26 protein-coding genes and 1 pseudogene (2 of these 27 only partly in view) are annotated in these 57671 nt (G+C 61.6%); 8 read left to right on the forward strand and 19 right to left on the reverse strand.

Translation table 11 applies throughout. The features are described 5' to 3' along the window. The 6 genes from GD429_RS22955 to GD429_RS22985 form a co-directional block, all read right to left on the reverse strand. Window positions 1-84, reverse strand: partial view of a DUF4810 domain-containing protein gene (locus tag GD429_RS22955; RefSeq protein ID WP_152860203.1) — the 5' portion only. 288 nt of this gene lie to the left of the window's left edge; only the first 84 of its 372 coding nucleotides appear in the window; the start codon lies at window positions 82-84; its stop codon lies beyond the left edge, outside the window. Between the two features lie 44 nt (window positions 85-128). Continuing rightward, a complete protein-coding gene (locus GD429_RS22960; protein WP_152860253.1) occupies window positions 129-758 on the reverse strand; it encodes a CsgG/HfaB family protein in 630 nt (209 codons plus the stop codon). A gap of 167 nt (window positions 759-925) precedes the next feature. Then, the gene (locus GD429_RS22965; RefSeq protein ID WP_152860205.1) at window positions 926-1501 is read right to left on the reverse strand and encodes a hypothetical protein; all 576 of its coding nucleotides are present in this window, start codon (window positions 1499-1501) and stop codon (window positions 926-928) included. A 281-nt stretch (window positions 1502-1782) separates the two neighbouring features. Continuing rightward, the gene (locus GD429_RS22970; protein ID WP_152860255.1) at window positions 1783-3543 is read right to left on the reverse strand and encodes a ShlB/FhaC/HecB family hemolysin secretion/activation protein; all 1761 of its coding nucleotides are present in this window, start codon (window positions 3541-3543) and stop codon (window positions 1783-1785) included. Between the two features lie 670 nt (window positions 3544-4213). Continuing rightward, window positions 4214-4558, reverse strand: a complete 345-nt coding sequence (locus tag GD429_RS22980) for a hypothetical protein (protein WP_152860208.1) — start codon at window positions 4556-4558, stop codon at window positions 4214-4216. A gap of 19 nt (window positions 4559-4577) precedes the next feature. Continuing rightward, window positions 4578-15314: a hemagglutinin repeat-containing protein gene (locus GD429_RS22985; RefSeq protein ID WP_152860211.1), complete on the reverse strand. Its 10737-nt coding sequence runs from the start codon at window positions 15312-15314 to the stop codon at window positions 4578-4580. An 808-nt stretch (window positions 15315-16122) separates the two neighbouring features. Between GD429_RS22985 and GD429_RS22995 the strand changes: the two are divergent. After that, a pseudogene (locus tag GD429_RS22995) lies at window positions 16123-16463 on the forward strand (transposase); the annotation flags it as partial. Window positions 16464-16539: 76 nt separating this feature from the next. On the opposite strand, the gene GD429_RS23000 reads toward GD429_RS22995, so the two are convergent. Then, window positions 16540-17160 carry a CDP-alcohol phosphatidyltransferase family protein gene (locus GD429_RS23000; RefSeq protein WP_152860213.1) on the reverse strand — a complete coding sequence of 207 codons (621 nt, stop codon included), beginning with the start codon at window positions 17158-17160 and terminating at the stop codon, window positions 16540-16542. A gap of 403 nt (window positions 17161-17563) precedes the next feature. Here GD429_RS23000 and GD429_RS23005 point away from each other — a divergent pair, with 403 nt between their 5' ends. The 4 genes from GD429_RS23005 to GD429_RS23020 all read left to right on the forward strand — a co-directional run bounded on the left by GD429_RS23005 (window position 17564) and on the right by GD429_RS23020 (window position 20360). After that, window positions 17564-18196, forward strand: coding sequence for a lysophospholipid acyltransferase family protein (locus GD429_RS23005; RefSeq protein WP_152860215.1), 633 nt, complete (start codon window positions 17564-17566; stop codon window positions 18194-18196). Between the two features lie 37 nt (window positions 18197-18233). Continuing rightward, entirely contained in the window at window positions 18234-19163 is a 930-nt protein-coding gene (locus GD429_RS23010) for a phosphatidate cytidylyltransferase (RefSeq protein ID WP_152860217.1), read from the forward strand. A gap of 191 nt (window positions 19164-19354) precedes the next feature. Beyond that, entirely contained in the window at window positions 19355-20104 is a 750-nt protein-coding gene (locus tag GD429_RS23015; RefSeq protein WP_152860219.1) for a DNA/RNA non-specific endonuclease, read from the forward strand. Continuing rightward, entirely contained in the window at window positions 20094-20360 is a 267-nt protein-coding gene (locus GD429_RS23020) for a hypothetical protein (RefSeq protein ID WP_152860221.1), read from the forward strand. The genes GD429_RS23015 and GD429_RS23020 overlap by 11 nt, the downstream gene beginning before the upstream one ends. A 326-nt stretch (window positions 20361-20686) precedes the next feature. On the opposite strand, the gene GD429_RS23025 is transcribed toward GD429_RS23020, so the two are convergent. The 3 genes from GD429_RS23025 to GD429_RS23035 form a co-directional block, all read right to left on the reverse strand. Then, the gene (locus GD429_RS23025; protein WP_152860223.1) at window positions 20687-20911 is read right to left on the reverse strand and encodes a hypothetical protein; all 225 of its coding nucleotides are present in this window, start codon (window positions 20909-20911) and stop codon (window positions 20687-20689) included. Between the two features lie 13 nt (window positions 20912-20924). Further along, entirely contained in the window at window positions 20925-21080 is a 156-nt protein-coding gene (locus GD429_RS41870) for a LamG-like jellyroll fold domain-containing protein (protein ID WP_321574802.1), read from the reverse strand. Window positions 21081-21435: 355 nt separating this feature from the next. Next, window positions 21436-21891, reverse strand: a complete 456-nt coding sequence (locus GD429_RS23035; protein WP_152860225.1) for a hypothetical protein — start codon at window positions 21889-21891, stop codon at window positions 21436-21438. Window positions 21892-23773: 1882 nt separating this feature from the next. Here GD429_RS23035 and GD429_RS23040 point away from each other — a divergent pair. The 3 genes from GD429_RS23040 to GD429_RS23050 are packed head-to-tail and all read left to right on the forward strand — an operon-like array spanning window position 23774 to window position 28290. Beyond that, a complete protein-coding gene (locus GD429_RS23040) occupies window positions 23774-24484 on the forward strand; it encodes a response regulator transcription factor (RefSeq protein WP_152860227.1) in 711 nt (236 codons plus the stop codon). Next, window positions 24481-25839 carry a FecR domain-containing protein gene (locus GD429_RS23045; RefSeq protein ID WP_152860229.1) on the forward strand — a complete coding sequence of 453 codons (1359 nt, stop codon included), beginning with the start codon at window positions 24481-24483 and terminating at the stop codon, window positions 25837-25839. The genes GD429_RS23040 and GD429_RS23045 overlap by 4 nt, the downstream gene beginning before the upstream one ends. A gap of 27 nt (window positions 25840-25866) precedes the next feature. Further along, window positions 25867-28290, forward strand: coding sequence for a CHASE2 domain-containing protein (locus GD429_RS23050; protein WP_152860231.1), 2424 nt, complete (start codon window positions 25867-25869; stop codon window positions 28288-28290). Between the two features lie 38 nt (window positions 28291-28328). On the opposite strand, the gene GD429_RS23055 is transcribed toward GD429_RS23050, so the two are convergent. The 9 genes from GD429_RS23055 to GD429_RS40585 all read right to left on the reverse strand — a co-directional run. Then, a complete protein-coding gene (locus GD429_RS23055) occupies window positions 28329-28949 on the reverse strand; it encodes a response regulator transcription factor (protein ID WP_193727171.1) in 621 nt (206 codons plus the stop codon). A gap of 709 nt (window positions 28950-29658) precedes the next feature. Next, the gene (locus GD429_RS23060; protein ID WP_152860235.1) at window positions 29659-42198 is read right to left on the reverse strand and encodes a filamentous hemagglutinin N-terminal domain-containing protein; all 12540 of its coding nucleotides are present in this window, start codon (window positions 42196-42198) and stop codon (window positions 29659-29661) included. A gap of 58 nt (window positions 42199-42256) precedes the next feature. Beyond that, window positions 42257-43060: a SapC family protein gene (locus GD429_RS23065; RefSeq protein WP_152860237.1), complete on the reverse strand. Its 804-nt coding sequence runs from the start codon at window positions 43058-43060 to the stop codon at window positions 42257-42259. 19 nt (window positions 43061-43079) lie between these two features. Continuing rightward, window positions 43080-44618, reverse strand: a complete 1539-nt coding sequence (locus GD429_RS23070) for a ShlB/FhaC/HecB family hemolysin secretion/activation protein (protein ID WP_193727172.1) — start codon at window positions 44616-44618, stop codon at window positions 43080-43082. Between the two features lie 1117 nt (window positions 44619-45735). Then, complete coding sequence (locus GD429_RS23075; protein WP_152860242.1) at window positions 45736-46137, reverse strand: response regulator transcription factor; 402 nt, start codon at window positions 46135-46137, stop codon at window positions 45736-45738. A gap of 436 nt (window positions 46138-46573) precedes the next feature. Continuing rightward, window positions 46574-47389 carry a response regulator transcription factor gene (locus tag GD429_RS41875; protein WP_152860243.1) on the reverse strand — a complete coding sequence of 272 codons (816 nt, stop codon included), beginning with the start codon at window positions 47387-47389 and terminating at the stop codon, window positions 46574-46576. A 635-nt stretch (window positions 47390-48024) separates the two neighbouring features. Then, window positions 48025-48801: a SapC family protein gene (locus GD429_RS23085; RefSeq protein WP_152860245.1), complete on the reverse strand. Its 777-nt coding sequence runs from the start codon at window positions 48799-48801 to the stop codon at window positions 48025-48027. Window positions 48802-48815: 14 nt separating this feature from the next. Further along, window positions 48816-51056: a ShlB/FhaC/HecB family hemolysin secretion/activation protein gene (locus GD429_RS23090; RefSeq protein ID WP_152860247.1), complete on the reverse strand. Its 2241-nt coding sequence runs from the start codon at window positions 51054-51056 to the stop codon at window positions 48816-48818. Between the two features lie 414 nt (window positions 51057-51470). Continuing rightward, window positions 51471-57671, reverse strand: partial view of a hypothetical protein gene (locus tag GD429_RS40585; protein WP_227791723.1) — the final stretch only. Its footprint extends 8295 nt past the window's final position; only the last 6201 of its 14496 coding nucleotides appear in the window; its start codon lies off the right edge, out of view; it ends in the stop codon at window positions 51471-51473.

The following is a 57671-nucleotide window of genomic DNA, read 5'->3' on the forward strand; positions in this document are numbered from 1 at the left end:
ATAGAGCGGCGGCGTCGTCTGCGCCGCACATCCCGCAAGCAGCAGGAGCGCCGCAGTCAGTGGCAACCCAATACCCCGTTTCATAGTTCTTTCCTGTTCCTACGCGAATCAAATTGAATTGGTAACGATCACTGCGCCGCCTTGAGCCCGCCCGCGTCCACCTGCTCGACAAGGTGGTTGACTGCCTCCTGAATCGCGAGGTCGAGCACCTTGCCGTTCAGGGTCGAGTCATAGCTCGCGGTACCGCCAAAACCGATGATTTCGCGGTTCGACAGGCTGTATTCGCCGGCGCCCTGGCTCGATGCAATGACTTCCGACGTCGTCGTATCGACGATGTTCAGATTGACCTTCGCATACGCGACTTGCGTCTTGCCCTGGCCGAGAATGCCGAACAGTTGTTGATCGCCAACGTCCTTGCGGCCAAACTCGGTCACGTCGCCGGTCACGACGTAGTGCGCGCCCTTCAGGGCCTGCGCCTTCTTCATGAAGCCGGCTTCCTGCTTGATCTCGTCCAGGTTCTCGCGATCGAGCACGTTGAAGCGGTGGCTCTGCTGCAGGCGCGTGACGAGGATCGTCTTCGCTTGCCCGCCGAGTCGGTCGATCCCGTCCGAGAAAATGCCGCGCATGTAGCTCGAGCGGTTGTCGAACTTGCCGACGGCGATCGCGACGGGCTTGCCCGCGTAGGGCTTTTGCGCACTGCTGACGGCCGGTACGTCAAGCGTGCGCGACGACTCGGTCGCGCAGCCGCTCAATCCCATAACAACCGTAGCAGCAACGATCACCGATACTCGAAAACTATTGGGTGCCTTCAATCCAAACTCCTCTGGATCCGAAAATGACGGAAATCTCGCGTGGTGGCTCATGGCCACCACGCAACGTGCTCCGTAAACTGAAACTGGACTATCACGCCATTAGCAAAGCGTTGTCACTTTTTCAGACGAACGACATACAGGCCAGAATCTTGTGCATTCGCGCTCAGGCTGTAGTTGGGTGCAGTCGCGTACGACGCACCTTGAGTCTGCTGCTTATAGATCACAGTCCCACCGGACACGTCGGCAAACTCAATGACCGGCGGGTTCGGATTCGGAACGGCGTTGGTCGTGAAATTCAGCGTCAGCGTCGAAGACGCCATCACACGTAGATCGCCCGAGGACTTCACCTCGTAAACATAGTCCGCGACCACGCCGGAAGGTACCGAATCGGGCTTGCCAAGGCAGATGGTCAAATCGCCAGTTTTGCCGCTGGCCGGGGTTCTGACAGTCAGCGTCGCGATACCATCGTCTGTCGTCAGATTCAGGTTGGTGTTCGCAATTACGCTGCTATTCGACAGACTGAGCTTCTTGTAGCTCGACGGACATGAAAACGCCGCCGTGGCAGTCTGCGAAGTCGAGCCGGTTGAATTCCCCGACGCTGTGCTGCCACCGCCGCCATCACCACCGCCACATGCCGCGAGCAGAACCGTCGTACCCATAAGACCAACCAGCGCCAATTTACTTTTCATTACCATTCCGCAATTGTTAAATATACTAACTAAAACAACAACATCCCACCTGTTCGAATCGACCCGACCCGCACGGTGTGATTCCTGCATAAAAAGTGCGTGGCTATTCTGCTCGCCACGCAAAGCATCCAGGCCCGGAGGGGAGCCGGGACGCGACCAATCAATCTCGAAACGTCAATCGAATACCAGTCGCCGCTTCCGATTCACGCAATCCGCAGTTCGGCAGCAGGTGCAGGCGTATGCTCAAACCTGGGCTGCTCGAACTACAACAGACTCCCCGCTCAAAACTGCGAAGTCAGTTGGAATCCGACCGTGACGCGCGCGGTCGGGAAGCCAGACGGTTTATAGACCGGCGTGCCTGCAAACAGGTCGTACGCACAGGCACCGAAGCGCGTCCCGATGCTTCCCTTGACGCCGATGACAGCGCCGGCCAATTGCGTACCGACGAGCGCGATGGGCTGAGGTCCCCATACGCGGCCATAGTCCAGCCCTGCATACACCGCTTGCCCCGTCTGGCCAATCGCCATTTGCAGCTCGTTACGCCAGTAGAATCCGCGCGCCGCCGCCAGCATCGTTTCTCCGTCGAAGCCGCGCACGGTGTATCGGCTACCGATGGTCATGTCGTCGAGGTAGTACAGGGTGTTCCCCGTGTACTGACCGTGGAACGTACCGACATAGCGAAACGCCTGTTTGCCGACGGCGAACGGCACCGACAGATTGGCGTCGAGCACCGCCATCTTGAAGCGATACGTTGGGCCACCGCCTGCGGCAAGCGTGTCGTCCTGCGCACCAAGCCCGCCGACACCCTGCCGGTATGCGAGTGAGCCGTCGAGCTGCGCGCCATCGAAATAGTGGCGATCGGTCAGGCCGAGTTCGATGATCGTGTTGTTGCGGCGTTGCTGTGAGATTTCGGTGTCTTCGATGAAGCTCTTGCCAAAACGGCGCGACAGCCGGAAATATCCACCGAGTACGTCGTTCTGGCTACGCGTCAGCACGCGGGCCAGTTTGAAATCCACAGTCTTCGAATTACCGCTGGCGACGAAGGTTTGATTCACGCCCGCAATCTGCTGGTAGTACGTGTTCGTGTTTGCGGACAGCGTCGCCGTCCAGTAGCCCCATGGAATCGAATAGAAGCTATTCCAGCCGTGAGAACCGAGACGCCTGTCGCCGAACTCAAGGTCTTGGCTGACGCCTACGTTGAACATGTCGTTCAGGCCGAGCGGGTTGTCGATGCCGACCGACAGATTGCCTTGAAGCTTGCCCGTGGCGCGCGTTCCGGAGTTGTCTATCGACGCAACGACCGTCCAAGGCTTGCCGCGCTTTACGCCGAGCACGACATCACTTTCACCGGGAAGGTCGCCCGGGACGATCTGCATCGAAACGTCCTGGCTCGACACGCGCTTCATTTGCTCGAGACCCTGTTCGAGGTCGCGCAGATTCAGCACCTCGCCGTCGCGGGTCGGGAAGGCGGTTTTCCACGTGCCGCGCAGTTTTTCTTCTGCGAAGCGCACATGGCGAATCATGCCGGGAATCAGCGTGAGTTTGAGCGTGCCGGTCGATAGGTCTTGCTCGGGAACGAGCACGCGCGTCGTAACGTAGCCTCGCGCCAGAATCACCTGGGACAGTCTCTTGACAAACACGTCAACGCCTTGCTTGCCAACACATTGCCCAGCGTAGTGGTTCAACCATTCGCGCGCGAACGCGAATCGATCCATCGGCAAGGCGGACGCGCCTTGAGCCTTCGTCGCGTCGGGCAACGAGCCCGGCACGTCGAGCGTAAAGCGGTCGATGCGGAAGCACGGCGTTTCGGCGGGAAGCGCCGGATACACTTCAATGTGTGGTACTTCCGACCGAACAGAAGGGGCATGCACGGCTGCGTCGCGCTGCTGTGCCTCCCGTTGTTGCTGCGCCTGCCGATCCTGTTCGGCGTTCGCCCTCGCCGCCGCCGCTCGGTCAGCGGGCGTGGGGGCCTGCTGCGCATGTACCGCGAGCGAAACCAAGGCCGCGATCGGAAGCGCCACCAGCCGTTTAGTTATTTTCATTTTTGATTTAATCCCTGATTCTGCCGGTGACCTGCAAACCTCGAAAAAATTTAACGATGCATAACAACCGTAAGACGACGCATGAAACGTCATCTCGAAGGCAACATCCCAACCACCCTCGATGTCACGCAATGCCTGCGCGGACAAGCGTTCAAGGGCATCCTGATAACTCATGGTGCCAGACGCAGCCAGTTGTTTCACTTTGGCACGAATCGCATCGATTTCAGCTTGGTGCAACTGCCGGTTGTAAAGATCCGCGCCTTCGGAACAGACGTAATTAATGCTCACGACTACTCATTCCCTCGACTCCAGGGTTCGTCACTAGGCACACCCAACATCGACAAGCCAGAAACCCAGTATCGGAAGGCCGTCAACCAGATAGCATGAGTCGTCTGCGACAGACTGACAACCGAGTTCAGCACGTTAGCTTTCGTTGATCGAGGTAACAATTCTCACCCCGCCATTCAGCATCGCCTGCTTCACCTCCGCGCAAACTTTATCGTCCCGTATTAGCAGCGACCTCCGGGTCTCGACATTAAAAATCAAATATCGAGGCGCTTCTTCCGGCTTATCGGAGTTGATATGAAGAAGCACCCAACCGCTGCACGAACCGTCCCACAAGTAACTATATTTACAATTATCAATACCCCCGCCCACTAGAACCATCCTCTCACAGATTGACTCGCATCGCCTCACCATACTTATAAATCACAAAATCACGAATGTTATCAACAACGCAGGCAAATCCATCGACATTTTCGCCCGACAGCGTGCCCGAGACCTTCGCCTGATCAACGTAGCTATATCGACTACCGCCGAGCGCCGGAACACTCGAGAGCAAGCATTTCTCCAAATTTTCATGCCTAATCAAAACAGCAGATTGAGTATCATCCTTCCCCTCCCGCGACGACACAAAATAGCCAACCCCTCGACACATAACAAAAAACCCGTCAATGTCTACCGCACCACCTCGTTCAATCGAGGGAAGACCCTCAACAAGCTCATCGACTTTCATAACGTTCCCCATTAACAACTCAACGCATAAATACGATTTGATCAGAAAATTTTCGCGCAAATTCATTTGTCGGAACGAAGTATTGAGCACCCGTGCCGGGATCACGAACTGCAACCACCGACTTTCCTAATCTAGTAGTGACACCATCCACTACAACAAAGTGCCCCTCCCCGCTATCCAAACTGACTCGCGCAATCACTGACTCCCCTTTCTGAGTCGCAGCAGCAATATCGTCGATCGACGCGTTGAGGGACCATCTTGCCGAGGGAACACCGTTATTTTGCAGGGCCTTCGTCAAACCTATGACATCAGTGCCTTCGCCCGGAACAAGGTTAGCATCCTTCGCTAGCTGCGAAATATTCACCCACTGGCCTCGGTCGTTCAGCACCATTGCGCAAGAGGTGGGACCGCACGCAACATTACCAATATCAGAGACATATCGCTGATCGATAACCAAGCGAGTGCCGTTCCGCGACACCGAATTCGTTTCGGACGCGAGACTCCCGGCACCAGAGCCATCCAACGCGCTGGCAACTGCGCTGGACGTCTTGCCATTTGCTCCGACCCGGATCAGTGCCCCGGCAATGTCAGCTGTCAATGCTGGCGCACTGACAAACCCGAGAACTTCTGTCAACGTCGACACATCGGCCTGCGCCAGCTTCGCCGACTGCCATTCTCGACTAGTTATACCACTGAGCAGTTGCCGCTCCTGCCCCTCGATCTGCTGCCGCTTAGCCGGGTCGTCCTGATACAGTGCTCGCTCCTGCTGCAGGGCCTGCACCGCAGCGGTTACTTGATCCACCTTCGTCCCACACGCATACGCGTCGGTACACGGCTTCTGCGAAGCCCCAAGCGTCTCCCGGTACAGTTGCTGCGCAACCGCCGTCGGGTTCTTGGTACCCGTACGTGCCTGTTGCTCCGGCGTCAATGAACCATCCGCGTTCCCGCCCAACAGCGGATTCGCTCGCTCAGCGGCTGTCGCATCAAAGAGGCCCGCCGTCTTATTTTCCCCGATGAACTGCTTCGCCTTCTCGTCACTGCCGCCGGTGCGACTCGTCGTGTCGTCCACCATCGCGTAGCCGGCCGACAGCAGCTTCTGATACGCCTCCTCGTCACTGATCGTCCTGCCCGTTTGATCCTTGTAGTAATCCGCGAACTTGTGCGCATTCTTCTTCGCCCAATCCCGCTCGCTCTGGTGCAACTGCCGATTGTAAAGATCGGCATTCAATGCACCGCCCGCACCCGTCATAGCCCCGGCCGAGCCGCCGAGGACACCGCCTGCCGCCGCGCCGGCCAACCCCGCCGCTGCGTTCGCCAGCACCTTACCTCCCATCGAGTCGACAAGCGCGTCGCCTACGGCATTACCAACATAGTCTCCTGCTACGGTTCCCCCCACCGCACCGGCCACGTTGCCGCCGCCCATTGCTGCCCCCAGCCCCGAGACAGCGGCGTGCGACGCGATACGCGCGGTACCGTCATTTCCCCACAGTGCCAATTGCTGCTGCGCCGCCGTATAGTCGGCCAGAGCCTGCGCCATGCCAGCCTCATCCCCAGCAGCCTTCGCGTCCTTGTAGGCCTGAACCGCCGCCGTCTCTTTTGCGGAAGCCCGGTTCTCCATCGCGGTCGCCACATCGCCGACCACCTGCATCCCGACTTGGCCGACAGACTGCTGGATCGCCATGTCGTTCTGCACCTTCTGCACGTCGAATGTGTTCTGCACCGCGCCATTCGCGTGCGCCGTGTCGCGGCTCAGACCCGCCGTGCTATCGCGGCCCCCATCCCCGCGCACCGTGATCGTGCCTGGGCTCACGGCTGCGTACGTCGTGCCGGACACGTCACTGCTCGTACCAGCGCTCGAGAAGCCTGTCGGCCCTAACCCTTGAGAATTCATGGGGCCCGACGTGTTACCAGCAGTCTGCTTCACCGGCGTATTGAGGTTCACGCCGCCCGGCGTACTGTTGCCGAAGCCGCCGCTTGCACTGAATCCAACCGTGTCACCCGAGTAGTTCGCGTGGTTTTCCAGATTCGTAAAGCCCAATGATTGCGTCGACAGACTGTTCTTGTCCGCACTCGCGGTGCTCGCGATCACACCGCCATCAAGCTGCGTATGGTTTCCGACGTTCACGTTGAAGCCGCCGTTCCCCGCATAGATCCCGCTTTGCTGGTTGACCGACTGATAATCCGCCTTGATGTTCTGCTGGCTGACGCTTGCGCTGCCGCTCACCGTCTGCCCTAAGCAGAACGGCGGCACGCAGATGCTGGCTTGGAATCCGGCGCTCGACTGCTTGCTATCGTACGTGCTGGTGTCCTGGCGGCTCTGGACGTTCAGATCGCGACCCACGCTCGCGTCGACGGTGTTGCCCGCAACTTCCGCACCGCGCAGATTCGTATCCCGACCACTGGTCATCGAAAGTGTGTTGCTGGCGTTGATCTGCGTATCACGATTGGTCACGCCTTGGCCATTCGCGTGACCTTTAGATACGTTCGCTGCCAGTTCCAGCGTAAAGCCGTTCTGCTGACCGCCGATACCAAGCCCCACGCCGATGCTGCCACCGCTGCTGCTGTTGTGGCTCGACTGCTGGTTCGTATCCTGCGCGCTTTGCAGATTGATGTCGCGCGCCGCATTCAGCGTCACGTTCTGCCCGGAAATCTGCGTGCCGCGCGCGTTGATGTCGCCATCCGTCGCAAAGCCGCTCGCGTCCTTCGCGCCGCTGCCCGTCGCAATCAGGTTCACATTGCCGCCCGCGTGCAGCGTGCTGCCGTCGTTCGACAGCGAACTGCTCTGCGAGTCACTATGACTCGTACCCCCACCGATGCTTACCGTGGCCTTGATCAATGGTTGCCCCGTCGGCTTACCGGCGCTCATCGCATCCGCGACCTGATACGCGTTGTAGACAGCCAAACCGGCCTGCGCCTTATCCAGCGCACCCAGTCGCGAATCGCCGCCGCGTGCCGAATGGGCCATGCTCTGATTGACTGCCGCCACTGCATTGCCGACTGCACCGCCCAACGCCAAAGTTACGCCAAACTGGCTCGAACTCTGGCTCATGCTGCTTTGTGTCGCGTCCGTGCCCGGATCGAGATTCAGGTTCTTGCCGATCAGCGTCAGGTCCTTGCCCGCGCTCAGATCGGAGCCCGCAACCGTTACGTCCTGCTTCGCGTCAAGCGTTACATCACCCTTTCCGCTGACGATCTGACTACGCATCGTGCTTTGAGTCTGCGACGCCGTATCCTGGACACTATGGTTCTTCGCCACACCGACGCTAAAGCCGGTGGCGGTGCCATTACTGCCCAGACTGCCGATCTGCTGACTGCTCGATTCCTGGTGGCTCGTACTCGTGTCAAGCCCGGCCAGCACGTTGATCGCGCCCTGGCTCGCAACCAGGTCGACGCCCTGCGTGCCACTGATGCCCGAGCCCACAACGTTGATGTCGCCGGTCTTGCTCTTCACCACCACGCTATTACCGGACACCACCGTCGCCGTCTGCGTCGTCGCTGTCTGCGCCCCGTCCGAACTGCTGCGACTCGCGTTGTATGGTGACGGACTGGTACCGCCGCTATTCGCCGTGCCACCCACCCAGCGCCCGAGATCGCCCAGACTAGGCGACGCGAGCGAAATCCCCGTACTGGAACTGCTGGACTCCGAGCTCTGCTGGTACTGGTCAGTCGATGCCTGCAGCGTGACGTTGCGGTTGGCCGTGAGCGAAGTCGTCCCGCCCGCGCTGATCGTCGAGCCGATCACTGAAAGATCGCCATCAATTGGCCGACCGTTCGCGTCGTTCAGAGCCCCACCAGTCGCAGTTACAGAAACATTGCCGCCGCCGCGAATCGTGCTGCCCGTATTGGTCAGGCTCGACATGTCCGTCGTGCTCGAACTGCGGCTGCTTCCGTACGAGACGGACACCGACGGAACGGAAAGCGCGCTCGCCCCAATCTCATTCGCGACGCTCTGCGCGCGTTGGAAGCCGTTCCCCGACGACGCATCTGCCTTCAGGTTCCGCACCGTATCGAGCGGCGTCCCGGTCACCGCGACCGTCAGCCCACTCGACCGGGATTCCTGATGGTCGTGCGATTGGGCACTGTCCAGCCCCGGGTCGATTGTGACGTTCTGGCCCACAATGCTAACGTTACCCGTCGTGCCCGTGACGTCACCCATCGCCTTGCCGGCGATCACATCGCTGCCTCCAATATGAACATCCTTGCCGGCGGAGATGGCGACGTTACCCGCGACGCTACCCACCGTGCTGCGCGACTGGCTTTGAGTCACCGAACTGCCGTTATATCGGTCGCTCCGCTCGCTTGATCCGATGGTCACCCCAAGGCCGCCCGATCCCGACAGCCCAGAATGCTTCTCCTGGTGATACTCGCTGTCCTGCCACGTGTCGGTCGCTGCGGCAACGTTGACGTTCCCTTTCGCGGACAACGCGACATCGTGCGTACCGACAATATTGCCGCCGGTCACATTGATGTCCTTGCCGCTGATGACCGACACGCGGTCAGCCGAAATGGTGCTGCCGTCGGCGTACGTCGCAGTTTGATCGACCTGGTTGACTGCGCTCGTATGGCTCGCCACGCCGCTGCGGCTATGGGTTTCGTAGGCATTCGAGACGTGGGTCTCCGTCGTCGTGCCAACGTTCACGTTCCCCTTCGCCATCAGCACCGCATTGCCCTTGTCCAGTTCGACCGTGCTGCCCGTTACGTTGAGGTCCTTGCCGGACGCAATAACAAGACTGTCGCCACTATGCAGCGTCGTACCGGTCACCTTGTCGTCGGATGTGTGCAACGTCTCCGCGTAGCTACCGTGATGGTCGCTGCCGGAACTGTTGCTGTCCACTGTCGAAGTCGCGGTGGCCGATTGCAACGTCACGTTGCCTTTAGCCAGGACTACTCCACCGCCGCCCAGATCGACCTTCGCACCCGTCGCCGTGAGGTCTCCGCCCACCGCAATCTCGGACCCGCCCCCCACTTTGACGGAACTGCCGGCCACGTTGTTGATGTCGGTATTCGACACACCGTTCGCGCGCTGCACGATCTTGTGCTCGCCCGTCTGAACCGCACCGAGATCCCAGTTACCCCCGACATTCATGCCGAGATTACCGCCGACCGTCAGGTTGCCCGCGTTCTGCTGGAAGTTGCCGCCCGTTTTGATCCCGGCGTCACCCGCCACGTCGAGTTGAGCCACCGGCCCAAGCGTCGTCGTCACACTCGTGGCACCGTCGCGACTCACACGCGTATCGGTTTTCACCGCAGTATCGAGAATCAGGTCGCCACCGGCATTCAGGTTCAGGCTGCCAGCCTTGACCTTCGCCGAAGTGAGATCGACGTTGCCATCCGTCTTCAGCGACATGAGGCCACCGCTTTGCAACGCGCCGAACGCGTTGTCGATCTGCTTGCCCTGAATCGACAACGAATTGTCCGCCTTCACCGTGCCGCTGTTCGTGAAGTTCTGCGCGTCCTCCAGATCGATGTCGGTCGCGGTAATCAGCGGGCCGTTCACGTTCTGCTGGTTCGCCTGCGCGAGGTAGACGACCGGCACCAGTACCGACTGGCCATCGACCACGCGCGTTTCCATCATGATCACGTTGCTGGTCAGCCTCGATACCTGATCGGCCGACAGGCTCGCACCGATCGGCAAGTTGAGCTGCTTCTCCAGCGAGGCACCCGTCGCCATCAACGATTCGTACATCGCCTGCAGATCCGTGTACGGACCGAGCACAGCCCTGCCGGTCAACGAGGTGACCTGGTTACGCACCAGCTGCTGTTCGTAGAAGCCGTCACCCAGACGCTTCGGGATATGCGTGAGGTCGACGCCGATCTGGCTGAAGAAGTAGTCGCTGGAGATGAAGTTCTTCTGGCTCGTAAACGCCGGGTTCGTCTCGATCACGTAGCTCGCGTTCGGCGACGTATCCGGTCGATACAAACCGCCCTGCGGAATCGTGAGGTTGTTCAGAACGTTCTGCGCGGTCGCGCTGGCAACGACCGGATCGACAGTCGTCACCCCGCCGTGCACGGCCGAAGCGCCCGACTTCGTGCCGCTCGCGTTACCGCTGAGCCCGCCGATCGTCAGACCCGGCACCGCTTGCCCCGGCAGCAAACCGAGCGACGGAATCGATGCGTTGGCCGCGGTGTTATTGATGCTCACGCCCGTGCCGGAAATCATCCCATTCGCACCCAAGGTCGAATGGTAGTCCGGTAGCGAATACGTCTTGACCCACGCCGGCGCCGCCTGCGTATAGCCGCCCGGACGAGACGTAACGAACGGCGCATTACCGAACGGCAGCTGCCAGTTGTATTCGCTGTTGTCGTAGTTGTTGTAGTGATATTGCCCGGAATACGACACGGTCACACTCGGTGCCTGCTGGCCGGTAGCCGCCCAGCCGTCGCCATCGTAGTGCTGCGGCATCTGCAGATTGCCGACTGCCGTGATGCTGCTCCAGTAATTTTTCAGGGTACCGGTCGTCGACGCATCGAGGTTGCCCCCCGACACGATTTGCGCGCCTGGGCTAATACCCGTCACGGTCGTCGCGGTCGCGCTATCGGCGTAGTAGGTCGTGTACTGATACGTACTGTTCCACTGACCACCGTGGGGCGGATCGGTATACACCCCGCCGATGCTGTTCGGGTCTTTCGCGGCCACTTGCCCGGTCCGACCGCTAATGGGTACGCCGAACGGTGCGAGCGTGGCTGGATCGACCGAACCGGTCGAGGTCGTCATCACGCGGCGCGTGTTCGTCACCTGATTCGCGTGCAACTCCATGTCGCCGCCCGATTGGATCAACGCTGACGAGTTGTTGATCAGAGCCGCGTTCGTGTAATTGCCGCTGGCATCCTTGCCGCCGGCCAGTACGACCTTGCCCATACCGAAGATGGCCGTCGTCGCCATCGAATCGGTCGCGGTCGTGTCATCGCGGTTCTCGATGTCATGCGCGAGGATTTCGAGCGTGCCGCTGCTGTCCGACGCGCCGATCAGCGCCGTCGGCCCAAGGTTCGAGACCGTGCCCGCCGCATTGAGCGACGTGCTGCCACCGACAATTGCACCCGTATTGGTCAGATTGCCTGATTGCGTATGCACCAGACCACCCGCGGACAGTGCGCCCGAGTTGACGATGTTGCCGACATTGACGCTCAGATCGTTGACCGATTGCACGTTGCCGCTGTTGTTGAACGTACCGGGCAGCGTAAACGCAAGATTGTGACCGACATTGAACTGATAGTCGGGCGTCACCGAGAAATCGCCCTGCAGATTCACGTTGGCATCGTGCGCTGCGCTATACGTGCCGCCACCTTGCAGTGTCGGCGCCGTTACAGTCAGGTCATGCGTGGAACTGATCTGCCCGTTCGTGTTCGTGATCGCGCCGCTCGTCGTCACGTTCACATCGCCACTCGAATTTGTGACGTTACCGACCTGCCCGCCGCTGTTGTCCAAGGTCGTCCCTTGAACATGCAGCGATGCGCCGCTCAGTTGACCGCCCTGCGTGTTGGAAATCGATGCAGCGTTCACCGTCACGTCGCCGTTACCGGTAATCGCGCCCATCCCCGACACACCGCCTGCGTGGCTGTTGGTGATCTGACTGCCGCCCTGCACGGTCATCCTGCCGGCGCCAAGGTCGGCAATCGAGCCGTCGGCGTTGTTGATCGACGCGGACTGGATGCTGAGCGTGCTCGTGTCGCCCGCCGCTGTCTGGCCGGCCTGAATATGCCCGCCCTGGTTCACCAGCGTGCCGCCGTTCGTCAACGACAACGACGTCCCTGCGCGCACCAGGCCTTGCGCGTTGTTCATGTCCCCCGCGATCGTTCCGGTGATGCCGCCCTGCGCCGCAAGAATGCCGCTCGTGTTGTCCCAGCTGCTCGCGTCGACAACTGCGTTGCCTTTGGTGACAATGGTGCCGCCCGCATTGTTCAGCGCGCTTGCACCGTTGCCGGGTTCAATCGTTAGCGTACCCGTACCGGCATGCGTGATCGTCCCGCCAGCGTTATTCAATTGCGCGGGAGCGAGCGTCAGGTCCGTACTGTTCGTCTGGATCACACCGCCTTCGGAGTTGTCGAGCGTGCCGCTCACATTGACGCCCATTGCCGATGATCCGTACTGCGTAATCGCGCCGCCGTGGTTCGTCAGGGTCGGCGTCGTCAGTGCAAGCTGATTGGCTTTGAGCTGACCACCGCTATTGTCGAGCGTCGAATCGGCTGTGACCGTCAGGTTCGGGGCAACGATCACGCCTCCCCGGTTCGTCATCGAACCCGTGTGAATTGTCGCGTTGGTGCTCGCGCCGATCTGGCCACCGTCGTTCGTCAGCGTGCCGCTCGTCAAGCCAAGATCCGCGTTGGACATCAGCTTGCCGTTGGTATTGTTCAGCGTGCCGCCAACCGCCGCCGTCAGCCCGCTTTGAGCATTGATGGAACCGGAGGTGTTGTTCAGCGAGCCGCTTTGCGCCGCGATATGTCCATTGCTGGCAATCGCACCGCCGACGTTCGACACCGAACCCGCACCGTTGCCCAACGTCAGCGTACCGGCGCCCGCATGGACGATCGTGCCGCCATCGTTGACGAGCGCAGCGGGAGCCAGCGTCACGTCCGTACTGTTGGTTTGCAGCGTGCCGCCACTCGAATTATCGAGCGTGCCCGACACATTGATGGCCATCGCACCGGTGCCGGTCTGCGTGATCGTGCCGCCATGATTGACGAGACTGGTACCGGTCAACGCGACCTGTTGGGCTTGCACGGTGCCCGCGCTATTGTCGAGCGTCGTGCCGCTCAATACCGTGCTCTGCCCGGCGATCGTGCCGCCGTTGTTGGCCAGGTGGGCGCCAGCGTCGACGACCACGTTTTGGGCGGCCTGCAAGGACCCACCGCTGTTGTCGACCGACTGGCCCGCTACGTGGAGATTCGTGTTGGATGTGATCGTCGCGCGGTTGACGATCGTCCCGCCTTGTATCGTCACGTCGCCATTGCCGCCAATCACGCCGCCTTGCGCGCCGCCCGACGTCGTGCCGGCCGCGTTCGTGAGTTGACCGCTCGCGTTCAATACCAATCCGTCGGTATTGAGCGACGTAATGCGACCTGCCGTATTGTCGATCGCAGCGCCGTCGACCGTCGCATGGCCAGCACTCTGAATCGTGCCTTGGTTGTTCGCGATGGCGCCGCCGCGCAGCGCCATCGTGCTCTGCGACACGAACACGCCGGACTGGTTGGCGAGTTGCCCCGCCGCCGTCACCGACAGCGGCCCCTGCGACGATACTGTACCGCCTTGGTTCGATACGTTACCGCCCGTCAGGCTCGCAGCGCCACCACTTGTCAGGCTGCCATGGTCGTTGACGACCGTGCCTACGGCGTTCGCGGTGATGGTGCCTTGAGCACTCGTCGTCGCGTTCGTGAGGTTCACGTCGCCGCCCGTTGCGGTCAGCGACAGAATGCCGTTCGCTGCCGTCGTGCTGCCGGCGAGGTTCACGCCGTAGCCGGTCGCCGAGGCGTTGCCGCCTGCAACATTTTTGCCGGTCGCATTGAGCTGGCCTGCCGTCGCGAGCTGCAGGTCACCGGCCTGTGTGACCGTACCGTCACTGTTCACGCCCGCACCGAGCGTACCGGTCGAATTCAGCGTGGCCGCTGTGACGCCCACATTGTGCTGCGCAGCCAGCGCACCGGTATTGACGATGTCGGCGCCGGTATTCACGGAGACCGACTGCTGGCCGTACGTCGTGCCACTGTTCTCGATCCCTGCTGCCGCCGAAATAGCGGCGTTACCGGTCGACGAAATCTTGCCCGACTGAATCAGCCGCCCGTCAGTGGTCAACGTCAGCCCCATCGCGTCCGCCGCGATGGTTCCGGCGTTTCGGACCCCAACGCCCCCCTCGGTGCCGACCAAAAGGATGCGATTACTGTACATACCGCCCAATTGGGCCACGTCGATCGCAACGGCAGGCGCCGCACCATCGCCCGGGATGCGGGTCGCCTGGAGGGTATCGTGATTGACCTGATTCGCGCCAGCGATGACGTTCAGGTTCGTCGCATAGATGGCAGCGTTCGCCTGCACGGCTCTGGAAATGAGGTCAACCTGATCCACATTCGTGGCATTCAGGCCGGCACCTTGAACTGCGATGAGGCCACGTGTCACGCTGAAACCGGCCAGCGACCCGTCCGCATTCAGGTTCGGCGTACCGGTCGTCAGGATTGCACGCGAGGTATTGATAAAGCCGCCACCATCAACCACCAACCCCGAAGGATTGGAAATGATCATCTCGGCGCGCTGGCCAGCGATCTCGACGAAACCTTTCAGTTGCGAAGGGTTCGAACTGTTGACCTGGTTGATGATGATCCTGGCCGAACCGTTCGGGCCGAGGTTCGGGTTGCCGTTGATGTATCCGGCTTGTTGTGTGTTCGTCAGCGTTGGTGCGTTATTGACGATCACGCCTTGTTTGGGCACGTCGAACTGCGAATAAGTATTCAGCGACACGCCCGCGCCGGACGGCTTGGTGATGTTGACCTGTTGGAGACCGTTCTGCGTCTGGATCACTGACGGTGCGTTAGCGCCGGCACCCACGACCTGAGCGCTCGCCCACATCGGTGCAACGCCGGCTGCAATCAGCACCGCGAAAGCGGCATGACGCAACGCGAAACTTGCCAACGCGCTCGAGACACGATTGGCGACGGCACGCGGCGCCTCACCCTTGCTGACTTTCCCCGTTGCATGAGCGGTCTCCTCGACGGCTACCAGCATGCCGCGCACGCGGCTGAATACCAGACGATATTGGTTCTTATTCATGAATACGGCAAACGGTTGTTAAACGTCAAGCAAATGGATCGGAACGCCTTGCACAAGTACAGAGTCGCTCTCTAAGTCGAAAGCAATGCTGCCGAAGATTGTCGGCACTTCAACACTTGTAATTGCAGCGGAATGACGGCCCCTCACGCCGCAATCTACCGACTGGGCCGCCTTCACAGTGTCAGAGATTGCCAAGGGCGATCTCGTTCGCCCTAGCCAGGGCCCACGTCCATACTCAAGAACGGACCTGACCTCAAATTGGAGTTTTAACCGCCAATCAAGACGATTTAACAATTAAAAACATCGCGCAAAACCGCATCACTCAGTCAATATTTCAACAATAAATATCACTCCAATTTCACATTAAATTTCAGAAACCGAATTGCCCCTAGATTCTTAAGGATTTTCACCGTCCGGTGCCGTACGGCCTGAACCATCCATATTCCCCTCCCAGGGTCCGCAATTCGAGAAATTAATGTAGTCAGATAAACCATCGGGATGCGCTTCATGACATTTCGACGCGTTCTGTCGCACGTGCCGAAGCGCGCAGCGCTGCGATCACGCCCGTCTTCGATGTGTCGGACATACAACAGTCTCGCGCTGCGAATTGGACTAGCCGATCGTGGACGTTCTGGCGTCTCGTTGGTCAATGTGAGCTCGCACGAGCTTGTTCCGCGCAGTCAAGCGCCCTCGTCGCTTGCGCTCACCGAAGCCGGTGACTGCACAAGTGCTGAGTTTGTGGATCGAACAAACCGAAGGCGCCAAGTTTTGACTCAAGGTCTTCAACGAACGCGGTCTATCCGCCGCCCGAATCCAGACCTGCATCGTGCGTCTGATCCGCAATTCACTGAATCTGGCGAGCTGGAAGGACCGCAAGCCTCTGGCTGCCGAGCTCAAATCTATCTAGCAAGTCACCAGGGCCGAGGCGGCAGCGGCCGCGCTCGACACCTTTGCGCAAAGTGAGTGGGAGCACAAACTCCCGATGGGAGCGGCCATGTCGCGACACCAGTGGGAAAAAGTATGGCCTTCTTCGCCCATCCGCCCGAGGTGTGTCGAATCGTATATACGACAAACGCGATCGAGAGCATGCACATGCAGCTGCGTAAGGTCGTCAAGAACCGCGGCCACTTCCCGAGCGACGCCGCCGCCGGCACGCCATCAATTGAAGCTGGGCTCGCCATCGAACTGAACGTATCAGCTAAGCCGGCACGTTCGGGCTTGCCCCTCAAACATTCGTCGTCAGGCCTTTCTCCTCGTCGACGCCGGCTTGTACCCGCCGCACGGCAGTGACGACTGACAACACGATAAGGCCGCGCCACAACCAGACGATCACATTTCCCACCGGTGCACCAACGCCGATCCAGAATGCAACTGCGCCTACCGCAAGCGCCCTATCGCTCTTGCCAAACGGGCCATCATAGCGGCGGCTTGCTCCGACGAGCGGACCGATCAGCCCGGTACATTCGACCACAACGGCGACAAGCGCGAATAACCACACGTCTACCGGCACGAATGCGGGCGCGCCGAGAAATGGCAGCACGAGTGCGATATCCGAGACGACATCGCCGAGTTCATTCAAGTACCCGCCAAGCGCGCTCTTCTGTCCGTGCTCGCGCGCCAGCATTCCATCGATCGCGTTGAGTGCCATACGGGCGAAAAGCCACAGCGGAATCGTCAGGAACAGCAAGCGAAAGAACACACCAAGCCCCGCGAGCGCCCCGACAACGATCGAACCGCCGGCTGCGAACAATGTGACCTGGTTCGCGGTGACACCATGTATCGCCAGCGAATCGACCACCGGTCTCAAGCGAGTCTGGAACTTCGGTTTCAATAGATAAAGGCTCAACAGTGTCTCTCGCAAACGATACGGGTGATTCCATTTTTACCGGGATCGGTTGGGCAATGGCAGCCGAGGCGGCTCACCCTCGCAGAAGTACATCCGCCTATGAAGTACGTGCATCGAGTGCGCACGCAATCTCCGCAAAGAACGCAATATTCCGCGCCCGCTGGAGCGTATGTTAGCGATCATTCCGCGGCTCACGACGTGCAACGTTGTCAGACATTGTCAGCCCGATCTCACAGGCGCTGCTTTAAAGGCGATGATGCTGTTCATCAGTCTCGGGCGAACGATAGCGAACGGACGGAGCGATGCGTCGAACTAATACGACTCGGCGCCCGTCGCCATCAAGTGCAAATTGTTCAATGCTATCGAGCCGACATTTCCATCGATACCGATCCGACATTACGACATGAAAATGCAGTACGCCTGGCAGCGCGACCTCCTGCTGTCCATCGTGCGGCTCGTCGCCGGCGCGTATCCGGTCTGGCATCAGGCGCCGCCGTCCCCGACGCAGAAGATCTACTTCTCCAACCACACGAGCCACATCGACACGCTCGCGATCCTCGCCGCGCTGCCGCGCGACGTGCGCGCGGTCGTGCGGCCGGTCGCCGCGCGCGACTACTGGGACAGCAGCAACCTGAAGCGTCACATCGCGCAGAAGCTGCTGAACGTCGTGCTGATCGACCGTCACCGCGAAAACGGCGGCGACCCGTTGGAGCCGGTGCGCGACGCGCTGCGGCAGGGCCACTCGATCATCATCTTCCCGGAAGGCACGCGCGGCGCCGACGTATTGCCGCAGCCGTTCAAGAGCGGGCTGTTCCATCTCGCGACCGAGTTCCCGGACGTCGCGCTTGCGCCCGTCTATCTCGAGAACCTGCAGCGCATCATGCCGAAGGGCGCGATCTGGCCCGTGCCGCTGATCTGCAAGGTGCATTTCGGGGCGAACGAAGCGCTCGGCGCCCAGGAAGACAAGCCGACGTTCCTCGCCCGCATGCGCGACGCGGTCATCGCGCTCGCGCCGCCGCAGCGGCCGGCCGGCTGAACGCGGCGCCCCCTTCTCCCTTTTCCGGATACCAACCATGCGAACCCTCTTCTGGGAACTGGTCGCGGGCGTCACGGGCGTGCTCGTCGTCGCGACCGTGATCGGCGCGATCCTCGGCGCGCGCAATGGCGGCACGAGCGCGACCATCGTCAACCTGAACCAGCGCATCCGCGCGTGGTGGGCGATGATCGCGATCATGGCCATCGCGATCGGCCTCGGCAACAACGTCACGTACCTGGTGTTCGCGCTGCTGTCGTACCTGACGCTGCGCGAGTTCATCACGCTCACGCCGACCACCGCGAGCGACCATACGACGCTCTTCATCGCGTTCTTCATCGCGATCCCCGTGCAATACCTGCTGCTCGGGATCAACTGGTACGGGATGTACTCGATCTTCGTGCCCGTGCACCTGTTCTTCGCGATGTCGCTCGTGTCGGCGCTCACGCAGGACACGCGCGAATTCCTGAGCCGCAACGCGAAGATCAACTGGGCGCTGATGGTGTGCGTGTACGGTCTGAGCCACGCGCCGGCCGTGCTGATCCTCGACATCCCGCGCTACGCCGGGCAGAACGCGCTGCTGCTGTTCTTCTTCCTGTTCGTCGTGCAGATCAGCGACGTGCTGCAATACGTGGTCGGCAAGCTGTTCGGACGCCGCAAGATCGCGCCGCAGCTGTCGCCGTCGAAGACGATCGAAGGTTTCATAGGCGGCGGCCTGCTGGCCACGCTGTGCGGCGCGTCGCTGTATCGCGTGACGCCGTTCAGCTTCGGCGCGGCGTTCGGGATCTCGCTCGCGATCGTGATCGCGGGCTTCGTCGGCGGGCTCGTGCTGTCGGCCGTCAAGCGCTCGCTCGGCACGAAGGACTGGGGCTCGATGATCGCCGGCCACGGCGGGATGCTCGATCGCGTCGATTCGATCTGCTTCGCCGCGCCGGTGTTCTTCCACCTGGTGCGCTACCTGTACGTGTGATGCATGGACGGAGCCGCGCCGTGTGTTCCGCCTCAATGCATTGGCTATCCCCGATGTTGGGAAACCTACGAGTTCACGGCGTTAGCTGCTCGGGGCCTTCGGCCGATGAGCATCTTCAAGTTCATACCCAGCACACACTGTCACTATCGGACACCACTCGTAAACAACAACGAATGCCAAACCTGACTTCCATGAAAAAAGCTGTCTCATGCCTGATGATGGCTCTTGCGACACACGCCTTTGCATCCAATCCATGTCCACAGTTCAGCCCTAAAGGCAAAGGCCCGATACTGGTCAATCCCCGAATGGCGGTAAAAACCCGCCTGTTGTGCTATTCAGATTTCGAGGTCCTCCACTCCGGCATCACCCATGGTCCACTCTGGTCGGCAGAACACTTGACGCGAGCACACCTGGCGGCCGCCAGAAGTGAGATTCGCACCAATCGATTCTTTGAGGAGCCACGATTACGCAGCGGCGATGGCGCTCGACTGTCGGACTATCGCAAGAGTGGATACGATCGCGGGCACATGAGTCCCGCTGGCGACCGATGGAATGACCAGGCAATGGCGGAGTCGTTCACGCTTGCGAACATCGTACCGCAGAATCCCGTGAACAATCGCCGTCTCTGGGCTCATATCGAGGAAGCTGTTCGTCGGATCGGCCTCAGCACGCCCGACGTTTACGTCGTTACCGGCCCGCTCTTTAAAGGCGCCGAATTGACGACCATCGGAAAATCACACGTCATTGTCCCGACCCGGATATTCAAGGTGGTCTATGCGCCTCAAAAACGGCTTGCGTTCGCCATCGTGGCCAGCAACAATGCGACAAACCACTATGTCATTGCGACCGTACACGAACTCGAAGCTCAGAGCAGCGTGCGATTTCCCGGCATCCCCGAATCGATGAAGGACATACGTATCCGAGGTCTGTATGGAGTTTAAGGCGTTCGCTGACGATTCGACTGTCGTGAACATTGCGGGCGACGCGTTTACGGTAGTCAACGATCCGCGATGTGTGGTGCTCTCGGGTACACTCGAGATCGGTCGCGACAAGACCGGGCTTGCTGCGGCGCGCATGCTCCAGCAAGCAATTGAAAGTATCCTCAATGTGCTCGAGCAGGATTCGAAGCTGCCGACGCACGCCAGAAAGGATCCGGCCGAACCAACGGGCAAGGTTGCGAATCCCTTCGAAGGATAAATCCTCGTGCGAAAGCCGCTCTGACAGCAACTCGGAAGTCGACGACGATCGCGCAAGAATGAGCGGTCCAGGGGAACCCCTTTGTGCCACTTTCTCCTTGAACCGCAAGCGATATGCCAGCCCTTCGCCTCGTTCTCAGACGTGCGAATCCCGTAACATATCTGCGCGATCAACCTTCCGATCGCCGAGCGAACATCGAACTATTTTTCAGCGTCGCGCGGAGAATCACCACGCAATGCATTTTTTGGTTCGGCGCGCGCTGGGCAACCGGGTTACGTCGGCGTTCCAAGATGTCGGCCAACAGGTTTCTAGCCAGGGCGAACTCATTAGTCGCCTGACACGGGCTCGTATAGAAGCGTGAATACGGAATCGGCCATGGGCCGCGCGATGCCGCTGGAGTCGGTAACGATCCAGTCGCCGTTCCGCACCTCGAGCCACCCTTCCGGAGTCGGCATGTGCCATCCGCTCTCTGTAGACTCCAACAGCGGGTGATCATGTAGATCCTCGCAACGCACCGCGTCGACGAATGCGCCCTTCTTTCTGTACTTCATAGGACCGCTCCCATTAACTCGCAATGAGCGATGCGATCTGCGCGGCGCCGAGCGCCCCGCGATAGACTCGGAATTCGTCGACGAGGCCGTTGAACGTGACATCGTTGTACTGCGATTCGCCGAGCCAGTTCCGCGTGATACTCCCAAGCCGGAACGGCGCCTGGAACATCGCCGCGCTGGTGCTGGGGCATGCCGGCCACGTACATCGCGCCGGTCGAGCCCGACAGGGTGACGGCCACATGCACCCATCGTTTGCTGCGCAGTAATCCACGATGTAGCAAAAAATCCGAACCCTGCCATGGCGATAGACAGAGGTTCAGATCGGTCGCGAGCAGACGAGAGCGTTCGATCGCATGTCGAGTGGTCGCGCACCGCGGTTGGCTCGCGCCTAATTACGTTATCACCCTCCGAACGCGACACACGAACATCGCAGAATCCCGCAGAACCGCGCCTGCGTTCGATTCGGCAACTTCCTGGTGACCAACGCACCTTCAAGGTGCGTTACCGCCATCTTGAGTTGTCGGTTAGAACGCAATTGGAAACTCATGCACTGCCCGAGGAACACCATGGTCCGACAGGAGCCGAACGACATCTCCAGCATGAAACGTTTCCGTACCATTCGGCTGCGTGATCACCCACATCTCGCCGCTTTCCAGCATCACGCTCAGTTGCTCAGCGCGATACGCCGAACGGTTGACGCCCTCGATGCGACCTTCGAATGCATCGACGATCATTCCCATGAGACCGCCGCCGTGATCGCACTGGTCGTCGCGCACTGTATCTCGCCCCGGCAAGTCGGCGTCAGGGCCGCCAAGGCGAGGACTCGACGACGGCCTGCAAACAGCCCAAGGCAAGCGCCGTACGCGTTTGACGATTCCCGAGCCGAGCGTATATTCCTGTTTGGACTGGGCCACGCCGCTCACTTCCGCGAACGCGTGCTGGCTCGGACATGTGGCAATCAAGATGCAATAGATAGCCACCCGAACAATCTCCACAATCCCACATCTTGTCGCTGTGCGAATCATTCTATTCCGCCAACCCTCCGCCCTATATCTTCGTCGCCAAGCACTGGCATACTCGCCTCAACTCGGCGCCCCAAAACCAATCTGCTCGGCATATACAGCGCGGCGCACATTGACATGTCGAGCGCGATCGCGTGACTCTGAAGCCAGAGTCCTACGCAGTTATACCAACAAAATTTCTGCACATTCAGCATGTGCACCTTATGACCAACCCGCAAAAAGAATCCAGCAGACCTTGGGGTGAAGGGCGCTGCTGGATTAAAGGGGAAGCCCCTTGGCAACATCCCCCGGATCGGGACTTGTGACTTGCCAATGAATACAATCGATACTACTGAATCGGACTCCATGACACTGTCATAAGATGTCACGTGCACGCATTCTGACGGCCCCAAAAAGGGCGCGGAAGTGGCCGAGACTCAGGACGGCGATCCTATTGATGGAAGAATCCTCTCGCCTGGTTACCGGCGCGCACGGCTCATGGAGAAGCGCAAACGCCGAGTCGGACATTGTCCGGTTACCCCACTCGAGTCCGACACGATCGAATCGCCCTTTCAGACTCCCCCTACGACGTCACCATTCGCGCCGAATTCGAAACGCTCGATGAGACGATGGCCGAACAGCTCAATGCAGCGCTTGGCGTCGACGAAAGCGCTCTTCTTTCCACGGTTCATCTTCAATCCGCGGACGAAGAGTAGTTCATACATCTGGCAAGGAATCGCGTTGCGCCTTCGCCATGTAGCGCTGCGCACACGGAAATCGTCAATTCCACTTGCCTCCCCGTGCACAGTGCACGTCGAAGCATTTGCTCATGGAACCGATGGGTCGACTATCGAACACGCCGAGTTCACGTAGCGCCTTGCCGAAACCGCTCCCCCCGGCGCACGCCCGGCCTTCGCGCATCCGCCGCGTTCGTGTAGCGGGGAGTAGACAGCCATGGGTCATATCTGTCGTCAGGTTGGAACAATTCTCGACGAACGCGGGACACTCGCGCTCCCGTTCATAATCGTATTGTCGGAACGCGGAATCGCCCGTGATGTCTCGCACCGCGCAGAAGACCGCAATGCAGTATGGCGCGGCGCATGCAGGGCCAGCCACGCCGACCGTCACAATAGAACGCTGAGCTCACATATCCCGCTTGCGGTATACGTCAGTCATCGTTCCGTCCACCAAGCAACAATGCATCGTGGTCGCGCAAGCACGCCCCCAATAGGGTTGCGCCTTGGTTCGGGTTCATGCGACTCGACCCCAAACGACAGCTGCAATACCTCGAACGGAAGCTCCTGCCGAACTCAATGCCGTCACTGCCATCTCGACCGTCCGCCATTTCGTAGGACTTGAGCGTAGTAGCAATCCCGACCGCACGCTGCCAGGGAAGGTCAGGACCGCTCATCGTGACACCTGTCGCGGATTCACCACTCAGTACAATTCAGTACCCTCGGCATCTATATTTTTGCAAAACTACACGATATAGTTGCGGCGTGTTACAGACGGTTTCCGCACAATGGACGTAGGTGACCCCGTTACTTCTTGGCAAGCGACGAGTGCGCACCGCGCTGGTGCCAGCCCTCCCCGGGTCTCGCCGTGCTCCTATCGGAATCGCCAGTCGGACGAAACCGCAAGTTGCCGCTTCCTCGGCTTTGCGGGAATGACAGAGTGCAGGCGTACCCGGCAAGTCCTTTGAATCTCTGACGTTCTTACAACCCCACAGATTGCACAATCAGCCACGGAGCCTTGGCGCAGCACCGTCACGTGCCGACGGCGCTCGCTCAGACGACGCAGCTCAATGGTGGCCGCACCGGGATGTGGCACGCCCATACCAATCGATTCAGGATTCGCCAATATGCGTATCGCCGTCCTCGATGACGATCCCAGCCAGCTCCAGTTCGTGACGGAAGCGCTTACACCGGCCGGCCACAACTGTTACTTGTTTACGGAAGGACGGGCACTCGTTCACCGCCTTCAGCGCGAAACTTACGATTTGGTAACGCTTGACTGGAACGTCCTCGACATGCCGGGCGATGCGGTACTGGCCTGGATAAGGCAAAACTGCGACGCGAACTTGCCGGTCCTGTTCATGACGAGCCGCTCGCGCGAATCGGACATCGTGTATGCGCTGAACGCGGGCGCCGACGATTACGTGATCAAGCCGGTTGCAGCCCCGGTGCTCGTTGCTCGCGTTGCCACGCTGCTGCGCCGTACCTATCGCAACGACACGCCCACGACATCGCAGCAGTTCGGCGAATATCTGTTCGATCTACAGGAAGTGAAACTGTATCGCGCCGGACAGCAAATTGCGTTGTCACAAAAGGAGTTCCAGCTCGCGTTGCTACTGTTTCGTAACTTCGCGCGACCGCTGTCGCGCGCCCATATCCTCGAAACGGTTTGGAAGCACTCACACGACATTCCGACGCGAACGCTGGATACGCACATCTCCGCCGTTCGAATCAAGCTGGATCTCAGGCCACAGAACGGCTACTGCATCGTTCCCATCTACGGTTACGGTTACCGGCTGGAAAAGCTTGAAACGGCCCCTCTCGGTGTCGCGCCGTGAACGTTGCCCGGCCGACCCGCCTCGCGATCCGAACGTTCGCGCACGCGTCCATCGCATGGATGGCCATGTCGCTGCCATCGGCCGCCGTCGCCCAGCGCGTCGCCGCCCTGGCGAACGGCGCCGTGCTCGAATATTCGGTTCGCAACGCAGACACGCTTTACGATCTCGCCGCCCAATATCTCGCGACGCCGACCGACTGGGTTTCGCTGCAGCAACTCAATCACGTACGCGACCCCAAGCGACTGCAACCGGGCCGTTCCCTGCTCATTCCGGTCGCGCTGCTGCGAAACGCGCAACCAACGGCGCGCGTGATCGCAGTTACTGGACAAGCCGAGTCCTTTGGCCGCTATGCAGGCTCCGCCTCACCATTGCGGGTCGGCACGGTGCTTGCCGAAGGCGACCATATCCGGACCGGCGCACGATCGTTCGCTACGATCGAATTGTCTGATGGTTCCCATGTCGCGTTATTGCCTGGGACGACAGTCTGGATCAAACGCCTGCGTGAACTCGGCGCAGACCACGCGGTGAACAGGCAGTTCGAAGTCGACGCAGGCGAAGTCGAGACACGGGTGTCGCCGCTCAAGCCGCAGGACAACTACGACGTCGTGACGCCGTCGATTGTTGCGGGCGTCAGGGGTACGGTATTCCGGGCGTCGTATGCGGCGGATACGCGCCGCTCGATGGTCGAAGTGCTCGAAGGGAAAGTTCGCGTCGCACGCGGATCATCGCCGGACGGCGCGGATGGCACGTTGGTCCCGCACGGCAGCGGTATCGCAGCCACCGACGATCGGCTTGGCGACGCGGCCGAGTTGTTGCCCGCACCTGCGCTGTCCCAACCTGCGCAAGTCCAGAGCGGCGAGCGCCTCAGCTTCGAGGTTGTCGCGTTGCCGCACGCGAAACGGTATCGCGCGACCATCGCAACGGATGCGGGCTTTCTCGACATCGTTGACGACGCGCTCTCCACCGAGACGAAAATCACGCTAGCCGGCCGAGCGCCTGGCGTCTACTTCGTCCGCGTGTCGGCACTCGATGCGAACGGCATAGAAGGACTCTCGCGCATTTATAGCTTTACGCGAACGGGCCCCGCCTCCGCCGACAGCGTGCCGGCCAACTTCGAGTTCCGCTGGACCGACCAGGCTGATGTTGTCGCGCACGCCGGCTGGCATTTCATGCTTGCCGCCGACGACCACTTCGACTCGCCGATCGTCGATCAATCCGGTCTGGCCGGTAACCGGCTCGTCTTGTCGAATCTTCCGGAAGGGCAGTACTACTGGTCCATCAATGCCGAATCGACACCTCGCGACGGTAGCGCGCCGCGTCGATCCGTCATCCAGTCGTTCTCGATCGGCCGGTGAGAATCACGTAATAGGGTTTCCTGACCTATGCCCCTCCGTATCCTTCATATGCGCCGCGCGGAAGATCGCCGCTATCTACGCGAATGGTTCGTTCTCGGGCTCTGCTGTTTCCTGCTCGTCGTCGTCATGGCAAGCAGTCGACTGACGAGCGGGCTCGACAAGCTGATGTATGACTGGTGGCTGCAAAGTCTTCCGCAACCGTCCAATCAAGGCATCGTGATCGTGGAGATCGACAGCCACAGTCTCGAAGCGCTCGGGCGGTGGCCGTGGCCGCGGGAGTTTCACGCGGCCGTGATCCGCCGCATAGCCTCTGTCGGGCCGAAGGCTGTGATCTACGACCTGCTGTTCAGCGAACCGTCACCTGCCGACGCCGTGCTGGCCCAGGCGATGTCGCTCGCGCCGGTATATCTGCCGCTAGCGGTCGACACCACTTCGAGCCAGCAACGCCTCGGCGCCGCCACGTTGCCAGTGCCGGAGTTGAGAACGGCCGCGGCCGGCATCGGGCACATCAACCTGGAGCCGGATCGCGACGGTGTCGTCCGCGGGATCGCGCTGTTCGAGGGCAACCGGCAGCAGATGTGGCCACAGCTGACATTGCCTGCCTATCAGCAAATACGTGGCGCGGATGCGAGGCTTCAGTATGCGCGAAAGCGTGCCGGTGATATCGACGACGCACACTCCCACGCGCCGCTGCAACGTAGTCGTCGCCTACTGATTCCCTTTCCGCTCGCCGCCCATCCGTATACGCGGGTGTCATTTGCGGAGGTCATGCGCGGCCAGGTCGACCCGGAAATCTTCCGCAACCGGATCGTGATGGTCGGCGCGACGGCTGACGGGCTCGGCGAGCACCTCACGACCGCGATGTCTGGCCGCAACGGACCGATGTCAGGTATCGAGGTTCACGCGAGCATTCTTGACGCGCTGCTGGCGAATCACTTCATTTCGAACGCCGGCGTCGACGCAACGGTTGCGCTGTCGATGCTGCCCGTTACCCTGCTGTTTGCGGGATTCCTGGTGCTCGCGCCTCGCCAATCGATCGTGCTGTTGCCCGTGCTGACCGTATTACCATTCGCGATCAGCGGCCTACTGCTTCGATACGCGGACATTTGGGTCACGCCCGCACCTGCGATCGCAGCAGTCGTGCTCGTCTATCCTTTCTGGAGCTGGCGTCGCCTGGAAGTTGCGATGGGATTCATCGGTAACGAGCTCGAACAGCTCGAGAACGAGCCGCTCCTCGTTCATGATCGCCGTGTCGCACCTGCGTCCCATGCAGGCAATGCGCTCGAGCGCAATATCGCGTTGATGCGCCACGCCGCAAGACAATTGCGCGATCTCAAGCGATTCATCTGGGACAGTCTGAATAGCCTGCCGGACCCGGTACTCGTCGCAGATACGGCCGGACAGATCCTGCTCGCGAACACTCCTGCGCAGCATTATCTCGCCGATCTCGCCGCTGGTCCGCTCGAAGGCGATTCCTTGCAGCGCCTGCTCGGCAGACTGACGTTCGTACGCCTGGTTGGCACGCAAGACCACGCGACGGCCATACCGACCGCAACGTGGCCGACCGTACTCGATACTTCGCAATTCGCGCATATGTCGATCATGGAGCGCGGTGTCGAAGTACGCGACGCGAACGGCAAGGACTTCGTGCTGCGCTATTCGCGCTGCACGAATGCACGCAACGAACTGATCGGCTGGATCGCCAACCTGACGGACGTCACGACCCTTCACGCCGCGCAGCGCCAGCGCGACGAGATGCTGCATCTGTTGTCTCATGACATGCGCTCACCGCAATCGTCCATCGTCGCGCTCATCGAAATCGAGCGTCGTAAGGTCCAGTACGCCGGCGTACGGCTCGTCTACGATCGTCTCGAACGCTATGCGCGGCGCACACTAGCCCTTGCCGATAGCTTCGTGCAGCTCGCCACGGCCGAAACGCGCGAATACGACCTGGAGGTCGTCGATTTTGCCGAGCTACTGTACAGTGCGATCGACGAAGTATGGCCGCTGGCAAACGCAAAGCAGATCGACATTGCATTCGACATCGCCCCTGGCGAACATCCGATGTTGGCCGAGCGCTCGATGATCGCGCGCGCGCTGGTGAACCTGCTGAACAATGCAACCAAATACTCACCGCCGCAAACGCGCATCGAATGCACCCTTTACCGAATCGGCGCCCGGCCCGGCCAACTTCAGTGCGTGATACGCGACCATGGCTATGGAATCGACGATGATCAAAAGCAACGTCTGTTCGAACGATTCCAGCGAATGAAAGTCCCGGGGCAACCAGACACCGACGGTGTCGGACTTGGCCTGACTTTCGTCAAGACCGTCATCGTCCGGCATGGCGGTACGATCTCCTGCGACAGTGCACCGGGCAAAGGTACGACGATGACGCTAAGGCTGCCCTGCGTCATCGTCCCCGCCCACGTCGATATCGACCACATGTAACACGCGCATGTTTCATCATCGTATGCCCGAGTGATGCGTCAGTTCGACGTATCGACTGCATGGTCGCCTGAACCGCCTCGCGCCGAAGTACGGTCAAGCTGGTACCCGTGGCCGTATACCGCGTGCAGACTGTAGCCGTTCTCGGCATGCAGCCCGAGCTTCCGGCGAACCGCCGAGACGTAGGTATCAATACCCCGCGATGCCGTTCGCTCGCCATCTCCCCACATGACGAGCGCAATCGAGCGTCGGCTGACCGGTGTGGACATACGCTTGAACAGGAGCATCGCGATATCGAACTCCTTAGAGGAGAGCCGGATCTTGATCCCATTCCGCTCGACGCAGAACTCGCCCGGCGAGAAGCGGAACTCCCCGAACACTGGCGAATTTCGCGCGATCATTTGTCCCGCATGGGCCCTGCGGATGAGTGCGTTGATCCGCGCGAGCGATTCAAGGGAGCCAATCGTCGCCGTGATGTTGACGTCCGCTCCCGCATTCAGCCCCGCCGTGACGCGATCTTCCGGCGTATCGCCGTCCACGCTCAACACGATTGGCGCGGCTGAGCGCTGACGAACATGGAGCAGCGTCGACAGGCGATCAGCACCTGGCCGCGTCCAGTCGACCAGCGCGATGTCGGGGTCGTTTGTATCGATGAGCTGCAACCAATCTGCATCTGTCGTCGCGCCAAAAGGCCTGTGTCCTAACCGCGTGAAAAACTGGAGCAGCCGGTCAAGCTCATGTCGCTTTGGCTCCAGAATAGCGATTTTCACCGATGCGAAATGGCGAGTCGGTTCTTCTTCCCATCGTGCACCTCGCTGCCTCGACAAACTGTTGCCCATATGGCCGACTCTCACGAATTGATTCGTTGATCCCAAGCAATACTGCCGATGATGGCGACGTGACACTGTCAGAACAAGTCATACGGTGACGAAGGCGACGACGCACGAGTGCGAACATAAACCTCCTCGAGGTTCACTCAGGCTAGTTCGGTCGCTCAGCCTGAACCGGCTGTCGACTTTGCCTTCTCCTGCACGCGGTTTCGCGTTTCGTTAGCAACACCGAAATTGCCGGCCATCGTGCTTTCAAGCGAACTCCGGGGCCGAACGCGCGATACCGTTCCGCGCCGCGACCCTGACATTTTCTGACATCATTTCTAATCCGGTAATCGCACTATTGAGTTCGCCGGAGTTCACCGAGATCCGCGTCGATATTTTTCACGGCAAAACCGTATTCGGGTCATGCTCCATTCACCGAATCACCGAGCCCTTTGTGCGGATGAACTTAAGTGAAAGCCCCGCGGCGTAGTCCCTCGTATATCCCATATGTTCAACCAGGCGGAACCGGCGATGCCGGTCCCGTCTTGCGTATCGTTCAGCGCGACGACACAACGCTGACGCCATAGTCCGGTGCGGTGGCGTCGATCCGGCGCGGCGCCTTGGCCGGAGACGTGGTCGGCCGAGCGGCGGGCTGGCGTTGCTCGCCAAGCACGTCGATCGTCACGCGGCGATCCGGCTGCAGGCAGCGAATCGAATCCGGTGTCCTGCCGGCCGGACAATCCTTCGTCACCGGCTCTGCATTGCCCACGCCAGCAACCGTCACGGGGCTCACCGGCAAGCCGTGCTTCACCATGTAGTCGCGCACGGTCTGCGCGCGTGCAAGCGACAGCTCATGGTTATAGGCATCCGGACCGATACGATCCGTGTGTCCGATGATCGACACGACGCGCAGGCTCCGATATTCGCTGCGCAGGTTCGCGATGATCGCGTCCAGGGCTTCGCGGCCGCCCGGCAACATGTCACGCTCGGACGAACGATCGAACGCGAAGAGCACGTCCTCGTTGAGCGAGAAGTGTGTCGCGACGATCGGGCCCGGCCCCGTCTGGACGCCTTCGAACGCGCGTTCACCGATGCAATCGAAGGTCGGCGCATGCCCGTCGCCTGCCCGCGCACCGCGCACCTCCCCGAACTGCCGCGTCGCGGTGTTCATATACGTCGGTACGCCGATGTCGTATTCGACGCCTCCGGTGCGCCCCAGACGACCGCTACCCGCGTATTGGCCGATGCCGCAACCACCGTTCATCGTGAATCCCGCCGACAGGATCAGCGGGCCGTCCGGATCAACGTACATCGGCAGCGACGTCGGCATGGTTGCAACGGTCGGAACGGCAACGGTTGCCGGTACGGCCTGCGTGGTCGGCAGCGCGACCAGCGTGCGCTTGTACCAGACCTGCACGCCGTTGAGCTTGCCCGTACCTGCCTGGTACAGCGGCCCGTTCGCGGTCGCGTCGTAATTCGTCCCCCAGTTGCCGACCGGCACCGGACCGGAGAAACCGTCGATGTCGCCGAGGACCATCTGGTTCGCAACAGGCGTATAGCCCGCCGGGGTATCACCCGCCACGCCGTACACCGCGACCTGACCGGCGTCCGAATGAATCCGGCCGTTGTTGATGAACCAGCCCGATCCGGCGCTTGCCCCCGCCGTTTCATCGGCAACGAGCGTCACCGGCCCAGCGGCGCTCACGGTCGCTCCGCTCGCGATGGTGACGTCACGGCCACCGACACCGATCAGCGCACCGCCTGCCGTTACGTTGCCGTTCACGTTCAGGTTGCCGCTGCTGGCGGCTCCCGCCACGAGCGATACGTCGTGATTCGCGTGCACGTAGTTCACGTTCAACGTCGTGGGCGAGTTGACGGCGACGTCATACGCATCGCGGACGTCGAGGCTACCGACGCTCGTCTGCGTCAGCGTCACGTTGCTGCCCTGCGCGGTGTTGAAGCCCGCCGTTGCATTCGCGGCATTTGCGGTCGCCGTGATCGTGCTTGCCACCGTGCCGGGCGCGTAATCGGTGCCGCGGGCGGCATTGACGATCAACGCAGTGCCGGACAAGTCGATCGGCCCGGCGCTGTCGGTCAGGTTGTAGTTGCGCACGGTGCGAGTCGGCGACGTGAGCGCCGGCGAGCCGGTGCGCACGGTCCAACCGCCGCTCACCGCATTGTTCGCATTCGCAACGGTGATCGCCGCACCCGTCAGCGACGCAACCGAATAACTCGTGGTCGTGTTGCCGAGATCGACCGTGACCGTCGTCACGCCCGCCGCCTTCAACTGCGAGACGATCGTCGGTGTCAGCACGAAATCCGCTCCCGCGCCTTGTGCGTTGACCACGGCCGTGTGCGTCGTCGCGTCGACCACGACCAGCGGCTGCTGGCTGCCGTTGACGTTGGTCGTCACGCCGTTCTGCACGACCGTGCCGGCGCTGGCCAGATTCGACGGCGGTGCCGTGACTGTGCCGCCCGGGCCGCTCGTCAACGCGACATTGCCATTTACGTTCAACGTGCCGGTCAACGAGACATTGCCTGCCTGCGACGCGGCCGAATAGTCACCGCCTGCGTAGTTCGCGCCGGCGATCGTCAGGTCGCCGCCGTTCTGCAGCGCGACCTGACCCACGGAAGTGTCGCGTGTGGTATCGAACTCGACAGCCCCCGCCGTGAGCGTCGCACCGGCAGCCTGGGCAATCGGTCCGCCGCCGTTCAAGCCAAAGTAACCGCCGGCCGACGACGTGCCGATCACCGTCGCACCTTCGTTACGCAATGTCGCCGAACCGCCGGCCGCGACCTGCAGGTTGGTGACGTCCAGTTGCAGCGCCGCTGCATTCGTCGTACCGGTGATGCCGTTGTCGATCACGCCGCTGCCGATATCGCCGCCTGCGGTCAGCATCGCAGTCGTTGCCTTGATCTGGTCAGTGGCATTGCTCGTGCTGTTGACGATGTCGTTGCCGGCCTTCAACACGACCGCCGTGCCGGTCGCCGCTTGTGCGGCGTTCGAGAGCACGATGTCGTGTGCCGCCGTCGCCGCGACCGTGCCGGTGCCGCTCGTCACATTCTGATCGAGCACGACGTCGGCCCCGCTACCGCTCGCCGCCAGCGTCACTGCGCCGCTGCCGTTGGCAGAGACACCCACGACGCTCGCGCCCACTGCGTTGTCTGTAATACCCGGCGATAACGACACGCTGCTCACCGTCAACGCGCCCTTCGTGGTGGCAACGTTCACGCTGCCGTTCGTGCTCGTCTGCGCGGCCAGCGTCAGTGCCTTGTCGTTCACGGCGGACGCGTTGCCGCTGCTGACGAGCGCCAGCGTGTTCACGTCCGTCCGGATCGGCGCGGCGGCCGCGCCGATGGTCTTGCCCGCGGTCAGCACCGCCCCGTCGCCGCTCAGCGTTCCAGAGCTTTGCGTGATCGCGTCGCTCGCCTGTACGAACACGTTGCCGGATGTGCTCAGGTTCGCACCAAGCGCAACATCGCCGGCGTAAGCGCGCGCGTTCACTTCGCCGCTCGTCGAGCTGACCGCTGCGCCGATGTTCAGGTCGGTCGCTGCCGCCAGTCGAACCAGGCCGCTGCCGCCCGCGGTGACCGCGTTACTCAGCGTGATCGAACCGGCCGATGTGTCGATGTCGATGTTGCCGTTGGCGCCCGCAGTGACCGTCGCGCCGGTCCTGACTGGGCCGGCAGCCAGCATGGTGAGATCGCCGCCCGTGGTCGCGTTCGCTTGCGCGAGCAACGTGCCGGCTGTAGCCGCCGCCGTGTCGCTTACGCGGTACACATTGCCGCCCAGTTGCACGGCGCCCGTCGTTGCGACCGTCGTACTGCCCGCACCATCATGCGTGGCCAGCACCGGCGTTGCCCCGGCGGCAAGCGCTGCTGTCGTATCGAACGACACCGGCGCCGCGCTCGTGCCGATTCCGCTCACGGCAGTCAGATCGAGCGTGCGCGCCGCCACCGACTTGTTCGCCATCTGCGCTATCGCCCCGCCGGAAGTGACCGACAGGCCATCGTTCAGCTTCACGCTGCCCAGCGTCACATCGCCCGTCGTCGCGACGTTTGCCGATTCGGCGTTCGCGATGCTGAGTCCGCCGATCGTATTGCCCGAATTGTTCAGTACGATCCGGCTGCCCTGACCACCATTGAGTGTGTTGTTCGCCGCGTTGTAGTTCAGGCTGTTCTTCGTACCCGGCACCTGGATCGTGCCCGGCGTCGCTTGCAGCGACGCGCTGCTTGCGCTGCCGGCCACCGCGTTGACGGTGAGCGTGTGCGTGCCGATGTCGATTGCCGCACTCTGGACGAGGTTGTAGTCCTGCGTCGTCGTCTTGACCGTCACCGGTGCAGAAGTCTTCACCGTCACCGTGCCCAGGCTGTTGCTACCACCGGTTGCGCCGTTCAGCAGGATCGCGGGCGTATTGCCGGTCACGGTCGCCGTCTGGCCACGCAGGTCGACCGTGATGTCGCGGCCGGTACCGAGGTTCGCCGACGACAAGTCGAAGTTCGGCCCCGCACCGATCGCCTGCACGATACCGGTCGTTGCCGCGTTCGCGTTGATCGTCGTGTTGCTGCCCCCCGTCGTCACGCTGCCCGAACCGGAGAACGCGTTCACGCCGCTATAGTTGCCGCCGACCGTCACGGTGCCCGAAACCGTACCGCCGGTGAAGCCGCTTTCCGTCAGGTTGCTGCCGACCGTTGTACTGCCGGTTTGATTCAGTGTGCCTGCCGTCGTGATCGTATAGTTGCCGCTGACGCTCGAGCCATTCTCGGTCATCGCGCCACTACCGTTCGCGAGCGTTGCGTCCGAGCCGCTCGTGTAGCGCGTCGCATCGATCAGCGTCGTTCCCGACGACAGCATGCCACCCGTCTGCTGAACGAGGCCACCCGAATTGATGTCCAGCGTGCCGGCCGTCACGTTGTTCGCCAGCGTCACGGTGCCGACGTTGTTCGCCAGCTTGCCGCCCGTATCCCCGGTAATCAGTTGCGCAGTGTTACTTGCGTTCAAGCTGTTGGCCGTCGTCACGGCGCCTGCCGTCGCCACGCGCACGCTACCTTTGGCCGCGCTGTTGGTCAGCGAACTGCTGCCCAGCGTCAACATTGCCGCATTGGTGTTGTCGATCACCGCGTCGCCCGTGCCCGTCACGATCGCACCCAGTGTCGAGATATCGGTCGTGAGCGCAGTGGCGCCATCGAGCGCGCCCGAGCCAATCCCGGTTGCGGCGATTGCGTGCAACGTGCCGGCCGTAACGTTGTTCGCGCCAGCGGCTCGGCTATTGCTGATCGCGCCGTTCGTCGCGGTCAGTGTCACCGTGCCGGCCTTGTCGCTGCCCGTCGTCGCCTGCGCAAGCGCGATGTTGCCGGCCGCTGTCGCATTGATGTTGCCGCCCGCCGTCGCGTACGACGCGCCGTTCGCCATCGTGATGTTGCCCACCGTCGCCGTGACGCCGATCGTGCCGGTGCCGCCGGTCGATACCGAACCGGCCACTGCATCGGTCACGTTGCGTGCGGCGGTCAGCGTGATGTTGCCTGTACCCGACGTGACCGTTGCGTTCGTGACGATGTCGCCGGTCGCACTCGTTGCGGTCAGGTTGACCGCGCCGCTGCCATTTGCGCTCACCGCTGTTTCCGACAGGCCCGGAGCGACCGCCGTCACCCCGCCCGTCAGGCCGGGCCCCGTGATGCCGGTCAACACCGAAGCCGAGCCGACGGTCAGCGCGCCGGCATTGGTCACGTTGATCGCCCCGTTGTTCGTCGTCTGGGCAGCCAACGTCGCGTTACCTGCGTTGGACAGGTACTGATCGCCAGCCGAACGTGTCACCAGCGTGCTCGCCACAGTCTGCACCGCGCTGCCGCTCGCGCCGATCATGGTGCCAGCATCGAGCGCGACACCGGCACCGGTCAACTTACCGCCCGTTTGAGCGATCGCGGTGCCGGCGTGCGTGACGATATTGCCGGCAGTCGTCGCGGCCGCGCCGAACGTGATGCCGTTCGCAGCATTGACGTTGATCTCGCCGGTTCCCGTCGACAACGCGCCGGCCGCCGTCTGAGTGACGCTGCCGGTGCCGGTCAGACCGGACGTCAGGACCACGTTGCCGGCACCCGTCGTCGATACCGCGCCACCGACCGTCAGGTTCCGGTCCGCTGCGAGACGAACGTAGCCTGCATTTTGCGCAGCGACCGCGCCGGAAACCGTCAGATTGCCGCTATTCGCGGTGGTACTCGCGATCGACGTCACATCGACGTTCTTCCCGGACGTCACGTTGACGCCCGAGCCATCCAGCGTCACGTTGCCGGTTGTATCGAGGACATCGAGATAGACGCCGGACGCCGGATGATTGCCGGCCGCAGTGGCGGAAATCAGCCCGCTGCCGCTCCACACGTCGAGCGGATCGAGCGTTGCGGCGCCGTCACCGCCGATCGTGTTGCCCGCATTGAGCACGATGTTGCCGCCCGTCGCGACCGCGAGGTTCGTGCTCGCACTGGTCTCCGTACCCGGCACCAGCGCGGGCTGACCTTCGACGACGTTCCGCCCGGCCGTGACCGATACGGTGCCGGTACCGCTACGCGCCGTCGCGTCGAACACCACATCGCTCGTACTACCGGTCGCGGCGAGCGTCACCGCGCCGCTGCCGTTGGCGTTCGTGCCGGTGAGGTTCGCGCCCGGCGCGTTATTCAGGATTGTCGGTTGCAGGTTGACGGAACCGACTGTCAACGTGCCGCCGGTTGCCGTCACGGACAAGCTTCCATTGTTCGACGTCTGCCCCGCGGCAGTGAGCGACCCGGCGTTGTTCACGTATGCGTTGGCTCCCGAGACGAGCGCGAGCGTGCTGACTGCGGTCTTTACCGCGCTGGACGCCGCCCCGATCGTCGTGCCGCCCGTCAGAACCGCACCGCTGGCGGTCAATGTGCCCGTACCAGCCGAGTCGCTGATCGCCTTGCCTGCCTGGACGAACGCGCTGCCCGTCGTCGTCACGTTGCTGTTCAGCGCGACATTGCCTGCATTCGACTTGATGTTGATCTCACCGCCGGTGTTGGTCGTCGTGATGGGCGCGTTCACGTTGATGTCGCCCGCGGTCGTTGTCAGTTCGATCGAACCGGAGATTGAACCGCCGAGCGTCGACGTCGTCAGGCCTTTGGGCTGCAGCGGCGTGGTCGAGTCGAACACCGGACCATCTGTGGTGAACGTCACGTTGCCGGCTACCGAGTTCGCCGGAATCGTGGATACGACGTTGAGCGTCTTGTTGTTGGTCACCTCGAGCGTCCCGGTATAGGGCGTACCGCCCGCGAGGGCACCGGTGTAGGCCGCGCTCGGCGTCTGCAGATAGCCGGCGAGGTTGTTCACGCTCGTCTGAAGGTTGTTGCTGCCGCGCCCGGTCAGCAGCACGAGATTGTTCGCGCTGATGGTTTTACCGGTCGTCTGCTCGATCATGTTGCCGGCACCGAGCGTCAGCGTGCCAGTATTCGCGACACCGATATTGTCTTCGAGCAGCAGGTCACGACCGGCAATCAGGCTGATCGTACCGGTGCCGGTCGGCTGCACGGAAACCGCATCCAGCGCAATGATGTCGCGATAGCCACCGATCAGCACGTTACCGTTGACCGTCTTCGTGACGAGGTTCTGCTGCAGGTTCTCCGGATGGCCGAGCCCCTGACCGGCAGTCGGCACGTTCGACGAGAGCCGAACGTCCGCCGTGTCACCGGAAGCGTGGAAACCTTGATAGGTATCCGCGTACGTGGAGCCCGACTTGATAACGATGTTGCCGAGTTGAGTCTGCACCGTGACGGGGCCCGTGACGCGCACGTCCCATGATGAGTCGGGGTATACAGCATTGCCCCCGGCCGCAACATAGAATTGCTGACCAAGACCCAACGCGTAGGTCCCTGCAACCGGATCGCCGGTCGGCGTGACGCTCGCATCCACGACCGGATTATCGCCCGCGACACCGAACGAGGTCCGGTTGAGCGTGGTCGTGACCGTACCGCCGGAGCCACCGTTGTTGACCGTGCTGGAAAGCGCGTTAGTGCTGAAACCGAGCGACGTGAATTGACCCTGTGCTGCCGTTGAGGTGGTATATCCCGTGATCACATAGACCTGCGATCCGCCGTTGGTCACGCCTTTGACGAATGCCTGTGAATATGGGCTGATGGCATTGCTCAATACGGTTTGGCCGGGAGTAACGACCGTGCCGACCGAAAAATAAGCCAACAGACTAGACGGCGAACTGCTACTGATCGTGTACTGCGTATGTGCCGCGTTCCACCCCGGATCGGTCGGTACCACATAGTCGGCACCAAATCGATTGGTGGATTGCAGGCTGAGTACACCGACCTCGGTGTAGATCGGCACCACACGCTCTACCGGTGCAAGGAAGAACGTCACGCCCGTGCCGTCACCGCCAGCCGCATTGCCTTGCGCGACCGCGGTACTGACCGCCCCCTGATTGTAGGCATCGTACCCGGTGAAGATGCTGGACAAGTTCGCGTCGGCATTAAGCGTGATGCTGGCGGGATTCGTTGTGCCGGTCCGCACGATGTCGCCGTTGACACCAATGTCGCCCTGCGCGTTGATGACGATATTGCCCTGATCGGTGGTCGCGCCGAAATTACCGACGATGACGGAATCGCGATCGTTGATCGTCATGGTCGTGCCGGCCGCGACGTTGCGGACTGTCATCCCGGCGTTGGCATTGTTGTTCTTGCTCGACGTGTTGATCGTGCTGTTCTTCGCAGTACCGCCCCAGGCAGTGGCGAGTCCCGTCGCTGTGAAGCTGGGCAAATAGCTGGAACCGGCCGGTGCAAGACTGCTGATTACGTTGTTGCCGGTCGTGTTGATACTGCTGCCCGTCAACGTGACGGCATTGCTGACGTAAACATCCGAATTGATCGTGATGTCCCCCTGCTTTGAACTGCCGTTCGGCGTGATGCTCAGGTTGGCCGTGCTGATAGGTGCGCCCGTCGTTTTCAGATCAACGTTCCTGAAGCCCAGTAGGCTGAGGCCGTTCATCGGCGCGGTCACCGGTACGCCAAGCGTCGTCACCGTGCCGTCGATCTGAGCCTTCAAGGCAACACCGCGCGTCACGCCGATTGGACCGAAGGTCACGTTCGTGAGATCCACGTCGCTGAGCGTGGACAAGCCGGCAGCGTTGCTGCTCAGGACCAAATTGCTGAAGCCCCCCGAAATGGTGGTCGGCTGCGCGAACGTCAGCACGCCACCCGAATCGAGTGCACCACCCCGGCCTGCATAGATTTGCAGGTTGGTGTCGTTGAAACCCCAATTGCTACCGGAAATATCGCCACCTTGGCCGACGATCTTATTGTTTTCCATCGTGACATTACCGAACGCACTGATATTCGACCAATACTGGCCGTACGTGCCTACCGAAAATGCCACATTGGGATCGAAGCTACCGAGCGTGGGCGTTGCGGAACCGGAGAACGCGTATATTGGAGCACTCTTGAAGCCACCGATATCCAAGATTACCCAATTGGTCCAGGCCGGATCGTACTGCAAGAGAATCGGCCCGCCGATCCCGTATCCGCTAGTCAACGATCCGGTTCCCCCCGCCAAATCGAGGTGATGACCTGTCGAGTCATATCCGGACTGCAAATTCAACAGAAAGCCAGCCTGAACCACCGGGTTCGGGTCGGTAAGCTTCACTTGACCCACGAGGCCACTACCGGTCGAGCCAACTTGGCCGACGAAACCATTGGCTCCCCCTGCAGCGATCGTGGCAGACCCGCCGTTCAACGCGCGGATATAGTGCTGCGGAATCACGACATCCCCATACGAATTGATGGCGATACCGTTCGTGGTCAAACTCGTTGCTGCTGAACCGTCATTATTTTGGAGCGTGAGAACCGTGTTGAGAAAGCCCTGAATCGTCAACGCCCCGCTCAGTGCGTTAGCCGACGAGCCGTAGCGTATGACGATGTGATTGGGATTGTTCACATCATTGAAGTACGGCCGTGCCTGGTTGGTTCTGGCGGCGCTGTAAGCTCCGCCACCCGGCAGCGTTCCGCCGGAAGCGCCAATGGACGTGCCCGTTCCATCGGTACCCGAGCGGATATCGACGTTGCCGGTTGCGCTAAGCAGGATATTTGGCTGCGTGAAATAGACGATCCCCGCGTAGTCTGCCAGCGTTGCGCCGGACACGGGTATCGGATCGCCCCAGTTTCCTCCGGCAGCCAACAGCTGGATTGAACTGCCAGCAGTCAGCGCAGTTTCGTTGAGCGTCAGATTGCCGAATGCATTGAATGAAATGTCACCCGACGCGGAAATGCTGCTGGCAATTGCACCCGTGACCGGATCCCAGCGCTCCGGCGTCATGTTGTGAAATCCGCCGATGTAGATGCTTCCGGCGATCGGACCGGTCCTTCCAGCGCTCGATTCGAGCAACACGTTCGCCGGAAGAAAATCGGCACGTTCCGACGGAAGGCATACGGCGGTCGCCGTGCAGCCCGAGATCACGTCCAGTTCCGCGTCACTCTTCAGAAGAGTCGGGCTTGCCGTTCGGTTGAAATGGACGGCACCGATGTTGTTCGAGTAGCCACCGTATCCATCTACAACGGTCGAAACGCCGGATGCCTTGCCGAGATTGTAGTCCGCCAGTGTCGTCGCACGTTGGCCAGCGTATAACCCCAGCCCGGCCGGCAATACCCAGCCGGCGGTATAGCCAACGCCCGTCTCCAGCAGCGCTGCCGTAACATTGATATCACGTGCCGCGTTCGCAGCGAACGTGTATGTATTCGTTACGTTTGCGTTGAGATTGATATCTCGCTCGCTCTTCAACTGGACGCTTTGCCGATTGCCGCCCGTGGTGATTGGCGCATTGATCGACACATCGCGCAAGGCATACAGTCCCACGGTGTCCAAGGGCAAGTTGGTGTCCGAACCTCCAACAACCCCACCGTAGTTCGTGGCCTGAAAGGCATTCCCGCCGATTGCGCCATTGACGTTGATGTCCCGGAATCCCCCGAAGTACATCGTGCCGCCACCGCCTACGTTGACCACGCCCGCGCCCGCGCCTCCGTTGATCGATACGTCGGGAGCACTGGACAGATAAGTGGACGTATTGGCCGCCGTAAGCGCCGTATCGTTCGCATTCAGCGAGCACGCAGTCGAACACCCCGTCACGACGATCGTGTTCACCGTCGCATTCAGGTTCGTGCCGCCCGCGTAGTTGAAGTTGACCTGGCCCGCTCCGGTTGCGTTCGTCCCGAACGTGATCGTCGGCGTCGCCGTCGTCGGCGCGCTCGTCTGCCCGCTCATCAGCACGACGTTCGACAATCCGCCGGTGCCTCCGATATTCGCCGTGTTGACGTTGATGTCGCGAAACGCATAGGCGGCAAATGCCGACAGGCTACCCGTACTGCTGGTCGTGACGTCCGCATTCAGGTTGATGTCACGTGCCGCGTTCAGGATCAGGCTGCGTCCATTGGGAATCACGATCGCGTTGTTGACCGTAATGTCCCCGTTGCCGCCCGTACCGGCATGGCTGTCGATCGTGACGCTGGCCGCGGACAACTGCGATTGCAGCGTCGCGACGGTGATCACCGACGTACCGCCCGACGACGAGAAATTCGCCGTGCCGCCGCTCCACGTCGCACCGCTATCCGGTCCTGCCGTCTGAATCGTCACATCGGTCGGATCGAGCAGCAGCGTGCCGAACGCACCGCCCGACAAATCTGCGAAGCCGCGATAATCGAGCGTGCCGGCACCGGATACCTCGGCTTGCCCGCCATTGCCCGCGCCGCTACCGGTCGCGTGAATCGTCCCGGCAAAGCGCGTCGTGTCGTTCGACCAGACCACGACTTCGCCCGCGGTCGCATCGCCTTGCGTGCCGTTCGCCGACAACACGACGCCCGAGCCGACCGTCGTGGCGGTCGCATTGGCGATTCGATCATCCGCGCCGTGAAAGCCGCCACCAACCAGAATCGTGCCGCCGCCGCCCGAGCCGCTCGCATCGACCGATGTGGTACCCATCAGCCCGGTGTTGCGCCCCGTGATGCGCACGAGCCCGCCGCTTCCCGCTTCGCCGCGCGCGGCAATCGCGCTGTCGGTAACGAGCGTGGTGCCGGCTGCCGCATCGCCTATCAGCGATACCTCGCCGCCCTGCGTGCCGCTCACATCGAGCGACGCAGCGTTGACGGTGACGTTGACGCCCTGCACGCCGATCTTGCCGCCCGTGCCGATCGCAGCGGCGGCCGTCAGCGTGCCCCCCAACTGCACGTTACCGCCCGTGCCTTGCGCGACGATGCTGATCGTGCCGTCTGGATTGCTCTGCGTGCCGGTCGCGCGAATCGTCCCGCTCGTGTTGATTGCCAGCGCGCCGAGGTTGTCGTTCACGGCCGCGAGCTGCGTCTTCGCACCGTTGATCACGCCCTGCACCGTGAGCTGGCCGGCGTCGCTCCCGGTCGGGATCACCGTAAACTGCCCGTTGCTCAACGTCACGCTGCTCGCCGCCACGAGCTGCACTGCGCTACCGGCGCTCAGTTGCGCGCCCGTCCCGACTTCGACCTTCGGTGCGATGATCGTCACATCGCCGCCCGGCGTGCTGACCGTGCCGAGAATCTGGATCGAGCCATCCTTGCCGCCCGTCAGCAGCAGCGCACCGCCCTGCATGAATGCCGCGTCGTCGATGTTCTGCGTCGATGCGACGAAACCGCCCTGCACGTTCACGATACCGTTCGCGCCAACGACGATACCGTTCGGATTGACGAGGAAGACCTTGCCGTTACCCTGCAGCAGGCCGTTGATATTGGTCGGCAAGTTGCCTACCACGCGGTTCAGGATCGCCGCGTTCAAACCGGGCTGCTGGAATCGCACCGTCTCGTTCGGGTTGATGCCGAACGATTGCCAGTTGACGATCGCCCGCTGCGACTGCTGCTGGATCGTCGTCAGCGGCCCGCTCTGCGAGATCGACGCCGCGCCTGCAACCACCTGTCCGCCTTGCGGCGCCGCCCACGCGAACGGCGCGCCCGCACCGAACGCCACGACGAACGCGACCGACAGTGCACGCAGCATCGGCGTATGCGTGCTGCGCGGACGGTACATCCGGCGCGCGGTTGCCCGGTTCTTGGAGTGCGAAGAGGGTTGCATGGTCGAGGTCCTCCTGTGGACGGCGTAAGGTATGGCGGCGAGGCGTGGGGGCGAGCGCTCAGTCGGCGGCGATCAATGCGTCGGCTGCGGATTCCGGTGCAGCCGGCTGCTGCTCGCGCGATTCACGCTCGAGCAGTTGGTGGAATCGCTGCAACGAGAACAGGTGGATGTAGATACGTCCGAGCAGCCCCTCGCGATGCAGCGCAGCCAGCGAGTCCGCATCGAGCGTCGCGAGCTTTTCCTCGCTCACGCGTACCATTCCCGTCACGTTGTGTTGTGTGCCATCGGCGCGCACGATATTGGCCGTAAACGGCTCGAGCAGATCGAGCTCGGCGAGCCGGCGAGTAAAGGCCCGGCTGGCCTCAAGGTCACCCTCGTATTCCTTCAGGAACGTCTCGATCGCCGGCCACCGGTCGGTCGGTTCACCTTGTTCGTCGAACAAGCGAATCGCACCGTCGAAGGGCTCGCTGTCGATGCGGGACGTTTCGACGCACACCATCAGGTCGGGCTCGCGCTTGTCGTCTACCGTGATCGTCGCCATGCAGAACGGGTAGCGCCGCAGGTAGGCTGGAACATACGCACCGTCGGTCCAGCGCGCCGCATCGGTACCGGTATCGCGACTGAACAGGTTGTGCCCGAGGCCGACGAGCGCCGCCACCGCGTGGGTGCCTGCGATCGCATCCTCGATAAAAATGATCGGGTAATGCCACGCGGCGACCGCGATTTCGCTGTAGCTGAGCGGCACGATCGGCGACTCGTGCGTGAATGCGGGAACCTCGCCAGCATCGAGCAGACGAACATAGTCAAGGCGATTGAACGGCTTGAGCGCGCGATAACCAAACGGCGGTTGAATATTGAGCATGATGGGAACCTGTTTCTGATCAGTAGGCAAGCGTTACGGAAACGTCGGCGAGTACGCCGCGCTTTCCGGCAATGGGAGAGGTGCGCCAACCGAGGTCGGAGCGCACCGTGAGGTAGGGATTCAGGTTGAAGCGCGCCCCGATGCCGTAACTGGCCACGCTGAACGCGGTGCCCGTACGTTCGAGATCAGCGTTCATCACCGGTGTCTTGTTCCACGCGCGGCCGACGTCGAAGAACGCGAGCCCTTGCAGCAGGCCGGTCGTACTGCCGATCGGCACTTGCACGTACGGCGTCTGCACCTCGAAGTTCGCGACCACGCCGCGATCGGCGAGCAGCGTGTCCTCGTAGTAGCCTCGCACATGCGATGCACCGGTGAGGCTCAGCTGCTCGCTCGACAACATCGGCTGGTTCGTGTACTGACCGCTCAACTGCATGTGGAACTGCCACTTCGCAGGCAGCGGCACATAGCGGTCATAGGTCAGGTTCACGCGTGCGTAGCGGCTCGGCGCGCCCGGACGCGACTGGTTAAAGATGTCGTCCGTATTGCCGCTGAAGGTATGGCCCGGCGAAAACGTCAGTCGTCCGTCGATGTCGTTGTGCCCCCACGAATCCGACCAGCCGCCTCGATAACCGACATAGCCCTGGAACACTTCCGGCACGACGTCGGAGATCGGGATCTCGCCGAACGCGAGCGTGCTGCCGATGCGCTTGTATTCGAGACCGCCGTAAACTTCGGGCAGGTTGCCGCCCGGCGACGCCGGGTCGATGCCCAGCGGGTGCGACCACTCGATCCCGGCGAGATAGTTGGTTCCGCGCGAGTCGAACGCGCCGTCTTCCAGCGGGACATGCGTGCGCGACCACCCGACATATGCGGACAGCATGTCGCGGTGTGCGAGCGGCAGCGGCATCGTGTACGACAACGTCGCCTGCGCGAAACGGTCGACGTTCGCGGCCTGCGCATAGTTGAAGTCGATGCGGTGATCGAATAGCCCGAACGGATTGCCCCAGTTGAAGCCGGCTCGATAGCGTGCCAATCCGGTCAGGCGCGTGCCCGCATTGTCGTAGCCGACGAAGGCGCGCAGCGGACGCTCGTCCGTCGTATTGAGCACGACGTCCGTCTCGCCCGGTACCTTGCCCGGTGTGAACGCGACATCCGTCCGCCGCCACGGGTTGCGGTTCAGGTACGCGAGATCGTCGGCGACCACACCCGTATCCAGGCGCTCGCCGTGATGCTGCCGAATGTGGCAGGTCAGGTCGTGAGCCGTCACGAATCGCTGGCCTTTCGCGACCACCTGGCCGACCGTCGCAGGTTTGATCACGATGATGAGTACACCGTCCGCAGCGGTCTGCGGCGGCAGGTACACGTCGTTCAAGCCTTTCGAATGGGAATTGACGTACGCAATGGTTCGTTCGGTCAGCGCTTTCAGCGTGACACCGTCGATCGTCTTGCCGAGCATCGGCTCGAGCTGGGCAACGAGCTCGGGCATGCGCGCCACTGACGAGCCTGCCTCGACTGCAATCGGACCCTGCGCGATCAACTCGCGGCGATAGGCCGCCACCGCGTCTGCGTCTCGCAGCGGCGGCAATGCCGACGTCTGGGCGGCCGGTTGCGCCGCGCTGCAGGGGGTGTCGTCCGACCCGGCCGCTGACTGCGGCGCGACTTCGGTCGGACGCGTGATATCCCGCGATGCAATCAGGATCCCCTTGAGCGGGACTGGTGCAGCCGAGGCTGCCTTGGCCGGTCCCTCCGCTGCGAAGCCGGGAGCACTCATGGCTGACAACGCTGCAGCGATCAGCGCAACCGACAGCCGTCGGCGAAGCACACCAGATTGCGGTTGAGCGGGATGAAATGTTCCGCGTCGGAAAGGTCGGACGCGTCCGCGGCCGATATGCCGTGGCCGCGCGCAATGTTCAGAAGAAAGCACGGAAATCCCCCGCAAGTTGACGTGTTGTTCGCCATGGCTTCGGGGGATAGGGGCACCGATCGACGGGCCGCGAGCGGCGCGTGTCAGCGTTTCCAGTCAATGAATATAAATGGGTCAAGCTCGCGCAATCCCAGGGCCCCTTTAACACCCCCTCCCCGTGATGCACGTGACCGAATTGCGATCAAGTCGGACGGATTATGTTTGGGAATGCGCGGAAACAATGTCAGAGGATGTCAGGACATTTCTGGACAGTGGGCCCTCAGTGGCGCGTACGTTCACCAACTCGGTCTATCTTGCGGCTGCGTCACTCACCTGGCCGCCGCTCGCAAATCGTTCGAGCGTGCGCCGATGCTTGCATAACCGGTCCGCTGGCCCCAGCGAAATGAATCGCTCCCCTTTTATGATTCGCGGCGCCGAATGGCCGGCACGGAGACACCCTGCCGCTGCACGGGCGACCCTCTACCCGACTGCCCGGCAACGGCGATTGGCGGTCCGAGCGGGAGAATTTCCTCATCCGGAGGATCGCTTCGACATACCGATATTTCGGCATGCTGGCCACCGCGTCATCGAACCGCACCAACATGTCGTGGATCGATGGCAGGCTGGCATCACTCAAGCGCCAATGGAGATTTGGCTCGGAAGCGTCGATGCTTCGGTCCAGCTCCCTCTCGATCTGCCTGATACGCTCGATATCCGTATCCGGGCAATCGGTATCAAGAAGGAAATAGGTGACCGCCGACGCGTGCAACGATCAATCACGGTCCGGCCAGCACCAACGCCGCTCGAGAACATGACCCGCCAAGGTCAGGACTGCGTCGGTGAAGTCAAGAAGCGGGCGCCTCTTGTCGACTAACGTGGCTTCCGGCAGCCTCCCCCGCCATAGTGCTCGTTGTGCTTCGTCGTCCGTGAGGACGATTGTCGCAAGGCTCGAGGCACGCGATATGAAATGACTCAACGCATCGATGCTGGATTCGCTCGCCACGTCTCCATCGAGGACGAAGAGATCAACTGCAGAGTCCTGTCCGAACCCCGCAAGCATCGCGGTTTCGTCAGCTGCCTCCAGTATTTCAACTTCTTCGCTCAGCAAGCGGCTTAATACTGACTTGACTCCGATACGCCACACGGCCAAGCGGCTGACGACTAGTACCTTCACGACTGCTCCCCTCATCAGGAATACTACGTCTTCTTCTCGATATGTCGCGCGCCTGCCTAAACGATCGTTCGCAGGCACAAGCAGCTTCACATATGGCCGTCACCATCGAAACGTGTTGAGCGACGCGAACCTCTCCACATGTTCGATCGATTCTAACGAGGTCGTGGGAATGCGACTGTCAGGTCGTGTCATATAACAGCTTCGGGAAGCGCATCGGTGTTTTGCTCGACTTTCCGCACGTCGCCCTACGACACACCAAGTCACCTGGCGCCGAATTCTTTCATCAGTCAGGCAGTGAGCCCCGTGTCGACATTATCGGAATTCAGCCACGCTGCACACGAGCTTATGCAGGCATGAACCGTCAGTAACGAACTGGAACGCGCGATGCAACGCCACACGAAAGATTCAATTGCTCACGAAGCCTTAATCGCAGGATTCACGGAGTAGTCCGATCAAGTTGGTACCCTTGACCATATACAGCGCGAAGACTGTAACCATTTTCGGAATGCAAACCCAGCTTCTGACGAACGACCGAAATGTAAGTATCGATGCCACGCGATTTGCTTCTTTCGCCGTCTCCCCACATGATGAGCGCAAGTTCTCGCCTACTTACAGGGCTAGACAAATTCTCGAAAAGCGCTAGCGCGACATCGAATTCCTTTGCCGACAATCGGACCTTGTGACCGGCTCTATCGACACACAGCTCGACTGGCGAAAAACGGAACTCCCCGAACATCGGTGTGCCCTTTGATATCACGCGTCTCGGATACGTACGACGAACCAGTGCGTTGATACGCGCAAGAGACTCAAGAGACCCAATCGGGCCCGTGATATTGAGATCGGCCCCGGCATTCAAGCCGGCGGTAATGCGATCCTCAGGGGTGTCCGGGGCAACACAAAGCACGATCGGAACGGGAGATCGTTCGCGCATCTGCTTTAGCGTCGAGAACCGCCGGTCGTCCGGGTGCGTCCAGTCGACAAGCGCCAGATCAGGATCCGTCATCGAAAGCAAATCGAGCCATTCCACGTCGCATTCTGCGCCATACGGCACATGGCCAGCCGCCGATAAGGTTCGAATAAGTCTTTCGAGCTCAGTTCGGTCCGGCTCGAGAATCGCAATTTCCATTGATGAGAAATGAAGCATCGACTCCACTCCTTCGTCTACATTCGCCGAGGTCGTGGATTTCGGCACGGGATCTTGCCAACCGCACATCCATATCACGCCCATGCGAGTTAATCGATTGGTTTCCACGATAATGCCCGCGACTGTGACGTGACACTGTCAGGACGCGTCATGTCAACGCAGGCCCATTTTCGTGGCATCCGAATCAACTGATGGCCATATGCCTGATATCGGCTTCGGACCATGAACGCATTCGGAGATCCGGATCGCGACGTGGTTTCAGATTCGAGCTTCTAATCACGAGGCCAACCGAGATAGTCGTCGCTCCGAGCAAGCCTCGATTTTCGCGACCGAGAAAGGAACCCCGAAATTCGACGAGCACCTCCCGTCGCTCAGGCTTCTGTAATGTCTGAGCGAAGTGGCGGCGCTCATCCATATTGAAGGCTCATGCCGCCGTCAATTTGAGGATCCGCTCTCTCGAATCACGTTGCGTCGGCCGCGAACGCTCGTGCGGGTGAGTTCAATGAAAAGAATGGACGACCTCTCCGAGACTACAGGGAGGGACAAAACGCATGGAAAAGGCTGCTGCAGGGACGCCGACGAGGCAATCCGTTCCTTACGGCTGGCGCGGTACGTTTTCATATCGGCCAGACGATCTCAAGCGATCGCCCTTAGCCACATTGGGGCTCCGATGTCCGCGCCCGAGCCCGGCATTCTCCGCGCACCTTCAGTTCGAGAGCCGGCCGAGGGAAGCGTGTTGGAGATCAGCCCTTCTGGTCCGCAGTGCTTTCGTCGGCGCTATCCCTTGCACTCCGCTCACGAAGCAGTCGCTGCATCCGCTGCAGCGAAAACAGATGCAACCAAGCGCGCGCGAGCCAGCCATTTCGGATCCACTCGAGCATGGTCTCGTCCGGCAACTTCGCCAACCGACTTTCGTTAATGGCGAGAAATCCGGTCACATTCCAGCTCTCCTTACCCGGCTGTGTGACGGTAGCGGTCAGCGGCTCGAGCAGATCGAGTTCGACCAACCGCGCGCAAAAGGCGCGAGTCTTCTCGAGGTCCGCCTCATATTCGCCCAAAAACGCCTCGATCCCCTGCCATTCGGCTGTCGCCTTGCCTTCCGCATCGAAGAATTGTCGGCCGTCGTCGGCCTCCGACTCGGTCACATAGTCTTTCTCGACACAGACGATCAAATTCGGATCGACTTTCCCATCGACTGTCACCTGTGCCATGCAGAACGGGTAGCGTCGCACATATGCGGGAAGATAGCTGCCCGGTTTCCAACCCGATTCAGTGTGAAACAGGTTCTCACCGGCAGCGAGCCCCATCATTGCAACGAGGGCCACGTGCTCACGCGTTGCGTCGTGAACGAACACAAGCGGATAGTCCCAAGCCGCCGCGGGCATCTCGCCGATACATAGCGGCACGACCGCCGTGTCGGCGACGAACGGCGGAACGGCGACAGGCGGCGAATACCGCACGTAATCCGTGCGATTGAGGGCCTTGATGTCGCGATACCCGAACGGGGGCGTGATATTCATCTCTTGAAACTCCGTTAATAGGCAACGACGAGCGAACCATGAACGACGTAGCTCGGCAACGACGCGGGACCACGCAGACGCCAGCCGACGTCGGCTTTCAGGCTCACGTTTTGATTGATGTTGAAGCGGGCACCAAAGCCGGCGCTCGCGATATTAAATTTCCTGCCAATTTCGTTCAATGCAACATTCTGCTGCGGCTCACCGCGTTCGAACGCATGACCAAAGTCGTAGAACAACACACCCTGGAGTTGTCCGGCAGAACTGGTATATGGAATCGGCAATGCGATCGCGGGCGTGAGCGCCTCGATGTTGACGACGTAACCTGAATCCGCCAGCAGCACATCTTCACGGTAGCCGCGCACCGCGGCCGCGCCCGAGATCTGCAACTGCTCGCTTGCGATGATCGGCCCATTCGCCCACTGCCCATTGAAGCGACCATGCAACGAGAAGCCGGCTGGCAAATTGATATATCGATCGTACGTCAGATTGACGCGACGATAATCGGACTCCGCACCAGCACGTGCGGCATTGAAATCGGCATCGCTGTTATAGCCGGGTGCAAATGTAAAGCGGAAGTTCAGCGAGTTGCTACCGAGGCGATCGATCCACGGAACCTGGGCGCCCGCATAGAACTGGTACAGCTTGGGCGCGGAACTCGTCTGGCTCGACCCATTGAAGAGCAGCTCGTTACCGACGCGCTTGTACTCGAAGCCGGCCGTGACCTCGCTCCCCGGCACAGCCGGTCCGCCGAGGACGTGAGTCCACTGGGCGCCGAGTTGTACGTTATGCCCCTTACTGTGAAACAAACCATCCTCGATGGGCACATCGCTCGAAGAATAGTTGCCCGTAAATGTCAGCGTATCGCGGTAACTCGTCGGCTTCGTAAAGAGCAGCGTATGGTCCAACAACCGCTTGGGCGTGTTCCCCATCGCGACACTGTAGTCGAGGCGACTGCCGACAATGCCGAATGCGTCACCCCAGTTCAAGCCGGTGCGCCAGCGGTTCAAACCTGAAAGCGGTGTGCCAGTGTTGTCCCACGAGCCATACACCCGCAATGGATAGCGGTCCACGGTCTGCAAGACGAGGTCGGCCTCACCGGCTTCCGTGCCCGGTGTGAAGGACGAACTCACTTGCCGCCACGGCGACGTATTCAGGAATGCCAGATCGTCTGTCAGCTTCTTGAGATCCACACGGTCGCCCGGACGCAACCGGATCGCGCAGTTGAGATCGTGTTCGGAAATGTGTTTTTGGCCCTGCGTACGGACCTGCCCGAGTTTGGCCGGCGCCAACACCACGACGAGATTGCCGTCACGCAATTTCTGCGGCGGCACGTAAACATTCACGAGGTTATCCGTGTGCGCAGCGACATACTCTGTCGCGGTGCGGCTGATCTTCTTCACCAGCTCAAGATCGACAGGTTGGCCGACGAACTGAGCCAGCTTCGCACGCAGCCCTTCGATATCCGTGGTTGGCAAACCAGGTTCCGCACTGACTTCTCCCGCTCGTGCGAGTGCTGCACGATAGGCATCGGCTGCAGCCTGATCGCCCAGCGCGGGAAATGTAGGAGCGAGCGGCGTCGGGCCCTGCAGGGCTACCGGCCTTGCACCACACGCGTTCGTCGCGCGATCGTCTGTCGGCGCGCTCTCCGGTTGTGCCCGGGTAATGTCGCGTGCAGCCAATGTAATGCTGCCAACGGTTCCCGAGATGTCGCCGGCGGTCGGATTTCCATGCGTTGCCGATCTCGCAGGCGGAGCCATTCCGAGCTGGGTTTTCTCTGAACTCCGACCGGGTGCATTTACGGCGGCACTATCGGGACCACCGCTTCGCACTCCGGCAACGTCGGCATTGCGCGACGTTGCAGTAGCCGGATGGGCTGGCTCACTTTCGCGAGTCGAACCGATAGGAATGGCCGATCCCGTATCGCTCGACTTTCCGCGCAATGCGGCAACCTCGTTGCGCAGCCGCTGAATCTCGTTCTGGTCACGCTGGATGAGATCGATGGCCCGCTGCAGCAGTTCCGAGTCGCGCGGACCGCGATCGTGCATTTCGACGAGCTCACGCAGCAACTGCTCGTCGTGCGGAAGTGCCGACGACAGTTCCTCGGCCGAAACCCGGGCACTCAGGCCGATTCCACAGCTCAAGGCCAGCGCGGGCACCACGAATTTCTCGACGTACCTGCGCCCTCGCGCCACACCGTTCATCGATGGCTGCCATCTTTCAACGGTCATCGCAATCCGAGTCTTGACTGTTTTCATATCGCTACAACGAATACGTAATTCTGCGTTTTCGACGCCCTGGCGATCGCTAGACGACCGAAGCCAGGAAACCAGTCGGCTTGATGTACTCTAAACAGGCCCCATGACCAGACTGTCAAGATTTGTGACACTGAAACAAACGACGCATCAAGTGCCATGCATATACGCAGGGGGTTCAAATTTGCTTCGATAATCTGCGTCAGCAGCATTCCGCCTCGGCAACAATGAAACAAATAATTTTTCCTGCCCACGCACAAGATAAGTAATCCGAATAAATTATTCCCCCTTCTATACCGCAATCTATTCCGCGATCGATCCTGGACGAATTTTAATAAGATGGTTCATATAGCAGGATGCGATCGCCCCCGAAGACTGTCCGCCCGTGGCGTCCAATCTCGAGGGCGTCGCCGTCTGCTAACGGGCCGACAAGGACAACACCTGCGTACACGCAAGCTTCACATCGGTCTTGTCGCCGAGCAGCTCGTTGTCACAGGTAACGACAGTTGAAGGGAAAACGCCGAATGTGAAGCGCGGCGGTGCATAGTTGCCGTTTATCGGGAATGACGCCTCGAATGTCGCGCGGACATACGGCGATGCCGTTGCGTCGACTCCCCATGGGGCAGGCGAACCATAGAGGTCGCTCAGATCCACCGCAAAGAGTCCGCCATACTGGCTCTGCGCCGTACCATTCTGCGCCGCCGGGATAAACACCCCTGCGCTGGCGACCGAGACGCTCGATGGGCCGGACGTGCCGTTACTGGTACTGCCGTTACTGGTAGTGCCGGTCACCTTCGTCCCGCCCGGGCTGATGGCCTGCTGCGAAGGCGGAATCGCCACAAGCGTTGCCTTGTAGAAGAGCCCGTTCCCTTCGATCAACCCGACTTGCGGAACGAAACTGCTGGACGGATACGCCCTGTTCCAGCGACTTGCGGGCGCCGACGCGCTCGGAATACCGCTGATATTCCCCAACACGACCTGATTCACCGCATCGGTCGCATAGCCATCGGGTGCTTGACCGCCGGCCACCGCATAAACCGCAACGCCCCCCCCGTTGGACACGACGTTTGCCGTGTTGCGGAACCATCCCGGCCCCGGGTTCGCGCCCGAAGCCGCATCGGCGACGAACGTGATCGGGCCGCCAACCGTGACGTTGTTTCGAACGTTCACGTCCAGGCCGCCGGCCCCGATCATCGCCTGGCCCACACTGACCGGCGAATCGATCTCCAGCACGCCGCTGGACGATGCCGGCGCCGCGAGCAGCGCCAGATTGCCCTGCGTCGAAACACCAGATTGCGCGATGCCAACTGCATTACCCGATACGCCCGGCGACAGCGTCAGATCGCCGATCGTCAGTTGGCCGGTCTTCGTCTGAAGAGACAGGTCGCCTTGGGTGCGAGCGGCAGCCGTCATCGGAAGCGCGTTGATAACAGACGCGTTCTGCGCCGCGGTAACACCGAGCGAGTGCACGGATGATTGCAGAGGTCCAGTACCGCCAGCCGAGCCGATCGAGCCGGTATCGGCGGTGAGCACGGCTCCCGTCGCACTGATCTCGCCGTTCGATTGAGCGATGTTGTTCGCCTCGAGAAACGCGTTACCTGTCGTACCAACGTTCGCCGCAAGGTTCAAGTTGCCGCCGAACGAACGCGCGTTGATTTCACCGCCACCGCTTGCAACCGCCGCATCGACGTTCAAGTCTCCGCCGTTAGCTTGCAGCACAACGTTGCCGCTACCGTCCGCGGTCACCCCCGATGCCGTCAGTCCCGCCGCATTGCCACCAAGCGCCGGCTGGACATTGATGGCACCAACGCTAAGCGGGCCATTGAGCGTCTTGATCGCAATCGAGCCGTTGCTGTGCGTCAGTGCAGCGGCATCGAGCGCACCATCGTTCACCACATTGGCGTTCCCGAGCGCATTGAGGCCGACCGTCTGTACGTTCGTTGCAATCGGACTCGCAGCCGTGCCGATATTCCCGGCGTCCGCGGTGAGCACCGCGGCTGCTCCGCTGATCTTGCCCGCGCGCTGGACGATGTCGCCCTTCGTTGCCTCGATAAAGGCATTGCCATTGGTCGTCACGTTCGCCGCGAGCGTGGCGCTGCCGGCCGAAAGCACGTTGATTTCCCCGGTATCGGCCGTGTTGGCGACGCCCGTGGACGTGAGCATCGTGCCCGTGGTGGTCGTGCCCGACAGGTTCGAGTTGGCGAGCGTGAAACCCACCTCGTTGATCGCGCCGCCCAGTTGCACGGCTCCGGTGGTGGACACCGCCGTGCTGCCGCTGCCGCTTTCGCTCGTGGCCAGCACGGGCGTAGCGCCTGCCGCGATGGCCGTCGCCGTGTCGTAGCGCACCGGAGCGTTGCTGGCGCCGATGCCCGATGCCGCGTTCAGCACCAAAGCCGACGCGACAATCGCCGGCGCGCTCGCATTCTGTGCGATCGCCCCGTTCTGCGAAGTGGCGACCACGCTATTGGCTGCCGTGATCGCCCCGAGCACCAGGTTGCCGCTCGCCGCCACGTTCGCCGCATCCGCGTTGTTGATCGTGATGCCGGTTATCGTGTTCGTCGGGTTGTTCAGCACGATGCGGCTGCCCTGGCCGCCGTTGAGCGCGTTGTCGTGCGCGCCATAGCTGCTGCCCGCGATCGTACCCAGCGTGTTGTTCTGCATGCCCGTGGCCGTATTCGAACCGGCCACGGCATTGACCGTCACGTTGCCGAGGTCCATCGCCGACGTCTGCACCAGGTTGTAGTCGGTCGTGCTCTTCGTCAGCGTGACGGGCGCCTTCGCCGTGGTCAGCGTCACCGTGCCCAGCGCGTTCGCGCCGCGGTTCAATACGATCGCATTCGTCGCGCCGCCCACGCTGGTTACGGTGGTGCTGCGCAGATCGACCGTCACGTCATGGCCAGCCGCCAGGTTCACCGACGACAGGTCGAAATCGGGACTGCTGCCGCTCGCCACCACGACACCCGTGGTCGCCGCATTGGCGTTGGTCGCGCTGTTCGAGCCGCCAGCCGTGACGCTGCCGCCCGGGCCATACGCGTTCACGCCAGTGTAGTTACCACCGACACTCACCGTGCCGTTGATGGCGCCGCCGGACTGGCCGGTCTCGGTCAGGTTGGCGCCCACCGTGGTGCTACCCGTCTGGTCGAGGCTGCCTTGGGTAGTGATGTCGTAGTTGCCCGCCACCGAGGAGCCGTTCTCGATCAGCGCAGCCGTGCCGTTGGTCAGCGTCGCCGAATTACCCGTCGTGAAGCGCGTCGTATCGACCAGCAAGGTACGGTCGCTGATCAGGCCCGCTGTCTGCTGCACCAGGCCCGACGCATTGATCGACAGCGTATCGGCGGTTACGTCGGACGCCAGCGTGACGCCACCCGCATTGGTCGACAGTGCCGTCGAACCGAGCGTGTTCATACCCGAAACCAGGTCCACGCTGCCGCCGAATGCATTGATCGGCCCGCTTACCGTAATAGCCGCGGTCGCCCCAACCTTGAGTGCGTTCGCGCCGACGTTGCCGCTGAGGTTCAACGCCCCCTGGTTCTGGATCACCGCGTCACCGGTGCCTGCGACCGTGGCGCTCAGCGTCGAGACCGCCGTCGCCAGGCCGCCGGCCGAGCCCGGCCCGCCGGCGCTTGCCGCCGCGCCAATGCCATTGGCCGCTGTCGCGTTCAGCGTGTTGCCGATCACGACTGGCGACGATGCCGGCTCGTTGTCGATGATCTGACCGTTGGCGGCCGCGAGCGAGACGATGCCCGTCGTGCCCGTGGTGGTCTGCATCACGCCGGTGTTGAACGTGATGTCCTGATTGGCGCTTGCGGTGATCGCACCGCTCCCGCTCGTCACGTTCTGGTCAACGAGCAAACTCGAGCCCGTGCCACCCGCGCTCAGGTTGACCGCGCCAGTCCCGTTTGCATTCACGCCGCTCTGGGTCAGGCCGATCGCGTTGCCAGCCAGCGTCGGCAGCACGTTGACCGCACCGACGGTCAGCGTGCCGTTGGTGGTCAGGACGTTCACCGCACCATTGGTAGTCGTGATTGCCCCGAGCGTCAGTGCGCCCGCATTCGACGCATTGACGTCACGCTGCGCGTCGAGACCAAGCGTATTGACGGCCGTGGCGACCGGATTGCTCGCGGTGCCGATCGCGCCCGCCAGCGCCGTCAGTACCGCGCTGTTTGCTGCGACGGTGCCGCCCGTCTGCGCGATATTGCCGCTGCCGGCCTGAATGAACGCGTTGCCCGTCGTTGCAACGTTCGCGGCCAGCGTCGCCGTGCCGTTCGACTTCAGGTTGATCTCGCCCGTGGCCGCCGTATTGCTCGTCAGCGTTGGCGACAACAACGTGCCGGTGCTCGTCGTACCGGACAGGTTGGAACTGGTCAGATCGAAACCGACTTCGTTGATCGCGCCGCCGAGTTGCACCGCGCCGGTCGTCGACACCGCGGTGCCACCGTTGCCGCTGACGTTCGTCGCCAACACCGGCGTGTCACCGGCAGCAATGGCCGTGGCCGTGTCGTAGCGTATCGGCGCGTTGCTAGCACCAATACCGGTCGCCGAATTGAGGACCAACGCCGACGCCACGACCGCAGGTGCATTGGCCTTCTGGGTGATCGCACCGTTCTGCGAGGTAGCGACGACACTGTTTGCGGCGGTGATCGCGCCGAGCAACAAGTTACCGCTCGCCGCGACGTTCGCGGCATCCGCGTTGTTGATCGTGACGCCGGCCAGCGTATTGGCCGGGTTGTTCAGGACGATACGACTGCCCTGGCCACCGTTGAGCGCATTATCGTGCGTGCCATAGTTGATTCCGCCGATCGTACCGAGCGCATTGTTCTGCATTTGCGTCGGTGTGTTGGCGCCCGCGACAGCGTTGACGGTCAGCGAAGTCGTGCCCGGCAACTCGATGGCCGCCGTCTGCACGAGGTTGTAGTCGTGCAAGCCCGTCGTCACCGTGACCGGCGCCGATGCCGTCGTGATCGTCACGGTGCCCAGCGCGTTGTTGCCGGTGTTCAGGAGGACCGCATCGGTCGCGCCGGCGACGCTCGCGCTGATCGAACGCAGGTTCACGGTCACGTTCGAAAGCGTCGTGCCGGACAGATTGACCGACGCCAGATCGAAGTCCGGTCCGGTACCGTTGGCCGTCACGACTCCCGTCAAGGCCGCATTGTTGTTGACGGCACTATTCGAGCCGCCCGCCGTGATGCTGCCGCCGCCGGACGTCTGATTCACGCCGCTGTAGTTGCCGCCGACCTTCACCATGCCGGACACCGTACCGCCGGTTTCGCCGCTTTCGGAGAAGCTGCCGCCGACGGTCGTGGCACCCGTCTGATTCAGCGTGCCCTGCGTGGTAATGGTGTAATTGCCCGCCACGCTGGAACCGGCCTCCGTCAACGTCGACGTCCCGTTATTCAGGATCGCCGAATTGCCTGTGGTAAAGCGCGCGGTATTGACCCGCAACGATGTATCGTTGATGGTCCCTTGCGTTTGCCGCACCAGGCCCGACGAATTGATCGCCAGCGTACCGGTCGTGACATCCGATGCCAGCGTGACCCCGCCGGCATTGTTCGCGAGCCCCGTCGAGCCGAGCGCGCTCATGCCTGAAGTCAGGTCGACCGTGCCGCCCGACGCGACGATCGGGCCGCTCACTGTGATGCCCGCCGTCGAACCCACGTTCAACGTATTGGCGCCCACGCTGCCCATCACGTTCAGCGCGCCGCTGTTCTGCACCACCGCGTTGCCGGTGCCCGTGATTACCGCATCCAGGTTCGCCACCTGCGTGGCCAGATCGCCCGCCGATCCAGGGCCGCCCGCGCTCGCCGCGGTTCCGATGCCGTTCGCCGCGGTCGCGTTCAGCGTATTGCCGATCACCACCGCCGTGCTCGCCGCCTCGTTGTCGACGATCTGCCCGTTGGTCGCAGTCAGCGAAACGATGCCCGTCGCGCCGGCGCCCGTCTGCGCCACACCGTTGTTGAACGTCACGTTGCGGTTCGCCGTCACGTCGATCGCGCCACTGCCGCTGGTCACGCTCTGCGTGATCAGCACATCGGAGCCGGTGCCGCCCGCCGTGAGGCTTGCATTGCCGCTTCCGTTGGCGCTCACGCCGGAGAACGTCAGGCCGGCCGCATTGCCGCCGATCAGCGGCGTCAGCGCGACGCTGCCCACGGTCATCGTGCCGTTCGTGGTGCTGAGGGTGAGATTGCCGTTATTGGCCGATTCGGCCGCCACCGTCATCGCGCCCGCATTGTTCACGAACGCATCGCCGGCCGAATTCACGCCGAGTCTGCTCACCGCCGTCTGCACCGTACCCGGGCCGACCGCGCCGATCGGCCCGTTGTCCGAGGTCAGCACCGCACCCTTCGCCGTGATCGTGCCGGCCGTATAGGTGATCGCCTGGTTGCCTTCGACAAACGCATTGCCCGTCGTCGTGATGTTCGCGGCCAGGTTCACATTGCCGGTAGTCGACTTCGCGTTGATCTCGCCGCTGCCGCTCGTCATCGCGGCATTGACGTTCAGATCACCACCATTGGCTTGCGTGCGGATCGTGCCCGTGCCATTGGCGTTCAACCCGGTGAGTGCCGCGCCGATCGCATTGCCGGTAACGATCGGTGCAAGATTCACCGTTCCCACCGTCAG

Source organism: Burkholderia sp. BE17, from assembly GCF_009362305.1.
GTDB lineage: Bacteria > Pseudomonadota > Gammaproteobacteria > Burkholderiales > Burkholderiaceae > Burkholderia > Burkholderia pyrrocinia_C.

What these genes read in the sequence shown, in the direction of transcription:
- GD429_RS23015 (WP_152860219.1), top strand. Translation starts at nt 19,355, where the DNA reads ATGAAAAAAGCTGTCTCATGCCTGATGATGGCTCTTGCGACACACGCC.
- GD429_RS23085 (WP_152860245.1), bottom strand. Translation starts at nt 48,801, where the DNA reads ATGAATATCACGCCCCCGTTCGGGTATCGCGACATCAAGGCCCTCAAT.
- GD429_RS22980 (WP_152860208.1), bottom strand. Translation starts at nt 4,558, where the DNA reads ATGAAAGTCGATGAGCTTGTTGAGGGTCTTCCCTCGATTGAACGAGGT.
- GD429_RS23020 (WP_152860221.1), top strand. Translation starts at nt 20,094, where the DNA reads ATGGAGTTTAAGGCGTTCGCTGACGATTCGACTGTCGTGAACATTGCG.
- GD429_RS23010 (WP_152860217.1), top strand. Translation starts at nt 18,234, where the DNA reads ATGCGAACCCTCTTCTGGGAACTGGTCGCGGGCGTCACGGGCGTGCTC.
- GD429_RS23065 (WP_152860237.1), bottom strand. Translation starts at nt 43,060, where the DNA reads ATGCTCAATATTCAACCGCCGTTTGGTTATCGCGCGCTCAAGCCGTTC.
- GD429_RS23060 (WP_152860235.1), bottom strand. Translation starts at nt 42,198, where the DNA reads ATGCAACCCTCTTCGCACTCCAAGAACCGGGCAACCGCGCGCCGGATG.
- GD429_RS23090 (WP_152860247.1), bottom strand. Translation starts at nt 51,056, where the DNA reads ATGAAAACAGTCAAGACTCGGATTGCGATGACCGTTGAAAGATGGCAG.
- GD429_RS23040 (WP_152860227.1), top strand. Translation starts at nt 23,774, where the DNA reads ATGCGTATCGCCGTCCTCGATGACGATCCCAGCCAGCTCCAGTTCGTG.
- GD429_RS41870 (WP_321574802.1), bottom strand. Translation starts at nt 21,080, where the DNA reads ATGTTCCAGGCGCCGTTCCGGCTTGGGAGTATCACGCGGAACTGGCTC.
- GD429_RS23005 (WP_152860215.1), top strand. Translation starts at nt 17,564, where the DNA reads ATGAAAATGCAGTACGCCTGGCAGCGCGACCTCCTGCTGTCCATCGTG.
- GD429_RS22985 (WP_152860211.1), bottom strand. Translation starts at nt 15,314, where the DNA reads ATGAATAAGAACCAATATCGTCTGGTATTCAGCCGCGTGCGCGGCATG.
- GD429_RS22960 (WP_152860253.1), bottom strand. Translation starts at nt 758, where the DNA reads ATGGGATTGAGCGGCTGCGCGACCGAGTCGTCGCGCACGCTTGACGTA.
- GD429_RS23050 (WP_152860231.1), top strand. Translation starts at nt 25,867, where the DNA reads ATGCCCCTCCGTATCCTTCATATGCGCCGCGCGGAAGATCGCCGCTAT.
- GD429_RS22970 (WP_152860255.1), bottom strand. Translation starts at nt 3,543, where the DNA reads ATGAAAATAACTAAACGGCTGGTGGCGCTTCCGATCGCGGCCTTGGTT.
- GD429_RS22965 (WP_152860205.1), bottom strand. Translation starts at nt 1,501, where the DNA reads ATGAAAAGTAAATTGGCGCTGGTTGGTCTTATGGGTACGACGGTTCTG.
- GD429_RS23025 (WP_152860223.1), bottom strand. Translation starts at nt 20,911, where the DNA reads ATGAAGTACAGAAAGAAGGGCGCATTCGTCGACGCGGTGCGTTGCGAG.